Raw genomic sequence first — 57,671 nt, 5'->3', positions numbered from 1 at the left:
CATGGGATAAAGACCGCGATGGTTTTGTTATGGGGGAGGGCGCTGGCGTGGTAATGCTGGAAGAATACGAAGCGGCGAAAGCCCGCGGTGCGACCATTTATGCAGAGTTAGTCGGCTTTGGTATGAGCGGTGACGCATACCACATGACTTCTCCACCTGAAGATGGCGAGGGTGCTGCTGCGTCTATGCAAAACGCAATAAATGATGCAAAAATGGACGCAAGTGATATTGGTTATGTTAATGCCCATGGTACGTCGACGCCTGCCGGTGACATTGCAGAAGTGGCAGCTGTTAAACGCGTGTTTAACGATCACGCTTACAAGTTACTTGTAAGCTCTACTAAGTCAATGACAGGTCACCTACTTGGTGCAGCGGGTTCGGTCGAAGCAATTTTCACTATTTTGGCACTACGTGACAAAATGGCGCCACCAACCATCAATTTAGACGAGCCTGGCGAAGGGTGTGATTTAGACTTTGTTGCACACAAAGCAAAAGCATTCAATGAAGACTATGCATTGTGTAATTCATTTGGGTTTGGTGGTACAAACGGTTCATTGATCTTCAAGCGTATCTAACGCACCGTAGCTAATACAATTCGAGTGAGTTTTACTTACATTTAAAAGGCAGCTTAGGCTGCCTTTAGTCGTTAATACGGTCAAAGTAAACATCATGAATGTTAGGCTTTCTTCTGCATCGGTATAGCCAAATCAATTCAGCTAGACGTTGTCTGACCAACGCAAGTTGGTATACTTCCCTCTACCATACAAAACGACGAACAAGAGTAGGCAGTGAGAATTATTCCTAGCGCTACGCCTATTTCATCAAGTGACAGGGCGTTTAATTACGGCGACGGTGTGTTTACCACATTGTTGGTAACTGAACACCAAGTAGCATTACTGTCTTATCATCTTTCACGTTTGAAGCACGATGCTGCAGCCATCAAACTCAACATTGATATGCAAGCGCTTGGAGTTGCTATCACTGAACAAGTTGACGCGATAAAGAACGCCTTAGGTGAAAACGCTTCGTCAAAATATGTGCTGAAAGTACACGTGTCTGGCGGTCAGGCTGGAAGAGGGTATGCGCGAAGCGAGGACAGTGAAGCACTAGTAAGATTTAGTCAGCATCCTTTTCCTAATCATTACGAAAGTCTAGCGAATGAAGGCGTTAGTGTGATTTGTGCTCAAACGCGGTTAGCCATTCAGCCATTGCTTGCGGGCGTAAAGCATATGAACAGGCTAGAGCAAGTCTTAGTTAAACACGAAGTAGACGAAGCTGGCGCAGATGACGCTATCGTTTGCGATACGCAAGATAACGTTATTGAAGCGAGTGCTGGCAATGTGTTTTTCTACCTCAATAAACAGTGGTATACCCCTTCGCTGAAAGGAAGCGGCGTTAACGGTGTTGTCAGGCAATGTCTGATTGACTCGCTGTTAAACGACAATTGGGCACTTCACGTAGGGGAATATGACCTTTCTTATTTGCGAAAAGCGAGTGCACTTGTAATTACCAACGCGTTGATGGGCGTAATGCCGGTGCAGCGAATGCGCATGCCAGATTTCTCGTTCGTTAATTTTGATATTCGAAGCGATGAAGTGGTTGCGTTTCAAAAGCGATTTGAGCGTGTGCTTAAGCGCTAGCAAAAACGCACTTATAAGGACAAAGTGTTTAGCGTTTTATGCGCCTTAATTGATGAGTAGTAAAAAGATAATATGGAATGTAGAAAAATACCGGTAGGAGATATTCAAGCATGAAGCGCATAGTGATTTTCCTATTGTTTCTTATCATGCTTGTCGCTGTAGGGGGCACTTGTGGTGTAATGTACGTTTCGAGCAAGGTTACTACTAACTTAACGTTGGAAAAGGACACTTTAATTACCATAGAAAACGGCAGCAATGCTTATCGTACCGTCAAATACCTGCGTAAAGCGGGGATAACCGATGTGTCGCCGTTTGTGGCTAAGGTATGGCTCAAATTCTTTGCAGGCAGCACATCTGTAAAGTCTGGAACCTACATGCTGCGTCCTGGTCAATCGCTAGTAGATGTATTCACTCTATTTACGCAAGGCGATGAGCACCTCTTCGCGGTGAGTTTAGTAGAAGGGTTAACCCTTGCACAATGGCTTGAAGCGCTTAAACAAAACCCAGATTTGGTGTTTGATTTAAATGAAGAGAAATTAAACCAGCTCCCCCAAGACAATGGCGTTGACTGGTGCTGCGACAATGTATCGCATACAGAAGGGGTGTTTTTAGCTGATACGTATTTCTTTAGCAAAGGTACAGCTGCTAGTGAGGTGTTAAAAAGGGCTCACCGTGCGCTTATTGAGTTTGTTTCTCATGAATGGGAGCAACGTGATATCGACCTTCCGCTAGCGACTCCCTACGAGGCGCTTATTTTAGCCAGTATCATTGAAAAAGAAACGGCTGTGCCTGAAGAGCGAGATATGATTTCTGGCGTATTCGTCAATAGGTTAAACAGAAATATGCGTCTTCAAACCGATCCTACCGTCATATACGGTATTGGCCCTGCATTTGATGGAAACATCACCCGCAAGCATCTGCGAACAGCAACGCCTTACAATACCTATGTTATTAAAGGGCTTCCACCTACGCCTATAGCGATGGCAGGCAAGGCCGCTATTCATGCAGCGCTCCACCCTTTGGCAACCGACGCGTTATATTTTGTGGCAAAAGGCGATGGCAGCCATCAATTTTCTACCACGCTGGCTGATCACAATGCAGCTGTGCGAAAATACCAGTTAAAACGATAATTGTACTGATACCGCTACATAGTACGTAGCAGTTATCTAGCCAGTAGGTTATAGATAAATAAAAACAGAGTTTAAAAAGTAATGCGCGGAAAGTTTATTGTAGTAGAGGGCCTTGAAGGTGCCGGAAAAAGCTCAGTGATTGGGCTGATTGTTCAAGCATTGAAAGATGCAGGAAAGCGCGTTGAGCAAACTCGTGAGCCGGGTGGCACACCAATGGCAGAAGCCATACGAGAATGTGTAAAACACGATTGGGATGAAACGGTTAGTGAAGAAACAGAGCTGCTTCTTATGTATGCGGCCCGGGTGCAATTACTTACCAATAAAATCTTTCCATCCCTTGATGCTGGTAAGTGGGTGGTAGGTGACAGACACGATTTATCATCTCAAGCCTATCAAGGTGGTGGTCGAGGTGTGAGTGAAAAAACGATGACGGCTATCAGCGAAATTGCGCTTAAAGGGTTTAAACCAGATTTAACCTTATACTTAGACGTCGAGCCTGCGGTTGGGCTAGAGCGCGCTCGAGGGCGAGGGGAGCTTGATCGCATTGAGCAAGCGGGGCTTGCCTTTTTCGAAAGAACCCGTAGCAAATACTTGTCTCTTGCTAAGCAAGATGAATCCATCGTCGTGGTAAGTGCAATGCAGCCTATGGAAAAGGTTCATCAAGACGTGATTGCTATTATCGACGACTATGTAATGAAGTCATGCACTGAAAGCAGTGACATAGCTCGAAACGAAAGCCTGCAGGGGAAAGGCTAATGCAAGTGTTGCCTTGGTTTACTGCAACGTTCTCGACTTTGCTGACGCGATATATGGCAAAGAAACTGCACCATGGTTTGCTTCTGACAGGGCCAAAGGGCATCGGTAAAAATCAACTCGCAGTGGGCTTAAGCAACGCGTTATTGTGCAAGCAACCAAGCGTGGATGGACCGTGCGAGCAGTGTCAAAGTTGCCACCTTAGGCAAGCGGGAAATCACCCAGACTTCCATATTTTAGAAAGTGAAAAGCAGCTTGGTGTTGACAAAATTCGCGAAGGTATTGCCAAGCTCTCTGGTACTGCGCAAATGGGGGGGAACAAAGTGCTGTTGATCCCCCGTGCCGATACAATGACAGAGGCAGCGGCCAATGCGCTATTGAAAACCTTAGAAGAGCCCACAAATAATACTTTCTTACTTCTGATTACAGACAGTATTAATAAGATCATGCCAACTATATTGAGTCGGTGTGAACGACAGATACTAGCGCTTCCATCTATATCAGACAGTTTGAGCTATCTAAGGGCTAAAGGCGTAGAAGATGCTAGCGAAGCATTACTGGCGGCCTATGGCTATGCGCCACTTCGCGTAGAAGAAGCGCTTTCTGGTGAGGAAGACATTAGCTACCGCGATTTCAGTGATGGTATGCAGGCGCTTTTAGCAGGTGATGCCAATATTCAGGCGCAATCACTTGCAAATAAATGGCAGGGCAATGCACAGCAAATCGCATTGTGGTGCCAACAAATGGCCCAACACGATTACATGCAGCGTCAACAGGCTGTCGACTTTAAACGCTATGAAGTGTGTGTTGATGCAGTCAGAATACTGCAGCACGCTGGCGTTAATAAATCGATGGTACTTTTTGGGCTGCTAAAACAATTTCAACGTTAGTAGGCAAACGCTGGCTTGCCAAAGCCCTTTTGTCCGACAGCAATTTTCAAAACAGGTGTAGTTTGTTCGTAGATTCTCATTGTCACTTAGACCGACTTAAGCAAGGGCCAGAAGAGCTGGCTGAAACCTTAAATTTCGCAAGAACCCGAGGTGTTGAGCACTTCCTGTGCGTATGCGTATCTGTTGGCGACTACGACAGCATGTTAGCCGCTGTTAGTCAATTTGATGACGTGTCTGTATCTTGTGGTGTGCACCCATTGCATCAAGATGAAGCATGTAGCTATGAGGAATTGTTAGAGAAGGCGCAGCGTGAAGAAGTCGTTGCAATAGGCGAAACTGGGCTGGACTATTTTTATAGCCCGGAAAGTAAAGAGATTCAGCTAACGTCTTTCGTCGACCACATCAAAGTCGCCAACGAAACTAAAAAGCCGTTAATTATTCATACGCGGGATGCAAGAGAAGACACCATTAACTTACTGCGCGAACACAAAGCTGCGCACACCAAAGGTGTGTTGCACTGCTTTACCGAGTCATTAGAGATGGCGCTAGCAGCAATAGAAATGGATTTTTATATCTCTATTTCTGGCATTGTGACCTTTAATTCCGCTGACGAATTGCGTGAAGTGGTAAAAGCTATCCCTCTAGAGCGACTACTTATTGAAACTGATTCCCCATGGCTTGCGCCTGTTCCCCATCGAGGTAAACAAAACCAACCAGGTTATGTAGTCGAAGTAGCTGAGTTCATTGCAGAGCTTAAAGGCGTGTCGTTAAAAGAGTTAGCAGAAATTACCACCCGTAACTTCTATACGTTGTTCTCTTTAGCCGACAAAAAGAAAGCCGCGTAGCGGTAAGTATAGTCGGTTTTACATCCGGAGGTGATTATGCCCCAGTGGCGACAAGCGTTGACAAAGAGTCTTCACCAAACCCGTAGTATGCCAGAAAGTCGCTACTTTCAGTTAGCTACTGTGGACGGAAGTGGAGTGCCTTTCTGCCGGACCGTAGTTTTTAGAGGGATCACTGACAATAACCAATTGGTGGTTATTTCTGATACCCGCTCAGATAAATATGACCAGCTCGTTCAAAACCCTCACTCGCAGGTATGTTGGTATTTTTCTAAAACCAGAGAGCAGTATCGCTTCTGTTGTACCGCAACAATAATAACGTTAAGCCAAGATGCTGGCTTAGTTAAACAGCATTGGAATAAGTTATCGGATGCAGGCAAAAAACAGTTTTTATGGGGTGAGCCTGGCACGCCCAGGAACGACGGTTCTCCACTTCAAATAGAAGGAGATTTCGGTGAAGTACCTCCTCATTTTTGTGTAATTATGCTCGCTATTGAAAGCGTTGATTACTTGAATTTAAGAGGTAACCCTCAAAGCCGAGAATGGCATCAAAGAGGCTTAGATGGAAATTGGGTGAGTCAGTCATTGATACCCTAGGAAACTATGTATAACTTTTGTCAGAGATTTTAAAAGGTAACTCGAGATTTAAATCGCGCCATCACTTGTAGCCAAATGTAGGCGAGCGTTCAACTTATCGTAGTGATGATATAAAAGCCCTCTTGCTCTTTGGTTTTTAACCCGCTAGAACAAAAGAGGGCAGTTCACTGTCTATAAAACTCGTGAGATAGGCGTTTCGCCTTTGAACAGGTGGGTGATGAGGTTTTCACTCCCTTCTCTCGCAACGCTTTCCACAATGGCTGTTGCTACATCTTCCCTTGGTATAACAGCATCGTCCTTATTGCTAGGCATATCAGTGCGCACAAGATGATTGCCAGGTTCATTTAACAAGGTGCCGGGGCGAAGAATAATATGATGTAATCCACTATTAATTAAATGCTCGTCCGCCATGTGTTTTGCTACTAAATAGGGCTTAATGGCTGATTCAACGGAGTCGGGGTCGCCTGCACCGATAGAACTTACCATAATGAATTTGGGGGTACCAGCAGCCTTTGCGTAGTTAACTGCGTTTCGGGCGGCCCACAAGTCAATCATTAGCGTTTTATCTGCACCCGTGTTCCCTCCTGAGCCAGCTGTAAATATCACGGCGTCAATCCCTTCAAAATGCGCTGAAAAATCTTTTTCTAAATCCTGTTCAACCACGGTAAGGTTGGCATCTTGGATGTCTGAAAGTTTTTCTGGGCTTCTTACTGGTGCTAAAACTTTATGTCCAGCGTCTAAAAGCTTGACCGTTGCTTGTTTTCCAATTTGTCCTGAAGCGCCAATTACTAAAACATAAGCCATATTGCGATCCTCCTTGCAAAGAAAAATTTTTCAACATTATTAATTACAAGGTTTAATAGGAAGCGAACGCAACAAACGATCAATAACTGCGATGGAATGCATGCGAAAGAGATTGACTGCATAGTTGCGCTCTACGCGTTGCAATCAATCCATAGTGCAGGAAGGGTAGTGCTTGAAGGGGCACCAAATAAGCACAGAGCAACTACGTACTATTTTACGACAGAGTTTCTACCTGACTTTTTACCTGCGTATAGTTTTTTATCGACAGCGTGAATACAAGCATCAACACTGTCGTAGTCTTTGATGTCGGCAACGCCGCAGGTGATGGTAACGCTAACTGAGTGGGGAGGGGAGTCAATAACCTGTCCCGCTACGCTTATGCGTAATTTTTCAGCTACCCAATAAGCCTCTTGCACATTGAGAGAAGGCAATAAAACCAGAAACTCTTCTCCCCCCCAACGTGCAACAACATCACTTTCCCGAAGATTATTCTCCAAAATGGTAGCTATTCTTACCAAAACAGCGTCACCGACGTGATGACCATATTCGTCGTTAATTCTTTTGAAAAAGTCTATATCTACGATGAGTAAAGAGAAGGTGCGATTATGCCTTTTAAATTCTTGCCACTCAGCTTTGGCCCTTTGCGTAAAGTAGCGCCTGTTTTTCAGCCCAGTCAACGAGTCTTGAGTGGATAAAAGTGTGAGCTTCTCTATCATAGCCTCTAGGTCTTGGGTTTTTTCCTCTACTTTTCGGGCTAGTTCGTCTGATCGCATTTTTAGGGATGCGAACCTCAACCATACCATCGATGAAATCAAAAGCATGCCTAATAGCATTATCACTACACGCCATGTAGGCTCATCCCACCATGGTGGAATCACAATAACCTCAAGCTGTGCTGCGTTACTACTCCATTCATTTTCTCGGTTTATAGCTTTAACGGTAAAGCGATAGCGACCGGGGTCCAAGTTGGTGTAGGTTGCTGTTCTTGACTTATAGTCAGTAAAGCGCCAGTTGTTTTCAAAGTCTGCGAGTTTATAGGCATATCTAAGTTCATTTGCGTTCATATAATCAGTAGCAGCAAATTCAATGGTGAGTGCAATATCGTTGTATTTAAGTTCGATTGCCTCATCTAGATGTTGTTTTTGCTGATAGGTTGTTCCGTTTTGCTCATTTCTACTTACAGTTTCAATGTTCGTGAAGTGAATGTTAGGCGACCACTTTTCATTTACCACTTGTGAAGGGGTAAATTGTGTTGCGCCCTCGGCACCGCCAAACATGATTGTGTTATTTTCAGTTACGGTGACAGAGCCTATATAATAGCCTGTAGACAGTGCACCGTTTTCGGCTCCGAAGTAAGAAAGGGTAGATAAGTTCGGTGCTAAATAGGTTATCCCTTCAATTGTAGAAATCCAAAGCCCGTATTCATCATCTTCAACAATTGCTCCAATAGATACATTACTCAACCGACTTTCAGGTTTAATTTGCGTCACCTTAATGGTCGACAAGTCGTTGCCTTCTTTGGTTATAAAAAAGAGGCCTGCAGCTTGAGTTCCGACCCAATAGCCACCACGCTTTGAGCGAGAAACCCATGTTACAACGGTTTGCTCTGAAATTTTGTCAGTAAACTCACTGATACTTGTTAAGTCTCCAGTAAGCTTGTTAGCTACAAATAAACCAGCTACTGTGCTTAGCCATGCGTTTTCACTGTCTTCTAAAACTATTCTCGTCGTTAACGATAATGGCCATTGTTTTATCACTCTATTTTCTGAAGGACGATATACAAACAGCCCGTCGCTGTAGCCGCCATACCAGATGTCCCCGTCATTATCGATATTAATGCTGTAACCCGACTTACCATTTAGTGCGACAATTTCTAAATTCTTTGTCTGAGGGTTCAATGTGGCAAGCCCTGTGCGTGTGGTTACCCATAGAGCATCGCTCTTTCGATGGTATAACACGCTCAAAAGTTTATAGTCAGTGTCTTCGTTATTGCCAATAGCATGAGGGGAAGCAAATGGACCCTCGTGAGTCTTTGTTATTGTATTGTAAAGCCATAAGCCCTTTTCATTCGCTACCCATACTTTGTTATCTTTGTAGTTAGATAAAGACGTTATTATTCGCCCTTCACCCACTTCCTGCGAGTAAAAGTTGCTAAGTAGAGGGTTGCTGATAGCAAACCCATCGTCTTTTGTTCCAACTACAACTAGCCCAGTTTTAGTTTGGTAAAGGCTTGAAATCCTCTCGTTTGCGGTATCTTTGTCGCTGATAGGCGCTCGCAGCACACTGTCTGGATTATGTGGAGTTAAAATATTCAACCCTCGTTCGGTTGATACCCATATACTATTGCTGCTCTTTACTAAGATGTCTGTGACGTAGTTATCAGATAGACCGTCTATTTCTGAGGTACAGCTTTTAGCGATAGAAGTGCTTTGTACGTCGGGGTTGAACAAACATACTCCGTTGGTTGCGGTGCCCAACCAGAGCCGAGATTTCTCTGCTGCCGCCAATCGGGTAAGGTTCATTTTTTCAAAAGCCACTAGCTCTAGTGTCTTTTTTAACGGATCAAGTTTGTAAAGGCCCGAGGTAGAAGCTACATAAAGTGTGTTTCCGACGAGTTCTATGTCCGTCAATGTGCTTGTAGTGCTGGGAAGGTAACTGACCAGTTCCATACTGTCTGACTTTGCAGAATACGTGTAAATGTTTCGCTCCGAGACTATCCAAAGTTGGCCATTATGGGTGGTCTTAATTCTATTAATTACTTGTTTATTATAAGGCTCAGACGACGGCAATATGTAATGCTTGAACTTTTCCGTATCAACATTCATACGGCTTAGCCCGCTGTATGTTCCAACCCACAGGTATTGACCGTCTATGCTTGCCTCAACTTGGAGTACAAAAAGGGTCTGTAGACCTGTTGTCTTGTCTTCACCCCATAAACCAAAGTTTCTGAAAGTGTAGCTGTCAAATTTGTCGACACCAGACTGAGAGGCCAACCACAAAAAACCATACTTATCTTCTGCGATATCTGAAACGGATACGTGGGCGATACCACTATTCATATCGTAGGAATGAAACGCTGGAGCAATAGTTTGTGCGCGAGCGAGCTGACTGCAAGTTGCAGCAAAAGCTAAGAAAAGCGAAAGTACCGAAAGCATGCGCATAATTTAGTCAAAAATTACATAAAGTTTATAAATTAACGTTACGCTAATTCATCGTTCTTACAATGGTACAAAAGTTTAAATTCAACAAAAGAAGCCTCGAAAGTCGAGGCTTCTTAGACTGTATATTTTATGCTGGCTAATGACTAATCATGACGGGCATAATTACCAGCCACATTGGCGCGATGCGTTTTGCTCATCGAGCCATGTTTTGAGGGGCGCGAAGTAATCGGCTATAGTGCTGGCGTCCATTTGCGGTGAGCCCGTCAATGTTTCTAATGCATTTTGCCAAGGTTGGCTCATACCCATCTCTAGCATTTCGTTAAGCGCTTTACCGGCTTCTTCACTGCCGTAAATAGAACAGCGATTAAGCGGACCTTCATCGCCTGCAATGTCACATAACGCTTTGTGGAACTGAAATTGAAGAATATGTGCCAAGAAGTAGCGCGTATAAGGTACGTTGGCAGGCACATGATATTTTGCACCCGGATCAAACGCGTCTGCGCTGCGCTCAATAGGCGCCATTACGCCTTGATACTTTTCTCTTAACTCCCACCATAGCTGGTTGTATTGTTCAGGCGTTACTTCTCCTGACATCACTTTCCAACGCCATTGGTCGACCATCAGTCCAAATGGGATGAAGGCAATTTTGTCTAAGGCAACTTGCATCAACATACCGATGTCGTTCGATGCGTCTGGAATTTCATCAATTAAGTTAATTTGCTTAAGATACTTTGGTGTAATTGATAAAGCGATGGTGTCACCAATAGCTTCGTGAAACCCGTCGTTAGCCGAGCCACGATAAAGAAGAGGTTGATCTTTATAAGCGCGCTGGTAATAGTTGTGCCCTAATTCGTGGTGAATTACGTTAAATTCTTCGCCAGTTTTTTGAATACACATCTTTATACGAAGATCTTCTTTGTCATCTACATCCCATGCAGAGGCATGACACTGAACGTCACGACCTTCAGGTTTTTGAAACATAGAACGTTCCCAAAAGGTATTTGGAAGTTCTTCAAAGCCAAGGGATGAAAAAAATGACTCTGCTTGTTTAACCATGGCGATTTCGTCATACCCCTGTTCAGCTAATGCGCCTGTTACATCAGGAACTTTCATTTCTTGCTGAGGCTTAACGATGTCGTAAATATTCCCCCACGACTGTGCCCACATGTTGCCTAATAAGTGGGCAGGAATGGGCTTGTCTTGAGGTACGACATCTTCGCCGTAATGCTCACCAAGTTTAGCACGCACGTGGCAATGCAGTGACTCGTAGAAAGGCTCTACCTGCGTCCACAAGCGATCTAGCTCTTTGGGAAATTCATCGGCTGTCATATCGTATTTGCCGCGCCATAGGGCACTGACATTCTCAAATCCAAGTTCAGCGGCGCCTTCGTTCGCGAGCGAGACTTGTTCTGCGTATAGTGGCGCCATTGGCTTAGATACTTCACGCCAGCCCGTCCAGTATTCCAAAAGCTTGTCGGCATTACGTAGCGTGGCCATTTCTGAGCTCATTTCGACCAAGCTTTTGCATGTTCCATCTTCACTGCAATACTCACCCGAACCATACATGGCGCTTAAGTCAGAACCAATCTTTGCTAGGCGCTCTGCTTTCTGTGCATCTGCCGGCGGCGGCATGGTTAAACTGTTTTTAAGGAGATCGAGCTGTCTGCGGGTGTCAGCATCGACGTCTACGTCGTTAAATTTCGCCGCTTCTTTTGCCAGCGTAGCGACCTTTGTCGAAAGCATTTCATTAAAATAAGCACTAACCGCTGCTGTATCGAAATTGATGTTAGTGGCGTAGCTCCATTCCGCGTGCGCGGCGGGAACTTGCATTTTTGCTATATCACTTTGCGCTTGTGTTAAAAACTGCTTTGCGTCTTGTGCAGTAAGTTGCGGTTTCGCTTCTGTCTGTGTCGTACTTTCGCCACACCCCATAAGCGAAACGCTCACCAATGCCGCTATCAGAGTACGTTTATGATTGAGCATACTTTGTCCTTTAATTATTGTGTTTTTCACGTGAATCGAGGTTCACATAGACATGCTCTAGCATTGTGTAACGCAGCGTAGCTTTTGTAAAACAAATTCGATGTTAGTCCTTCATACAGTGGCTTTTAAAAGCTACTTTCAACAGAAACGAGGTTGTGACGTTGTAGCCTTGCTCTAGGTTGCTCAAATCAACATACCGTCTCTCACATTGACGGTCAGTCGCAGCCTGGTACTGTAGAAGGGCACTTGTCTTCTCAACTCGCTGATAACTGGACTATGCTAGATAATGTAAAGGTGAAGAATGTGAGCGAGTCCTTGTTCCTGTAAAGTTAGACAGCCGCAAGATAGAGTATGCCTATATTTATCAAATTAAACCCACTCAATAGATAGGAAATTTATGTCAATGGAAGAACCACAATACTGGGGCTTGAACGCTCGAAGTTACTGTACGCTTATTCATGTTTCTCAATTAACCAGTTTCATTATACCTGGCTTGGGGATCATATTGCCTGTCGTGCTATGGATTGCCCACAAAGATCAAAATGAAGACATCAATCAGCACGGCAGAGTCACTGCGAACTGGTTAATAAGCTTGCTCATATACTCTGCCATTTGTTTTATCTTAACGTTTATCATCATAGGAGCACTAGGCTTCATCGCCCTCGGTCTGATTAACATCATCTTCGCTATTGTCGCAGCAGTGAAAGCGAATAAAGGCGAGTTGTGGGTATATCCGCTGAGCTTTGAGTTCTTTAAACGTTAACTTAACGAATAGTGCGCCTTGTCTTGCAAGAAAATACACCGGTTAAAGACTACTTGCGAAAGACGTTTCTGTGTAGAAACGTCTTCGGACCTATCCCATTGCAGACACTGCAATGGCCAGCGTGAACAATAACGCAATGTGTTTTGGTTTTAAAAGCATGTTCACCTCTTCTCTTATGATTTTTTTTCTATCACTTCCAAGATAGTTTTCAAATAAAGGTCTCGCTATTCCCAATTAGTATAATTAGCTTATCTGTCATAAATGTCATATCGCAAGCTGTGCATTGATGAAAGCACTGATATCGCGCGCGTTTACTTGTGCTAGAGCGATATTTAGCGCGAAGCCTGCTATTGTCGTAAAGCGCTATTTCAACAGTTTATACTTTTTTACATGAGACCGACGAGTTTCTCAGTAGGTCGGATATGAGACATTAGGTAGAGAATGGCTGCGCACAATGGGTTGCTCTGCGCAATAAATAATTAAGTAAGTAAGAGAAGGAGTTAACCTGATAGAGAGGTGTTAGTCTACGGTTACTTCGCGCTAAAGCGGTTTTCAGGCAGTACGCTATGAATAAGATGTTGGCTTTTTGATTGTCTAGCACTTTGAAGCGAAACATCAGTTCTGCGCTTCACGGTGCTTAGTGCTAGCGGTTTATTTTGACGTTGCTTCTTTAGTAGTTGCGATGAAGGCGCTTCCTTCATATTTACAAGCGTAGTTTGTACTTCTTGTGCGGAACTAACGTTAATTAACGAATATGTTATACAAAGTGCAGTAGCTAAAAAAATGTTTTTACTTGGCTTTTTCATCACATTTTTCTCTTTTGTTTAACTTAATCGCTAAATATAATTTTTGGGTTTTACTTGATTGGAGTTCGATTGCAGAGGCGGTTGCACTCGCCTCATTCATCGATTTTGTTTGTTCCGCTTCATTACACCGAAAGTAGAACGAAAGAGAAACATTGAGTGTCATACCAGGGTATGTCAATTAATACCTTTGGGTGTGCTGTCGAGACAGCGAGATAAAAACTACCACGCTGTAACACCACCATCTACTGCTATGGTTTGCCCGTTCATGTAAGAGTTGCCAGGGGAAAGCATCAGCATCATGGTGTTAACGATTTCCTGCGGTTCGCCTAGACGTTTCATAGGACTTCCCATGCCTAGTTGCTCGCGCGCTTCAGGGGTGTTGTAACCGTCTACGTTCAAAATATTGGTAGGACTATAGAATGGGCAGATTGCATTAACGCGAACATTTTTTCGACCGTATTCCACTGCAGCGGTACGCGTTATCCCCGAAACCGCGTGTTTTGCTGCAGCATAAGCACCGCCTTTGGGCGCTCCGCCCAAGCCAGCGAGTGAGCTTACATTTAAAACGTGCCCTTGCTTTTGTGCAAGCATAACGGGTATTTGATACTTCATTCCAAACATAACGCCTTTTACATTCACAGCGAACTGCGAGTCCATGATTTCCTCTGTCATTTGATGAATTGGTGCAGGGTTATGCGCTATGCCTGCATTATTTACGGCTATATCCAGTTTGCCAAAGGTTTCAATGGCGTTTTCAACCAGCGCCTTATTTATCGACTCGCTGGCAATATTACCCGTTAGCACCACGACATCAGTGAGTGCTTTTACCTCCTTTTTCGTTTCCTCAAGGGCGGTTTCGTTAATGTCTGAAAGAACGAGTTTTGCTCCTCGGTTGGCAAGTCCTAGCGATAACAAGCGACCAAAACCACTGCCTGCACCGGTAATTAATACAACGTGCCCTGAAAAGTCGAGTAGAGCGTCCATGATTATCTCCTAATAGTTTATGGTTTCATGTTAGTTGAAAGTCTTGTTACTTAAATTGTGTATTCTTAATAAATTGAACAAGCAGATTGGCCAGCAGTTCTCCTTGGTCTTCCTGAATAAAGTGCCCACCGTTTTCTACAAGGGTATGAGCCATGCCGCTGCTGCCAGGAACGAGCTTTTGAAATACCTTATCGCCACCTTTAGTGACAGGGTCGCTATCACCGAAAGCTGTAACAAAAGGTTTTTTATATTGCTTTAGTTTTTCCCATGCCTGTCTATTCGCCTGTGCCTCAGCATTGTCTGGGCTTGTAGGTACAAGAATAGGGAACATACGCACACCTGCTTTAAAGCTTTCGTCTGGAAAAGGAGCGTCGTAAGCTGCAAGAGTCGACTCGTCTAGAACAGTTTTTGTGGCGTTTTGAATGATCGTAGATGTGGGAAATACGGCGACATCCTGTGAGAAACGGCGCCATTTGATGAAAGCATCGCTTGGCGGGTGGTCGCCAGTGGGCAGTCCGGTATTAGACACCATGACACCCGAAAAACGCTCAGGCATATCGGCGACCAGCCGCAATCCTAGTAAACCTCCCCAGTCTTGACAAAAGAGCGTAACAGGGCCTTTAGTAGCCTGTGAAAACCAGTCTTTTAGCCATATCACATGACGAGCGTAGGAGTAGTCCTCCTTTCTTACTGGTTTATCTGAGCGTCCAAAACCAATGAGATCCGGCGCGATGACATTGAATCCCGCATCAGCCAATATGGGCATCATCTTGCGGTACAAGTAAGCCCACGTCGGTTCGCCGTGTATTAATAGCACGGTATGTCCATCTTTCGGTCCACATTGATAATGGGCCATTGTTATTTCACTGCTTACTGTGTCTGTTATTTCAGTGAAACAGGGGGAGTAGGGAAAGTCAGTGATCTTGTCGAAGGCGCTTTCCGGTGTTTTAAGCACTTGCATAGCCAATCATCCTTTTGTAAATAAAATGTAATTACAAGTGTTGCTCGATTAACAAAAACACCAGTTTTATTTTCTGTCAAATAAACCTTAGGCAAGGTAGGACAAGCTCTGCACAGAGAAATGAATTCACAAAGGGGCTGGCGGTCAATATTAAATATTATGATAAATGTCTATAAGACCAATAAACTTGGATGATTGACAACACTACAATAACATCCAGTTAACGTGATAAACAGGACATGGTTATGACTGAGATGGAAAATAAAGCCGTAGAATATGCAGTACAACAGGGTGTTGCCACGCTGACAATGCAAAGTGCGCCCGTTAATGCGCTGTCACGCGCTATCAGAGTAGGGTTGATAGAAGGCATAAACAGCGCACTAGATGACGATAGTGTAAGTGCCATTGTTATTACTTCTTCACTACCTATTTTTTCAGGTGGTGCCGACATCAGCGAATTCTCTGGTGGCGATTTGTCTCCCATGCTGCCTGAGGTACTAGACAAGATTGAAAATGCGTCTAAGCCGGTTGTTGCTGTTCTCCCTGGACCAGCATTCGGCGGTGGCTTAGAAGTGGCGTTAGCTTGCCATCATCGCATCACCTTTGCCGACAACAAGGTGGGTCTTCCAGAGGTAAATCTAGGCATATTGCCGGGCGCAGGCGGTACTCAGCGCCTTCCTCGTTTAGCCGACGCACAAACATCGTTAGAAATGATCGTAACAGGCAAGCCTACGTCGGTGGTTAAGCTTCCAGGTGTCTTCGACAAAATTTCCGATAAGCCTGAGCATTTACTTGAAGATACAAAAGCGTATTTACAAACCTTGACTTCGGATAACGCAATTAAACGCACCAGTGATATCACGCTGTCCATGTCTGACGAAATTCAAGCGGTGTTTAATGCAGTAACTGCACAAACTAAAAAAGCGACTCGTGGCTTTTTTGCGCCATTAAAATGTATCGAAGCGGTGCGCGGTGCTTACACGCTCGCTTTTGAAGACGGCCTTAAAAACGAAGGCAAGCTTTTCATGGAGTGTATGAACACACCACAGGCGCGAGCTCAACAGCATTTCTTCTTCGCTGAACGCGCAGCAGGTCATGTGAGCGATTTCGACAAAAATACTCCTGAGCGCAACATTGATAAAGTTGCGATTATCGGCGCCGGAACAATGGGCGGTGGTATCGCTATGAACTTCGCCAATGCCGGCATTCCAGTCACCATGCTTGAACTCAAAGAAGAAGCGCTAGAGAAGGGGTTAGCGCTTATAAGAAAGAACTACGAAAATTCAGCGAAAAAAGGCAAGTTAACCCAAGAGCAGGTTGAAAGCCGCATGGCACTTCTTTCAGGAACTACATCGTACGACGACCTAGCAGATGTTGATCTTGTTATCGAAGCCGTGTTCGAAAAGATGGAAGTGAAGAAAACAGTATTCTCAACGCTAGATAAAGTGTGCAAGCCAGGCGCCATTTTGGCCTCAAATACGTCAACATTGGATATAGACGAAATAGCGACAGCCACATCCCGTCCTCAAGATGTGATTGGTCTGCATTTTTTCTCGCCAGCGAATGTGATGAGGCTGCTAGAAGTGGTTAAGGCAGAGAAGACATCTGCTGAAGTCATTAAGACCTGCATGAAGATGGCTAAACGCATCAAGAAAGTTGCGGTGTTGGTAGGCGTTTGCTTCGGATTCGTGGGTAACCGCATGATTGAGCCTTACGGCCGTGAAGCCAACCGCTTACTGCTTGAAGGAGCAACACCTGAGCAAGTTGATCGTGTTTTAACCGATTTTGGCATGCCAATGGGGCCGTTCACTATGGGTGATATGGCTGGATTAGATATTGGCTACTATGTAAGGCAGTCTCGACAAGAGCACATTGCACACGACCCCGCTTACGGTGCAGTGGCAGATCGCTTGGTAGAAAAAGGGCGCAACGGACTTAAAACCGGACGCGGAGCTTACAACTATGAACCTGGCAGTCGAGTTCCTGTCCCCGATCCAGAAGTACTAGAAATTGCCAAGCAAGAAGCAGAACGTTTAGGTGTGGTTCAGCGTTCAGACATTAGCGATGAGGAAATACTGGTTCGCGTCATGTACTCATTGATTAACGAAGGTGCCGCCATTTTAGAAGAAGGCATTGCAGCTAAATCTAGCGATATCGATGTGATATACGTTTATGGCTATGGCTTTCCAGTATATCGCGGCGGTCCTATGCAATATGCCGATGAAGTAGGGCTTGGCACTATTTTAGATAAGCTGACTACCTATCGTGATCGATTGGGTGATTACGGAAAAATGTGGCTTGAACCCAGTGATTTGTTGGTGAAATTGGCCCAGAGCGGCGGCACGTTTAAAAGCTATAAAGCGAAGTAGACATAGCTCTCGTTGGCGATGATTAATCGACGGTGAGAGCTAGCAATAGCTTTCATTAACCGACATCCGAATTTGGTAAAGCTAGGCAACATCGAGAAGAAACACAAAAGCCTAGCTCAACAATGGCTGAACTTTCGGCCCAACTGAAAGGAACATAAACATGCGTGATGCAGTAATTGTAAGTACAGCACGTACGCCAATCGGGCGCGCTTATAAAGGTGCACTCAATAACTTACCCGCCCCTTCATTAGGTGGCCATGCCATTCAAAACGCAGTAGCACGCGCTGGAATCGACCCTGCCAGTGTTGATGACGTGGTCATGGGCGCAGCGCTAACCCAAGGCAGTGGCGGCATGAACATAGGTCGTCTAGCTGGCCTAGCGGGTGGCTTACCGGTCACCGTAGCGGGTATGACGCTCGACCGCCAGTGCAGTTCCGGCATGTATGCCATTGCTACCGCAGCGAATTCAATTCGTACAGGCGATAGCAATATTATGGTTGCAGGTGGTTTGGATTCTATTTCTTTAGTGCAAAACAAAAACATGAACATGTTTCGTGCAGTAGACCCTGCACTGGTTGCTAAGCACAAAGATATTTATATGCCAATGCTTCAAACTGCCGAAGTGGTGGGTAAGCGCTACAACATTAGCCGTGACGTACAAGACGAATATGGCTATCAAAGCCAAATGCGCACAGCAGCGGCGCAAGAAGCGGGCAAGTTTGATGATGAGATTGTACCTATCACAGCAACGCAAGCCTTATTTAATAAAGAAACAGGTGAAACCTCTGAGCGTGAGGTGACCTTGTCGAAAGACGAAGGCAATCGCCCAGAAACAACGTTAGAAGGGCTTAAAGCGCTTAACCCTGTCATCGAAGGCGGTTGCATTACCGCAGGTAATGCAAGTCAGCTTTCTGATGGCGCAAGCGCGACAGTCATTATGGATGAGCAGTCAGCTGCGAAGGGCACAGCGCAGCCTCTAGGTATTTATCGTGGTATTGCAGTGGCAGGCTGTGAGCCGGATGAAATGGGAATTGGACCAGTGTTCGCCATTCCCAAGCTATTAAAGCAGCATGGATTAACCATGGACGATATCGGTCTATGGGAGCTTAACGAAGCGTTTGCTGTACAGGTTCTGTATTGCCGCGATAAGTTAGGCATTCCAGACGAATTATTAAACGTAAACGGCGGTGCCATTTCTATTGGTCACCCATACGGCATGAGCGGTGCTCGCATGGTGGGTCATGCACTCATCGAAGGTAAACGACGCGGTGCGAAATATGTTGTTTGCACCATGTGTATCGGTGGCGGCATGGGCGCTGCTGGTCTATTTGAAGTAATATAGGTATTGGGTATGGAAGGTTATAAAGCTCCACAACGTGACGCCATGTTTGTAACGCATGAGCTACTAAATTATCAAAATCATTATCAAAAGCTGGGTTTCGATGAAGCGTCTGAGGACCTAGTGTCTGCAATTTTTGCTGAAGCGGCCAAGTTTTCTGAAAACACGCTTGCACCAATTAACGCATCAGGCGATGAAGAAGGGTGTAAGTGGGTTGACGGTGAAGTAACAACGCCAAAAGGGTTTAAAGAAGCTTACCAGACTTACGTTGAGGGTGGTTGGCCAAGCATGTCCCATCCAGAAGAGTTTGGTGGTCAAGCGCTACCATACTCGTTGTCTTCTATTATCGCTGAGTGGTTCTCTGGTGCTAACCATTCGTGGGCTATGTATCCAGGCCTTAGTCAAGGCTGTATGGAAACCCTTAAAGCTCACGGCACTGAACTGCAGCAAAAAATGTTTCTTGAAAAGCTGGTTAGCGGTGAGTGGACAGGCACAATGTGCCTAACTGAAGCACACTGTGGCTCAGACTTAGGTATGCTTAAATGCCGTGCAGAGCCTCAAGAAGATGGCAGCTACAGCTTAACGGGAACCAAAATCTTTATCTCCGCCGGTGAGCATGATATGTCTGAAAATATCGTACACATCGTGTTGGCTCGCTTACCTGATGCGCCAGAGGGTACTAAAGGTATTTCACTGTTTGTTGTACCAAAGTTCAACGTATCTGAAGACGGAGAAAAGCAAGACAGAAACGCTGTGGCTTGTGGCAGTATTGAGCATAAGATGGGTATTAAAGCCAGTGCTACCTGTGTCATTAACTTCGACGGAGCTAAAGGCTTTTTAATTGGTCCACCTAATCGTGGCCTCAATTGCATGTTTACGTTTATGAATACTGCGCGTATTGGTACTGGTCTAGAAGGCCTTGCTGCATCTGAAGCATCTTTTCAGGGCGCATTGCGCTATGCGAAAGATCGCATCCAGTTTCGCTCATTAACGGGGCGTAAAAACCCTGATGGTCCTGCCGATCCCATTATTGTGCACCCAGATGTGCGTCGTATGCTCCTAACGCAAAAAGCCTTTGCAGAGGGCAACCGCGCGCTTGCCGCTTATTGCATGCAGTTGGTTGATATTACGCTTTACGGCAATGATGCGGCTGAAAAGCAAGTGGCGGATGCAAAACTTGCGTTCTTAACACCTATTGTAAAAGCCTTTTTAACAGAAACTGCCCAAGAGTCTACCAGTTACGGGATGCAAGTATACGGCGGTCACGGCTTTATTAAAGAATGGGGTATGGAGCAGCTAGCTCGCGATACCCGTATTTGCACCATGTATGAAGGCACAACAGGTATTCAAGCTGTTGACTTACTTGGCCGTAAAGTAATGGGTTCTAATGGTGAGCTATTGAACGTATTTGTTCAAGAAGTGCGAGACTACTGCAATTCATTACGCGACAACGCACAATTCAGTGCTTGGACCAACGCGCTAAACTCGCACCTTGACGAGTGGCAGCAGATCACCATGGACATTGGTAAAGCAGCAGCATCGAACCCCGATGAAATTGGTGCAGCGTCTGTCGATTACTTAATGTACTCAGGTTATGTCACCGTTGCCTACTTCTGGCTTAAAATGGCTGTAAAGGCACAAGAGCAGCTTGATGCAGGTAGCACCGAAACTGAGTTTTATAAGAGTAAAATTTTAACAACGGGTTTTTACTTTGACCGTTTGTTAACACGCACTCGTTCACTGGTTTCTGCAATGCAGTCAGGTGCTGACAACTTGATGTCCATGCCAGAAAGTATGTTTGCTATAGAGTAACCACATAGCATCGAAACACGTGCGCTAATAAAGGCGTACGAAAGGCCGAGAAAATAATGTAACCAAGTAGTTATTGGATACATTGTTTACTCGGCTTTTTTGTTAAGAGCGCTTGGCTCAGCCTTGAGTTCGTCAACACAATGCAAAAATATTGTCAGTAAATACCTCAGTGTATGCCTAAAATACATGTCGCTCAAAAAGCGGTGGGTGATATCCTTTACAGGAGATATTTATTCATTGCCCAACCTATTTTTGGCTGTGCGGGAGGAAAAGGGTGATGCGTTGATAAAAGTGAGCTTAATGAAATCTGATAGTGTGTTCCATCAATACCATAGTGGGTTAACGTAAGCTGGTCGTACAGGGAAGTCGAAAAGAAAGGCTTACTGTATTGAAGGCGTTTAAAACGGGGTGAGGCCCCTAAAAGGGGCCTCCAGTGCGGCGTCCTGCCGCTACCATGTTGAATCGTTGCATCACATGGTGTGATTAATTATTGTTATTAAATTCTGCCGTCAAGCTCTTTTGAAATAGGAGAGCTTTGGAGACCCTGTTCAGCAATCCACGCTTGAAGCGTTTTTCCGTCAGACTCAGGCTCTGCTAGGTCTTTGCTTGGCATTTTCTTAACCAGTAGCGTACCCACTTCAACTGCATTGCTAGTGATAGCAGTACGGATTAGGCTTTGGCCGTTGCAAGAAATACCGTTATAGTAATCGCGAAGCTTGAGTTTGTAGTCAGACTGAACGCTACGCATTTTTTTACGAAGTTCACCTTTATCATCGGCTTGTACAATAGTACAAATGTTTGCTAGTGCTTCGTTGATGTCATTAGCTTGCGCTACGTTAGAGAAAGCTAAAGTTGATACTGCGATTGCTAGAGAAGTTTTAACGATTTTCAACATGGTTAAATTCCTTCGGTTAATATGATTAAGACAATGTTTGTTCGTTGGGGCGTATTAAACCCCAACCTAACCGTTTGAAAAACATGCTGTAAAATAACATGGTATGCAAAGTTATACCTAAAAAACAGGGGCAAGGCGTGAGTGTCCTTAATACACTTGGCTTGATTAATTGCAGCAGAGCGGGCGATTATTTATGCGGATTGGCATTAGTTGAGATTCTGCTTAAAGGAAAATTAAAGACACAAAAATAAAAAGGCCCCGAAGCGGGGCCTTTCATTGCAGCTGACGCTGCAACCATGTTGAATCGACTCACATGGTTATGTGAATTAGTGCTTATATTCTATCGTTAAGCTCAGCAGAAATTGGCGAGCTTTGTAAGCCTTGCTCTGCTATCCACGCTTGAAGTGTTTTGCCATCTGATTCGGGCTCAGAAAGGTCTTTGCTTGGCATTTTCTTAACAAGTAGTGTACCCACTTCAACGGCGTTACTCGTCAATGCCGTACGAATAAGGCTCTGACCTCCGCATGAAACACCTGAATAGTAATCGCGTAGTTTTAGTTTAAAGTCAGACTGTACTCGACGCATTTTCTTACGCAACTCGCCCTTATCGTCAGCCTGAACAATAGTACAGATGTTTGCTAGTGCCTCGTTAATGTCATTCGCTTGTGCAGCGTTCGAAAAAGCTAACGTTGATGCAGTGATAATTAGAGAAGTTTTAACAATTTTCAACATGGTTAAATTTCCTTCGTTAATTTATTTAATTGATTGGTTTGTTTGTTCGGGACTAATTAAAAAACAACGAGAGCGAACAAAAAACATTCATTCAAATAACAAGGTATATTGAATAATACGTTAGACTAAAGAAGGAAGAGGTATAAAAGGTGCTGTAGCCTTTAGTATTAAAGGGACCAAGCAAACTAAGGTGAGGGCAATTGCAGAGCGATAAATCGCCAAATAAAGTGCAAAAAAACAACGTTAAGCCTGTTTTTTTGCCTTTTATTGAAATTAATGTGTGTTAAAAATGTACGCAATAAGCAATGTATTAATAAGAAAAGGAATGAAATAAAGGAGTAAGCAGTGCTGAGGCGGTACGTTCTGTCGTGATGAGCCCATTGAGCAATTTCGATCGCAGAGCGCCTCTTATAGCGCGCAGTTTGTAAGCGATGTGGCGCCGTACGAAAAGCTCAAGCTTCGTATGCTCAATGCGGGTCATTCCGTACTTGGGCTGGTCGGTTCTGTAGCAGGGCTTGAAACTATTCATGAAAGTGTTGATGCGAAACAGTTAAAGCGTCTTCTATCAATTTTTATGGAACAGGAGGTTATGCCAACACTCAACCCTGTAGAGGGGATTGACGTGTATGAATACAGAGATACGCTGCTGTCACGTTTCTCCAACCCTTTCATTAAAGATACGCTAGCGCGAATTTGCCTTGAAAGTTCGGCTAAGGTTCCGGTGTTTTTATTGCCCACCGTACGAGATAATTTGGCGGTCAACAGAGACACCGATATAAGTGCGTTAGTAATTGCTTGTTGGGCCTATTATTCAGACAGGCATGCCTCTCAAGACGGGAAGTCGCTTGAAATCAACGATGTGTTAGCCGATAAGCTACACAACGCGGCGAGCAATAACCAAATGGATAGCCTTAGTTTTTTAATGCTAGAAGAAGTATTTGGTAAGCTGGTTAATGAAGCGCGTTTTACCGCTAGTTACCAAGACTTTTTAGAGCGCTTGTATCACCAAGAACCAGTGTTACTGATCAGCGAAAAAGTTGCAAGCAATAAGCTTAAACTTGCTGGAGGCTGTTAGGTAGCGCTATCAACCAATATCGTCAAAAGGAGGGTAGGGATACTCTCCTTTGTTCGAGTATACTTTCAACATATCGGCGGGTATATTATAAAAGAAAAAAGCGACCCGGAGGTCGCTTCCTAATGTGCAGATTTCTCTGCAACCATGTTGAACTGGTTCACATGGTGTGATTTTGTTTTATAGACGGTCGTTGATAACCGAAGCAATAGGGTTGTCTTGCAAACCGTTTTCTGCAACCCAAGCCTGTAGTGTTTTACCGTCAGCTTCCGGTGCTTTTAAATCGCTTTTAGGCATCTTTTTTACAAGCAACTCGCCAGTTTCCACAGCATTACTAAGTAACGCAGTACGAATTAGGCTGTTGCCGCTACAGCTGATGCCTGAATAGTAGTCTTTTAGTTTCAGACGATAATCAGATTCAACTGAACGCATTTTCTTACGCAGTTCGCCCTTATCGTCCGCTTGAACGATAGTGCAAATATTCGCTAGTGCTTCGTTAACATCTGCCTGTGCAACGCCCGACAGACCTAACGTCGCAGCGATAACAAGAGAAGTTTTAACAATTTTCAACATGGTTAATTCCTCAAGTAATTCTATACATTTTTTGGTCGGCGAGATTAAACGACAAAAAAAGAATCTTGAAAACGCACAAATTGATACTCGAGTATGTAATTTCATAAGTGTAGAAAGGCAATTGAAATAAGTGTCTGTCGTGTGTATCACGCTCGAACCAATTTATCGCCTGTTCATTTTCTTGGCGCTGCTTTGCGTTGAACGTTTGATAATATTTACATTTTAAAAGATATGTTATAATGTTTCATTTGTGGCGCGTAATGCGTATCTCTAAGTACCAGTGCCATGTTATTTCTGTAACAGGAAGCTGCCATTCTGACGTTAAAGTTATAACGAAACCACGGCATTAAACCTAGTTGCTATAGCAAAAGTTAGTTGCGACTTAGACGATTTTTGCTTAATGCAAAACCGAAAAATGGGCACTGAACTCTGAAATAAACGCTTACGTTCCGCTTATTGTCTACAAGACAATGGATATGTTCGATGCAGCTCTGGTGAAGAAGGCACGATAAATTGAATCATATCTGAAAATCTTGTTCCGCAAGCTAAAAAGATGTGGTGCGACATTGTAGCTCCATATCTTGAAGTAGCGTGTATTTGCAAGCTGTGCAAATAGCACAGCGTTACTTTATTAATCTACCCAAATCTCTAACGCTATGAAATTAATTATAAATAATGCCTCTACCTCTTCTCGGCTATTGGGTGGAGTTGGCGATGAAATAACGACTATCTCTGTATTAATTGACGGCGGAAATATAGCTGCCATATCTGAAAAGCCCATCATAATTGGGTCAGCAGAGACCATAGACGCTAAGGGCTTGTTTTTATCACCGGGCCTTCTTGATCCCCAAGTGCATTTCAGGGAACCGGGGATGGAATATAAAGAAGATATAGAATCGGGTAGTAAAGCTGCGGTCAAGGGTGGGTTTACAGCAGTAGTTTCAATGCCTAATACAACGCCTACTGCAGATAATGCAGATACTGTACGTTTCATGGTAGAAACAGCAGCTAAAAAAGGCTTGTGTAAAGTCTACCCAACGGGCGCGCTTTCAAAGGGATTAGAAGGAAAGTCCATGACTGACTTCAGCGCCTTAACAAGCGCTGGTGCAGTGGCAATTACCGACGACGGTAAAGGCGTTCAAAACAATGCGTTATTTAAGCAAGCTCTCGTTAGTGCTAAGCACCTAGGGGTTCCAGTTCTCGATCACAGTGAAGACGAGACTTTATCAAATGGGGGAGCAATACATGAAGGCGAAATTGCAAAAAAATTCAATGTGAAGGGTATAAAGTCAGCCTCTGAATCTGTGCACGTCGAACGTGGTTGTGGCTATAGTTTGGAAACCGGTGGTCATTATCACGTATTGCACGTTTCCACATCGGCTTCTATTGAAGCGGTAAAGCAAGCAAAAGAACGTGGCGCCAACGTTACTGTAGAAGTTTCTCCTCATCACTTGTTGTTATGTGACGAAGATATCGCCATAAAATTTGATGGGACTTTAGATGCGAATTGGAAAATGAATCCACCGCTTCGCTCTAGAGAGGATATGCTGGCATGTCAAAATGCCCTTATTGAGGGTGTAATAGACGCTATAGCAACGGATCATGCACCTCACTCGCCTGAGGAAAAAAAGCAACCTATTGAACAGGCACCGTTTGGGATTATTGGTCTTGAAACTGCGTTTCCTCTGATCTTCACCCATTTCGTAAAAACCGAAAAGTTAACTATTGGTCGTGCCATTGATTTAATGAGTAAAAATGCAGGCGACATATTCGGCATACGCTGCGGAAGAATTGAACAAGGCGAAGTGGCAGATCTGGTGCTGTTCGACTTAAATAGCGCGTTCACGGTAACGCCATCCTTTTTCGCCTCTAAGTCTCAGAACTCGCCATTTATAGGAAAAACGCTGTATGGAGAAACGCATACAACCATAGTTGCAGGCAACATTGTGTATTCACGGGGTAATATTTAGACAAATACACCACCTCTAATTTCAATAACACTACGGCGGCGCTTCTCTCTTTGGTGCCGCGTGATAGCCTCGCGCTGTTACTGCGTCAAATGTTATAAAAAGACTGCCTTGATGCTAAAAATTATTGCACTAGTAAACCGAAAGACACTTTGTGAGCTCTTCATCCCATATAGGGTTAAGTTCAATAGCGATAATTTCAATTTTAGTTTCACTACACTCACTTAATTCGGCTTCGGTAACCTCGTTGTCAACAACGTTATAGCTAAAGACACCGTCACTTGTTATGACAACTGCTTTAAGCCTTTCAACGTTAAGGTTGTGCATCCATTTTAGTAGTGCAATGCGGTCAAACTCCTTAGAAGGTGCGAAACGCCACCCGACAGCTTTAAAACCTTCGCCTTTATTCTCTACTCTCAAAACACCTGAGTCAGGAAAGGGTTGTTCATTGATTGAAGGCGTATTGGTCGCTTTGTGATCGTGCAACTTTTGTGCTTTGATATGAGTAAGTGCACTTGAGCTTCCCTTTAATACACTAATTGGGAACTCTCCTTTTTCGCACAGCAGGACAGGCGTGTTTGGCTTGGTGCGTTGGACGACATAGGTCTCCAATGCCTCGGCATCTGAATGAGTGTAAAGGTCTTGTTTGTTCCCCACAACCACGTCTGCAATGGCAATTTGCTGATTGAAGGTATCACGAGAGCTATAGCGAGGATCAGCGAGCTTTCTTGCGTCAACCAAAGTTACCGTTTTTTGTATGTCGAGAACGTCTTGATAATGCTCGGCAGCTAGTGTTTGTAGTACTTCTATAGGATGCCCCAAACCAGTCGGCTCAATAAGGAAACGGTCTGGTTTAGATTCGGCCAACAGCTGATTTAATGCAATCTGCATTGGCAGCCCCGCGGCACAGCACATACACCCACCCGGCACTTCTCTAATAAATACTCGCTTTTCACTGCTAGCATTATTGTTAAGTGCTTTATTTCGCGTGCCGCTTACCAATGAGCCATCGATACCAACTTCACCAAACTCATTAATAAGGATAGCCCAACGTTCATTTTCAGGTTTTTGTTTTAATAAATGTAATAGCGCGGATGTTTTACCCACACCCAAAAAACCAGTAATGATGTTAGTAGGTACAGCTTTTATCATTGTTTAAGTCTTCGCTAAAAGTCGTAAAGAAATGCCATTATTCACTATCGAGGCTATCACAGCACAGTATGCATCTCTATGAAATCATCATGATATGTTATATTATAACGTCTTGGGTGGGGTGTTCACCACGATACAAGCTTAAGGTAAGAAAATTTCGCAGTAACAAAATCTTCTTCATCATAAAAAGTGCCAAGCAGCATCTAGGGCCTGTTGACCTTTGGTGTACAACAAAAGTCAACAGACCTTTGTAATGCACCCCTCTTTTTTAACATAGGAAAATCAACAAGTGACTCTTCCCGCGTTGGCGGTCGAATCCAATTTAGCCGCACAATATAAAGCATTTGTAGAGCGCCTAAAGATGAGTGCCTTCACCGGTGATATCGAAACGGCCTACAGTGCTCGCATCGCGCACGCTACAGATAACTCAGTGTATTACAAAGTGCCGCAGGCTATTATCTACCCGAAATCTACTGAAGATTGTCAGTGTATAGGTAAATTAGCGGCTCACTTACCAAATGTTGCATTTTCTGCCCGTGGTGGTGGTACTGGTACCAATGGGCAGAGTTTAACAGATGGTATCGTCGTCGATATCCGTCGTTATCTAAACGATATCATTGAACTAAACCTGGAAGAAGGGTGGGTTAGGGTTCAAGCTGGAATAGTCAAAGACTCACTCAACGACGCATTGCGCCCGCATGGCCTGTTCTTTTCTCCTGATCTATCAACCAGCAATCGCGCTACGCTTGGCGGTATGATAAGTACTGATGCATCGGGGCAGGGGTCTTTAGTATATGGTAAAACTAGCGACCACGTCATCGGGCTCAAAGCAGTACTTGCGAATGGCGAGATAATTGAAACGGCAAAAATTTCGCGGGATGAAGCGTTACTTAAGGCGAGTGGCGGTACGTCAGAAGCCGCAATTTATCAACAAGCAATGCGTACCTGTATTCAACACCGAGAAGGCATTTTAAAAACGTTTCCCCGCTTGAACCGCTTTTTGACGGGATACGATTTAGAACACGTGGTTGACGGTGACAGCATTGACATTGGTAGGCTAATTACAGGTGCAGAGGGCTCACTTGCGTTTGTTACAGAAGCGACGTTAACACTTGATAAAATAGCGCCAGTGAAAGCCCTTGTTAATATATCCTACTGTACTTTTGATGCCGCGCTTCGGCATGCGCCAGTGCTGGTAAAAGCTAAAGCAACCAGTGTTGAAACCATCGATAGCACGGTGCTTAACTTTGCAAAAACCGACATTGTGTGGCATTCCATCCATCATTTAATAGCAGATGTTCCAGATAACGAGCTGTTAGGTTTAAATCTCGTAGAGTATAACGCCAATTCTGCAGAAGAAATGAAAGTTCACATAGAACGGCTAGAAGCGGCAATTACACGGGAGATAGGACGAGATGGCAGCAGTATAACAGGCTATAGCGTCACCTATGATAAGCCCGATATTCAGCGCATTTATGCCATGCGGAAAAAAGCCGTTGGGCTGCTTGGTAAGGTAAAGGGCAATCATAAGCCCATTGCATTTGCTGAAGATACCGCTGTCCCGCCTGAAAATCTGGCAGACTTCATTCACGAGTTTCGAGCATTATTAGACAGGCATAATTTGAAGTATGGCATGTTTGGTCACGTTGATGCTGGTGTTTTACATGTAAGACCGGCACTAGATTTATCAGATCCACAGCAAGAAGCACTGATGCATACGCTTTCAGATGAGGTAGTGGCACTTGTCGCCAAGTACGGTGGATTGATGTGGGGAGAGCATGGCAAGGGATTTCGAAGTGAATACGGCCCCGCATTTTTCGGCGAAACACTGTTTAATGAAATGCGCAAGATCAAAGCCGTATTTGACCCCCATAACCAGATGAATCCTGGCAAAATCTGCACACCGATAGAAAGTGATGATGAATTAGTCTCGGTAAGAGATATCAAAAGAGCAGGGTTTGAGCGGGTTATTCCCGTCAGCATAAAACAAGATATGTTTCCTGCTTTTGAATGTAACGGCAATGGACTGTGTTTCAACTACGAGCCTACATCACCTATGTGCCCGTCTAGCAAGGTTACCCACGACAGGCGGCACACACCGAAAGGACGCGCAAGTATGCTAAGAGAGTGGACGCGGCTATTATCGCTTAGTACCGAATTCGACACTACGTTAAAAAATGAAGGGTTGTCGTATAAGCAGTTCAAAAGCAACTTTTTATCTCGGTTTAAGAACTCCATTTTAAGCAAGAAGCCAGACTTTTCACACGAAGTTAAAGAGGTCATGGATGGGTGCTTGGCGTGCAAATCATGTACACATCAATGCCCGGTGAATATTGATGTGCCGCACTTCAGGTCAATATTTCTCTCCATTTACTATCGACGGTATTTGCGACCTTTAAAAGATATTCTGGTTGCCAATATAGAAACGATTGCTCCACTGAGCGCGCGAGCGCCCAAACTCCATAATGCCCTCATAGAGCTAAAATGGGTGAAGCGCTTCTTGGAGAAGCAAGTAGGGTATAAAGATGCTCCTCAGCTTTCTTACCCAACGTTAACAAGCCGAGTAAAAGCACAAACAGTGCCGTTTGATTTACAACGCCTTTCCCAAATGAATACAGAAGAGCGAAAACATTATATCGCTGTCGTTCAAGATCCATTTACCAGTTATTACGATGCGGCTAGCGTCGAGAAGCTGATAAGTGTGATCTATAAGCTTGGCTTTAAACCCATGTTAGTGCCGTATACGCCCAATGGAAAACCTGCCCACGTAAAAGGCTTTCTAGATAAGTTCGAAAAACAAGCGTTAAAGACCGCTAACCTACTCAATCAACTCCATTCGCTAGACATAACTATGGTAGGCACTGACGCATCCTTAGTGTTGTGTTTTAGAGATGAATACAAGAAGTATTTGCGTGATAAAAGAGGTGACTTCTTTGTGCATACCATCGATGAATGGCTAGATTTAGTTTTAACTGAAAAGCACATAGTAAAGGCGATGATTAAAAAGCGGTTCAGTTTGCTTGCACACTGTAGTGAAAAAACGGCTATGCCGGCGCTGACAACCCGCTGGCAAAGCATTTTTGAGAAACTTGGTGCTAATTTAACAGTGCAGCCTTCAGGATGTTGCGGTATGGCTGGTACCTATGGTCACGAAGGTTCACATTATAAAAATTCAAAAGCGCTTTACGAATTAAGTTGGTCAGGTATGTTTAAGCAATTTAGCACACAGCATGAAGTGCTGGTAAGCGGCTTTTCATGCCGAAGCCAAGTCGCAAGGTTTGAAGGTAAAAAGCCGCGTCACCCTATTGCGGTGGTAAATGAATTAATCCAATAACAAAAAAGGACAGAAAATGAAGGTGGTAATGCGCAGCATTATGCTGGTGGTACTTTTGTTAACAACAACGTATGCATTCAGTGAACAAAGTGAAACCGATGCTAGGGAAGCCTATATAAGGGCAAACTACACGAAATACGAATACCAAATTCCAATGCGTGATGGCGTAAAACTGTTTACGTCGGTCTATGTGCCAAACGATAGAACAAACGCTTACCCTTTTATGATGCAGCGTACGCCTTATCGCGTTGCTCCTTATGGTGTAAGTAAGTATAAAAAGCGCTTGGGGCCGAGCGAAGCTTTCGAAAAGGAAGGTTTTATTTTTGTGTTCCAAGATGTGCGCGGCAAATTCATGTCTGAAGGAGAGTTTGTCAATATGCGTCCTCAAGACGCTTATAAGCGTGGTAAAGATGCGATGGATGATGCTACTGATACCTATGACACTATTGAGTGGCTTGTAAAAAATGTTGAAGGCAATAACGGTAAAGTGGGGATGTGGGGCACATCGTATCCTGGCTATTACACGTCAGTCGCCTCTATAAATAGTCACCCCTCGCTGAAGGCTATTTCTCCACAAGCGCCAATTGCAGATTGGTTCTTTGATGACTTCCATCGAAATGGGGCGTTTGTAACCCCAATGGCATTCATATTTTTCGACACGTTCGATAAGCAGCGTGATGGTACGTTTGCGTATTGGCCTGAAGGAATGAAGTCAGAGACACCAGATGGCTATCAATTTTTTAAAAATTTAGGGCCGCTTTCCAATGTTAACGACAAGTACTTTCACGGTGAACGACCATTTTGGAATGAAGTCATTCAACACCCTAATTATGACGACTATTGGAAGTCACGAGATGTATTGCAACACTTATCTAAAACCAAGCCTGCGACGCTGGTTGTTGGCGGTTGGTACGACACCGAAGATCTATACGGCCCGCTTTACACCTACCAAACCATGTCACACAACAACAAAAAAGATCATGTAAAGCTGGTGATGGGGCCTTGGTATCACGGTCAATGGCAGAGTGAAAAAGGTGGAACCGAACTCGGTGAAGCGCATTTCGGATTTGACACCAGCGCTTGGTTTCAAAAAGACGTGTTATTGCCGTTCTTCAAGCAACACTTGAAAGGTGCCAATGATGCAAACATTGCCACTGCAACTATGTTTGAAACGGGGAGTAATCGTTGGCGTCATTTTGATGTCTGGCCACCCAAAGATACATCTCAAAAAACGTTGTTCTTAGCAGGAGAGGAAAAGCTGGTTGAAAATGCAAATAACACCGGAAGCAGCGAATATGTGAGTGATCCGAACAAACCCGTTCCACACTCTGCTAAAATTAGCCGCGGGTGGGATAGACCCTATATGGTCGAAGATCAGAGGTTTGCAGCGAGAAGACCTGATGTGCTGGTATTCGAAACAGAAATACTAGAAAATGACCTCACTATCGCTGGCGCCATAGACCTAGATTTGTGGTTTTCAACAAACAAATCTGCTGCCGATGTGGTCGTAAAACTGGTCGATGTTTTTCCGTCTGTTGATGACAATGTCAATAAGGCGGATATGGAGAAAGGTAATCGCCATGAGTTGGTGCGTTGGGGCGTGTTACGCGGTCGTTTTAGAGAAAATATGAGTAAACCAAAGGCGTTTGTTCCAAATCAACCCACGGAAATTGGTTTTGAACTTTACGATGTATTACATACATTTAAACGAGGTCATAAGATACAAATTCAAATACAAAGTAGCATGTTTCCGTTTCTTGACTTAAACCCGCAAAATTATGTTGAAAACATTTTCAACGCTAAAGAAAGCGATTTCACCAGAGCATTCCACACGATTTATCACAATGACGAGCATCAGAGTTCGATAAGCTTCAACGTGCTGTAAGTCTAATTTATTCAAAAGTAAAAAAAGCCCTGTTTAAACAGGGCTTTTGCTTTGTCTATGTTAGTGAGGTTTATAGTTGCTCGCTACTTCCATTATTTGTTCACGCATCCACATATGAGCGTGATCGTGATCGGCACTTACATGCCAATAAAGAAAATACTCTACAGGTGGTAAATCAAAAGGGACCTCGTACAAAGCAAGATCGTAGTGCTTAGCGAGGTGAAACGGCAGACACGCAATAAGGTCTGTCTTTACTATTGTACTTGGTACGGTTAAGAAGTGCTGACCTCGCATCACTTCCTTTCGTCTTTTGCCCATTTTATCTAATGCAATGTCTATTGGACCCACACCCGATTTACGTTGCGATACGTTAATATGACCTAATCGTAGGAAGGTATCTAGATTAAGCCCGTTTTTGAGCGCTGGGTGATTTTTCCGTGCTAACACAACAAGTCTGTCTTGGGCGATTTTTTCTTTACACAGGTGTGGGTCGGTAAATGTCGATGCATCTGAGTAAAAGTCCAAGGTGCCCGATGCCATTGCCGACACAACTTGGCTTCTAGGAATCTCGTAGTTGGTTAACCCGATATTTGGCGCCAAATTCTGCAAACGTGAAATGAGTCGAGGCATAATGCTTACTTCAAGCAAATCACGACTGGCAAAATTGAAGGACTTCTCGGCAGTAAGAGGATCGAACGTATGGCTTTCTTGAACACTTCTGCGCAACAACGCTAAGGCTTGACGCGCTGGCACAATGATATTTTGTGCAACAGGGGTAGGTGTCATGCTGTGACCAGTGCGCACAAACAGAGGGTCGTTGAGCATTTCCCTTAGTCGGGCAAGGGAATTGCTCACAGCCGGTTGAGTAATACACAAGACATCTGCTGCCTTGGTTAAGCTCCCTGCCGTATAAATGGCGTCGAATACTGCAAAAAGGTTCAAATCGATTCTATTGAGATTCATAACTAATCCTTTAAGAGCGAGTGCCCTAAAAAAAGCCAATAGATGAAGAGGCGCTAGTTTGTATCACGGTGCTTATAATCAAAAGTTGTGATCCAATGCTACATAGCATCTACGAAAAATTTACGTTAGTGTAACAAGAATATTTATAAATACCTATTATTAAAAGTTAATTGAAACATTCAAGGTAATAATAGTAGTTTTATCGTTAATAAATGGAGATTGGACTGAAAAATGAAAACACTTTTAGACTTAGCTATTGGCGATACCTTAGAACAACCTGAATGGCTGACGGTTACGCAGAGCATGATCGATCAGTTTGCAGACGCTACTGGCGATCACCAGTGGATACATTTAGATACTGCGCGCTGTGAAAAAGAGAGTCCGTTTAACACTACTATCGCTCATGGCTTTTTGACCGCCAGCCTTATGCCTAAAGCATTTGCTGAAGTAATCGCACCAAGTGAACATATTGCTTCTATGATTAATTATGGCATTGATAAGCTACGCTTTCTTGAACCAGTAAAAAGTAATGATGCCGTTAAATACCAATTCAAACTTGTCGAAATCAGTGAAAAGGCACAAGGGAAGCTTTATAAAGTAGAAGCAAGTTGCCTACTTAAATCGAGTGGGAATCCTGCGCTAATAGGTGGCTTTCTCATGCTTGCGGTGCTTAAGCCTTAACAGATTGATGTACGTAATAATAGTGGCATACGGACTTGTAGAGCATATTACCGAATGTGTACTTATGTACATGTTCTACGCCGTTCTCTAGTTAACATGCCGCACCAAGTATTATAGAAACATGGTGCCACAAAATGAAAAAGCCTGAGATGCTGGCGTTTGTTGACCTTTGATGTATGACAAAGATCAGCAGAGCCTCGTTTAGCAATCGTCAGGCTTTTACCTACACGGTCAAACCTTGTCGGCAAGACCTAGTTGAACAGAAACGGCTTAGTTAGACGCTTCCTCAGCACCTTCTTCAATAGCTTGTCCAGCACTTTGAATATCTTTACCAGCGCCTTCAACTGTGGCACAACCACCTAAGCTACCAAAACTTGCTGCGAGTACAAGTACTAAAAAAGCGTGTTTACGTGTTTTTGAATTTAACATTTCCATTTGTATCTCCGTTAGTTTCATTCTTCTGCGGGTTCCTCAGGATTATCACCCGCTTTCACATCAGACTGCTCAGTTGATGAATTTGTATTACCTTTACTTGGACTACTCTCATCTTGCTTTTTAAGCATGCTATTGAGCTTATCTCCCCCTTTGGCATTGAAATCCAATGTTCTGATAGGGAAAGGGATGAGAATGTCGTTAGCTTCCAATACGGTTTTAACGGTGTTGATTGCGTCGTGGCGCACTACCATAAATCCAGGCTCTCCTGGGTATCTAATCCAAAACCATAACAACAAGTTAATGCTCGAATCGCCAAAAGATTCTGCGTAAACCGCAGTTTCTTCCTTCTTAATGACATAGTCTTTTTCATTCATGGCATCAGTGATGACTTTGGCGGCTTCTTCTATGTCGTCGGCATACGAGATGCCTACAGGTACTTCTATTCTTCGATAACCAAGATACGAGTAGTTGGTTAATATATTTCGGAAAAGTATTTTGTTAGGTATCACTTCAAGTTGACCATAAAAGGTTTCAACAAGTGTATTCCTGAGGTTTATTTCTTTCACATTGCCGAAAACACCTTCAGCCTCAATAACATCGCCAATTTCAAATGGCTTCCTAATCCCCATAGCTACGCCAGCGATAAAATTTTCTGTCATATCCTGAAACGCGAAGCCAATTGCCAACCCTACAATCCCTGCACCTGCAAGTAACGAGGTGACAGTGCCTTTAAGGCCAACAAAATCTAGGGCGATAAAGATCCCAGCTACTAGAATGATCGATTTAATAATAGAGGTAAGGAGGCCAGCAATTTGTCGTGACTCAAACGTTCTGCGCATGAGCTTACCGACTACGTTGCCAATAACTTTTGCGACAATGCCAAAGGCTATTGCAATCAAAAATGCTACAACGATGTTAGGAAGAAGCGTTATCGCGCCTTCTATCCAAGATTCTAACTTTTCGCTTAGAAGTTTATAAACCTCATCTATTTTTGGAAACTCCATAGACCCCACATACCTTCATTTGACGTATTTCTAATGTTTCAAAAATCGTTCCTTTTTAGAATTTTAAATAACTGTTTGAAATTCAAGAGTTATATATGCTTTTGGATACAAGAGACGCTCGAACCATGTGAATAAATTTCTCGCGCTGGGAAACATGTTCTCAAAATGGACGTTACTCGTTTTTTCAACACCCACTTCACTTATCCGAAAAGGCATCTGGTCAGACCATGTGTAAAATTAATGTAAATATATTATTCACAATAAATTTACAAACATAAAGTTCAAGCATAATATCAAAGAGGTAGGTCATTATTTGCACTTGGCCTCGGACAATAACAACACGAAATCGAACAGCCTGTTGCTAGCGGAAAGTGTGGGTAGTAATGCCGGTAGTGATAAGCCCAGATTTGGAATCACACTATGAAATTTAAAACGCGTAAGACAGCAGTGGCCGCAATGGTCAGCACTGCTTTGTTCTGTTCTCCTTATATTGCATCAGCCCAAGAAGCAGACGTAGAAAGCGAGCAGGAAGCTAAGAAAGACGTTGAACTAATCCTTGTTACCGGAAGTTTTGTTCGCAGAAGCGAAAACTTCGAATCGCCATCACCTCTCGCCGTAGTCGATAGCGTTGCGATTGACGCAATCGGCGCCAAAAATATTGCTGATATTACACAGACACTCACCATCAACACGGGGGCAGAGAATAATCCAGATGCTTTCACGCAAAACGCGACAGCGGGTACATCGAACATCAACCTTCGCGGTTTGGGTGTAGCGTCTACGTTAGTTCTGCTTAACAACAAGCGCCAGGTCGTCACAGCACAACCAACTAACGAAGGTTTAAACTTTGTTGATACAAGTTCGCTTGTTCCAATGATTGCAATTGATCGCATGGAGGTAGTCAAAGACGGTGCCTCCGCACTGTATGGTTCTGACGCCGTTGCAGGGGTAGTTAACTTTATTACCAAGCGAAATTATGACGGAGCAATGGTAAGTCTTGATTATCAAGATGGCGCACACGGTGACAACAAAGAGTACATTTTGCAAGGCTTGTGGGGTGCGACTGGGGACAACGCAAGTGTTTTAGCGGCAATCAGCTACACTAACCGTTCGCCACTTTTTCTTAGCGATAGACGACTAAGCCGTCCTCAGGATGATACAAGTTCATTAGGTAACCCTGGTTCGTATTTTGTAAATGTCCCTGATGTGGGTGCAGTCCCATTCAGAGATCCTTATGGCTGTGAAGAGTTTGGTGGTTCTGTTATTGTACCTCCGACACTCACAGATTTTGCGTCAATTGGTGCAGGCTTCTGTGGCTTCGATTTCGGTAAGTTTTATTCATACGTTGCCGATGAAAGTCGTACAAATGCATACGTACGTTCAGACTATGAGTTTGATAACGATATTACATGGTCGGCCGAATTTAGTTTAGCAAGAAACCGTGCAGAACGTGGTGGTGCGCCGAGCTTCCCGATTTTAACCTCACCCATTGTTCCGGACTATCATCCACAGAACCCATTTGGTCAGTCTGTCGCTTTCTTCGGAAGAGCTGAAGGGAATGGCTTTCCTGGTGACCCAGCTAATACCGAATCTGATACCTTTCGTTTTAGTACCAATTTACAAGGTGTGACAGATAACGGGTTTTGGGAAGTCAGCTATACACGAGCAGTGAATGATTTTGTCTTTAGTGTGCCCGATGTGTTGAATACCGAATTTCAACTTGCGCTATATGGTTTAGGTGGTTCCAATTGTGATCCAATCGCTGGGACACCTGGTGAAGGCAATTGCGAATTTTTCAACCCGTTTGCAACTTCTTACACTAGCGCCCCTAATTCAGATTATGTAGTGAGTTCATTTACTGGAAGACAAATCATCGATTCCAAAGCGGATCTTGAAGTATTTGAGGCATTTACTTCGTTCGACGTGTTCGAACTGGGCGGTGGTTTTGCAGCTTTAGCACTGGGTGTTCAGTATCGTGAAAACCAACTACAACAAGACTACGATGAACTTTCTAACCAAGATAGTTTCACATTCGTTATAGGTAACCCTGATATTGATGGCAGCCAAGACGTGTGGGCGGCGTTCGGTGAGCTTGCACTACCAATTAATGACGAGCTAGATGTTCAGTTAGCTGTTCGTTATGAAGATTACGGTGGTACCATAGGAAGTACGGTAGATCCCAAGTTAGCGATATCTTGGCGTGCAACTGATGAGTTCTCACTGCGCGGCTCGATATCTACATCGTTTAGAGCGCCAACAGTATTCTTGGCTCAAGGTGGTGCAACGTCGTTGCAGCAGCTAATAGATCCCGTTCAAGGCGCGACTGCTTTCGTTGCTGTTAGAACATCAGGTAATGAAGAGCTAAAACCTGAAGAGTCGACGGCATACAATATTGGCTTCTCCTACGAGCCTTTCAGAGACTTTTCTGTCGAAGTTGACTATTGGAACTTCGAGTTTGAAGATTTGATCATTCAAGAGAATGCGCAGGCGGTATTAAATGATGACCCGACTAATCCTGAGCGCGTCATCCGTGCTGGTGACCCGGTTACTGGCCCTGTTCTCCAAGTGAATAACACCTACGTTAACGCCAGTTCGTTGGAAACGTCGGGTTTCGATTTTGTAACCAGCTATAAAATAGAGACAGACTTTGGCAATTTTACGCCCACATTGAATGCGACGTACATTACTAAGTATGACTTGATGGATCCCCAAGCTGGTAACATTGATGGCGCTGGACGCCGTAACTTCAATAACATTGGTGTGTCTTCACCTGAGTTGCGCGCGAATTTAGGACTGGCTTGGCAAAATGATATACATGCAGCCAATATTTTCCTTCGCTACATCTCATCATATGATGATGATCAAAATTGCGCGGACGGTACTGCAAACGTGGGTGGTTGTTCAGGTGGTTTTTATGAGGTGGATAGTCACTTAACGGTTGATGCTCAATATAATATCGACATAGGCGGTTTATACGACACTGAGCAAAGCTATGTATTGACGTTAGGTGCAATTAACATGTTCGACGAAGAGCCACCACAGCTATTCACTAACAGCGGCTTTGACTCAAAGGTTCATGATCCAAGAGGTCGTCAAATCTATGCGCGTTTAGCTATTGAGTTCTAATCTGTTAATAAGTTAGAAGTATAGCCACCCTTTGACTATAAAAGTTGAAGGGTGGCTTTGCTTGTAAACCTTAGCCTCCACTCCTCTTTGTTATTTTGTCTCCATTTTCTTTTAATGTTAATCCAATCGATTAAAGTATCCCGTAGTAGGTCAAAAAGTCTTTTACGTAATAATTAGTGATTGAAGGAAAGAAGAATGGCGACGAAGCTGTCTAAAAATGAAATTAACGAAAGATTGAACGCGCTTAATGAATTGGTTTCTGATGGCGTACTATGGGAACAAAGTGGGGACACAATTAAAAAAACATTCACGTTCAAGAGCTTTATCCGGGCTTTTGGATGGATGTCCCAAATTGCAATTTGGGCGGAAAAGTTAAAGCATCACCCAGAGTGGTTCAATGTATATAATAAAGTAGAGGTTACGTTAACTACGCACGATGATGGAGGGCTAACTGAATTAGACTTTGCGTTGGCTGAAAAAATGGAAAAATTCAAATAGCTCAAATCATCGCAGGGAAAAAGAGGGGGAATACCAGTCAATTCGTATTAACATTGCTCATGTTGGTCAATTAAACCGCTAACAGTCAGAAAAATGAAATATTTCTCACCTTGGCACTTGTGTTAGCAAAGTCCCTATGTATAATACGCACCACGTTGAAGCGAGGCATAACGTGAAGCCCTCTCAACAATAATTTTCTGGCGCGGGATGGAGCAGTCTGGTAGCTCGTCGGGCTCATAACCCGAAGGTCGTAGGTTCAAATCCTGCTCCCGCAACCACAGAAAATAACCAGAATTTCAAAGCATTGCGATTGCAAGCTTTACCGTACAAGCGCGGGATGGAGCAGTCTGGTAGCTCGTCGGGCTCATAACCCGAAGGTCGTAGGTTCAAATCCTGCTCCCGCAACCACATTGAAAACCAGAATTACAAAGCATTGCACTTGCACGCTTTACCGTACAGTCGCGGGATGGAGCAGTCTGGTAGCTCGTCGGGCTCATAACCCGAAGGTCGTAGGTTCAAATCCTGCTCCCGCAACCACATTTTAAACCCAGCTTATGCTGGGTTTTTTCTTTTCTAGCGAAAAATCACGATGGCACCTCGTAGTTTACGCGCTGGTTTGAATTACATGCTACGAAATAATTACCGCGTTTAATAAATGAGTGTGCTAAGTTGACTTCACGCCACCATTGAAAATTAGATAACTAGGTAGTTTGACCGCATTATGATCTCTCGTTTTTTTACTTTCGAAGAACATGGCACTTTAATCGAGGGCGCTTATCATCTCCCCTTGGTTATCCTATCGCTTATGGTGGCTGTATTTGCCTCATTTATGGCGTTTAATGTGGCAGGACAAGCCGCGGTCACGGAAGACAAACTTCGACGCAATGTTCTATTGGGCACTGGCAGCATCGCGCTTGGTGGTGGTATTTGGTCTATGCATTTTTTGGGTATGACAGCGTTTGATTTATGTCTGCCCGTAGGATATGACCCACTAATAACCAGTCTTTCTGCCGTTCCCGGAATTGCCGCAGCTTGGGTGGCCCTTCACATAATAACCAAAACCCGCATTAGCCTCGCTGAAATAATATTAGGTGGTGCGCTAGTAGGCGCCGGTATTGGCACCATGCACTATAGTGGTATGGCCGCTATGGAAATGGCATCGCTTCTTCGTTATGATCTTGGCATGTTTGCCCTTTCGATAGTGGTTGCGATATGTCTGGCAATGCTGTCGTTGTGGATTAAATTCGGCATTACAGCTGCAACGAAAAGTAAAAAGCTGTTAGGGAAACATGCATTGGGTGCAAGTATCGTTATGGGATTGGCTATTTCTGGTATGCACTATACGGGAATGGCGGCAGCAAGGTTCGTTCTACCACCTGGAATGGAAACCTCAGGTCAGTCGTCAGATATTGCCGTTTTTCTCGCTATTTCGATTGCTATTGTTACCTTGGTATTAATTACCATGGTCTTGGGCATTAGTCTTCTGTTCAAATATCGCGATGTAATGATGCGTGCAATAGAAAGTGAACGAATTCAAAGCGCTATTACTGATACTGCTGTCGATGCTATTCTCACGGTGAATGATAAAGGTATTATTAAAACCGCCAATCCCGCTGTTGAAGGCATCTATGGTTACACCCAGCAAGAAATAGTCGGTATGCACGCCACTGACGTAGTTCCTCCCGAAAGGCGTTATTTATATAGTGATGACTTCTTCAAACTGCGTGGCGCGTCAGCTGAGCAAATTATCGGCGCAGGAAGAGAAGTCTCAGTACTTCGTAAAGATGGTGAGCGAATACCTGTCCGCTTAGGTGTGGGACACACTAAAATTGATGGGAAGTCAGTTTTTGTTTCTTTCGCTTCTGACCTACGTAAACGCAAAGAGATGGAAGATGCGTTGCGCGAGAGTGAAGCCAAGTTTAGGAGCCTCATCTCAAACATTCCAGGTATGGCCTATCGCTGTCTAAATATGCCAGGGTGGCCCATGGTGTTTATTAGTGATGCTGTGATGGAAGTAACGGGCTATCCGCCCGAAGACTTTACTTTGCCTAATCCGAAACGTTCGTTTGCAGACCTTTACCATCCTGATGATGCAGAGCGCCTTTCATCTATTGCCCCTGAAGTATGCGCGTTCTCCTACGAATATCGAATTATCGCAAAATCCGGAGAGGTGAAATGGGTAACCGAACATGGGGTACAGGTTAAAGACGACGGTGGAATGGTTCTGTACGTCGACGGCTTTATATCTGACATTTCTCATCGAAAATCAATGGAAAATGAGCTAAAAGCTGCGAAGGAAAAAGCTGAGCAAGCTGCCGCTGCGCGTACTGCATTTCTTGCGAATATGAGTCACGAAATTAGAACACCAATGAATGCAATTATCGGGTTTAGCGACTTGATGTTGGGGGAATCGTTACGCGAAGAGCAGAAATCTCATCTAACCACGATAAATCGCTCTGCCCGATCGCTACTGCACCTTCTTAACGACATTCTTGATAGTGCAAAATTAGATAAAGGTAAGCTCGATCTAGATTATCGCGATTTTCTTATTCGCGAAGAATTGAATTTGGTTATTTCAACATTTTGGTTAGAAGCCAAGCGTAAGAAGGTTGGGCTTGTTCTCAATGTCGATGATTCGGTAGCTAATGGATACAGAGGAGTACCGGAGCGAATGCGACAGGTACTTAATAATCTTATAGGCAACGCCGTTAAATTCACTCACGAGGGTGAAGTGACCATCAACGTAAAAAATGATGAAAAGTTTGTGTATTTTGACGTGACAGATACCGGCATTGGTATGACGCAAGAGCAAGTAGAAAGGGTTTTTGACCCGTTCTCTCAAGCAGATGCATCCATGAGCCGAAAATATGGCGGTACTGGGCTGGGTACAACCATTTCCAAGCAGTTAGTAGAACTGATGGGCGGTAATATTTGTGCAACTAGCGAAATAGGCAAAGGAACGACCTTTAGTTTCAGACTTCCGCTAGAAGTTGTAGAAATCGATGACCATGAATCTAGTGATATCTCCTCGAAAGCCGCACGCATTGAAACGTCGTTAACTGTGCTTGTTGTTGACGATGTGCAGCAAAACCTTGAATTACTCTCTCTGCTGTTAAAGCGCGCCGGCCACAGCGTAGACACTGCAACAGATGGATTGATAGCGTTAGATAAAATGCAGACTAAGGCGTTCGATGTTGTATTAATGGATTTGCAGATGCCCAATTTAGATGGCTTGGAAGCAGCCAAAAAACGTCGAGAGTTTGAGAAAGAAAATAGCTTACCTGCTACGCCCATCATTGCTCTTACTGCGAGTGTTTTAGTGCAGGACAAACATGCTGCACAGCAGGCGGGAATGGAGGGCTTCGCCAACAAGCCCGTCGATTTTTCTCAATTGATGGTGGAAATTGCCCGCGTACTCAATATAGATACGCTTCAGACTGCATCAATGCCAGACACGTTAGAAACTAGTACCCCTGTGTCTACGCTTCACGTTGATAAAAACGTGTTGGATTTGAAAAAAGCCGTCGATTTATGGGGGAGTGAAGAGGCCATCTTACAAGAGGTGGATAAATTCTCTACTACCTGCAGGGACAAAGTCGACGACTTAATGGGAGCGGCAATTCGTGAAGACTATACAGCGGTTGCAACACTTTCACACGGTTTAAAAGGTACTTCGGGCAATCTTTGTTTAACGTCTTTTTATCATACAACCAAAGAGATAGAAGCTCGGGCTTTGAAATCAGAGGTGAATATTGAAGAAGTCAACCGTCTTCGTGATGCCTTAGATGAAATTGAATTGATGCTTAGCGAGTCGCCACTGTACGCCGAAAATGCCATTAATGAAAGTATCGACAATGCATTGCTGGTGAGTCATTTGGAAGCTATGCTCGATAGTGTAGAGCAAAACATGGTAGATGAAGGTGAGTTGTCATTTTTACGCGAATTTGGGTGTTCTAGTCACAAGGAACAGATAACTCAAATTCTCTTAGATATCGATGATTTTGAGTTCGAGCTGGCGCATGAGCGCATCTCTACATTGATAAAAGAATTAAAGTAGCCAAGAGATGCGGCATGTTGGAAATTGAAATAGAAAAACCTACTTTACTCCTTGTTGACGATGAGCCCGTAAACCTGCGGGTTTTAAAGCAGCTTCTCGCTAGTGACTACCAGTTAATTTTTGCCAGAAATGGTGAGGAAGCACTGAAACTAGCACAAACAAGGAAGCCTAATTTAATACTTCTAGACGTTATGATGCCAGGGCTTACTGGGTTTGAAGTGTGTCGTCAGCTTAAACAACTCTCAAGTACAAGGAACATCCCCGTTATATTCGTCACCGCCTTACACGATGAACACGAAGAAACGGAAGGTTTCGAAGCAGGTGCGGTGGACTACATTACCAAACCCATTTCTCCGGCCATTGTTAGAGCGCGGGTGAAAACCCACCTTAGTTTAGTGCAAGCTGACGAGTTACTTGAGAGCCGTTTACAAGTTGTACAGCGCTTAGGTAGAGCCGCGGAATATAAAGACAATGAGACGGGTATGCATGTCATGCGCATGAGCCATTATTCTAGAGAGCTAGCGCTAGCTTATGGCCTGACAGATAAACAAGCGGAAATTCTGCTTCATGCTGCGCCGATGCACGACATCGGAAAAATTGGTATTGCCGATAGTATAATGTTGAAACCAGGGAAGCTGACAGACGAAGAGTTTGCCACCATGAAGAAACATCCGGAGATTGGTGCAGAAATTATTGGTGATTGCGGCGATTCTTTGTTGTTGAAAGTTGCTAAATCAGTTTCGTTGACACATCACGAAAAGTGGGACGGCACGGGTTACCCTAAGGGCCTAGTCGGTGAAGAAATTCCTATTGAAGGGCGTATTTGTGCAATTGCCGATGTGTTCGATGCGCTTACTAGCAAACGGCCTTACAAAGACGCATGGAGTATCGAAAAAACTGTAGACTTTCTTCAAAATCAAAAAGGAAAGCATTTCGAACCCAAACTCGTCGATTTAATGATAGAAATTATGCCTAAAATTCTCGATATAAAAGCAACATTTCGAGACGAGGATTAGTCACTGGGTCTATTGGCTGTTGCTTAATGCGGCGCCTATACGTATAATGCGTCCATCAGGTGATGAGAGCGGGCTCCCTCAATAAAGGAAAGTAACGCACTTATCATTAGCAAGCTATCACCTATCGGTGGTTTTACCCATAAGTTTGCAGCTGCTCTAGTTGGCAGGTATGGGTTCAGAATTTTAATAAAAGCCCCGCTAGTCCGGGGCTTTTTGTTGTATTAAAACCTGGAGTCAGCCACGCTGAGCCGGGTGATGACAGGTGGGCTTTAGGCCCTTTTTTCGTTTTTGGAGGTTTGCATTGGCAAAACTTGAAGAGAAACTAACCGAAATGCTAGAGCCAGGTGTTGAAGCACTGGGGTTTGAGTTGGTTGGCATCGAGTTTGTACGAGCGGGGAAACATTCGATTCTTCGTGTTTTTATTGATCATGAAAACGGTATTACCGTAGATGATTGTGCAGATGTAAGTCATCAGGTTAGCGCAATTTTGGACGTTGAAGATCCAATTAGCACTGAATACAACTTGGAAGTGTCATCACCGGGTATGGACAGGCCGCTTTTCAAAGAGAAGCACTATATCGAGTCTGTGGGTGAAGTGGTTCAAATTCGTTTGTCTATGCCAATGGACGACAGACGTAATTTTAAAGGCAAAGTACTCGCGTGCGAAAATGGCATTGTAAGTATTGAAGTGGATGGCCAGCAGTTCCAGTTAGCTGTGGCGAATATCGAAAAAGGTAACGTTGTTCCCACGTTCGATTAACGGAACAGCTCTGCTTTCATCGACGAAAGCAAAAGAGAGGCGAAAATGAATAAAGAAATTTTGTTAGTGGCGGAAGCCGTTTCAAATGAAAAACAAGTGCCTAGAGAGAAAATTTTTGAAGCGCTAGAGTTTGCAATTGCTAGTGCAACAAAAAAGAAAAACGAAGGCGAAATTGAAGTTCGTGTAAGCATCGACAGAACGTCTGGTGACTTTGATACATTCCGTCGCTGGTTGGTTATTCCTGATGATCAAGAACAGGAAAATCCATTTGCTGAAATTACGATTTCTGCTGCACAAATCGATGAACCAGAGATACAGCTTGGCGATTATGTGGAAGAACAGATTGAATCTATTAAATTCGACCGCATAACTACGCAAACCGCAAAGCAAGTAATTGTACAAAAAGTACGTGAAGCTGAGCGTCAGCAAATGATTGCTGAGTACGAAGACAAAGTGGGTGAATTGGTCACTGGTACAGTTAAGAAAGTTAACCGCGACAACATCATCATCGACTTGGGTAACAACGCTGAAGGTGTTATCTACCGCGATGATATGTTGCCTCGTGAAACTTTCCGTCCGGGTGACCGTGTACGAGGTCTTCTTTATGTTATCCGTCCAGAAGCACGCGGCGCACAGCTATTTATTAGCCGTACGCACCCAGACATGCTGGTTGAGCTTTTCCGTCTGGAAGTACCAGAAATTGCGGAAGAGACACTAGAAATTAAATCTGCGGCTCGTGACCCAGGCTCGCGTGCAAAAATTGCGGTTAAAACTAACGACAAACGCTTAGACCCGGTAGGGGCATGTGTTGGTATGCGTGGTTCACGTGTACAAGCTGTATCAGGTGAACTAGGCGGTGAACGTGTTGATATCGTGTTATGGGATGAAAACCCAGCGCAATTCGTCATCAACGCAATGGCACCTGCTGAAGTTGCATCAATCGTTGTTGATGAAGACAGCAACAGCATGGATGTAGCGGTTGAATCGGACAACCTAGCTCAGGCAATCGGCCGTAGTGGTCAAAACGTTCGCCTAGCTAGCCAGCTAACAGGCTGGGAACTTAACGTGATGACGGTTGAAGATCTCAACAAGAAGCACGAAGAAGAAAACGCGAAGGTACTTGATCTATTTACTGCTGGTTTGGACATCGACGAAGAGTTTGCGTCTGTCTTGGTAGATGAAGGCTTTACAACGCTGGAAGAAGTGGCATATGTGCCAGCAAGTGAACTTCTAGCGGTTGAAGGGTTAGATGAAGAAATGGTTGAAGAGCTGCGCAATAGAGCGCGTGCTTTCTTAACCACGCGTGCACTGGCAAACGAAGAATCGCTTGAAGGTGCAGAGCCTACAGAAGCCTTATTAAATCTTGAAGGTATGAGTAAACACGTGGCTTATGTGTTGGCCAGCCGCGGTGTTACCGACCTGGAAGAATTAGCAGAACAAGGTACCGATGATATCAGTGATATCGATGAACTAGACGAAGAGAAAGCCGGTGCGTTAATCATGGCGGCTCGTAATATCGTATGGTTCAGTGAAGAAGAGTAAGGTCAACAGGGGGAAAATTACGTAATGGCAGATGTATCTATTGAAAAGCTCGCCAGCGACATTGGTACGACCGTTGACCGATTGGTTGGCCAGTTTAAAGACGCGGGTATCACTAAGAGTGCCGGCGATCAGGTAAACGAAGACGAGAAACAAAAACTATTGGATCATTTAAGTAAGCAACACGGCAGCGCAGCTGAACCAACGCGTATGACACTTAAGCGTAAGACTACCAGCACATTAAGTGTGGGTAAGTCTAAAGAAGTGAAAGTGGAAGTACGTAAGAAGCGTACATATGTTAAGCGCAGCGACATTGAAGAACAGCAGCGCCAAGCGGAAGAAGAGGCGAAGCGTCTTGAAGAAGAAGCACGTCTGAAGCGCGAAGCGGAAGAGAAAGCAGCAGCTGAAGCGAAAAAAGCCGCTGAAGAGAAAGCGCGTAAAGCTGAAGAAGCGAAGAAAGCGGCTGAAGAAGAGCGTGCCCGTCGTGCGGAGCAAGCGAAAAAAGAAGCAGAAGCTCGTAAAGCAGACGAACCTGAGCTAACTGAAGCTGAAAAAGCGGAAGCAGAAGCGGCTCGTCAGGAAGAAGAGCGTCTGCGCAAAGCGCAAGAAGAAGAAGCGCAGAAGAAGCTAGAAGAAGACGCTAAGAAAGCGGCTGATGAAGCGCGTAAGCTTGCTGAAGAAAATGAGCGTCGTTGGAAGGAAGAAGAAGAGCGTCGCAAGAAAGCAGAAGCTGAAGAAGTTCACTTGCACTCTAACCGTTATGCTCAAGAAGCTGAAGACGAAGAAGATATGCAGGTTGAGCGTTCATCACGTCGTCGTCGTAAGTCGAAGAAAAACGCCGGTGAGCATCTTAAACAAGGCTTTAATAAGCCAGCTGCACCTGTTGAGCGTGTAGTTAAGCTTGGCGCAACCATCACCGTTGGCGAACTTGCAAGTAAACTTGCAATTAAATCCAACGAAGTTATCAAAACGATGATGAAGATGGGCGAAATGGCCACCATTAACCAAGTACTAGACCAAGATACTGCGGTACTAGTGATTGAAGAAATGGGCCATAAGTACGAGCTTGTTAACGACAACGCACTTGAAGATGAGTTGTTGGCTGATGGCACTGGCGGTGAAAAAACCACACGTGCACCTGTTGTAACTATCATGGGTCACGTTGACCACGGTAAGACATCACTGCTCGACTACATTCGCCGTGCGAAGGTAGCTGACGGTGAAGCCGGTGGTATTACACAGCACATTGGTGCATATAAAGTAGAAACAGAAAATGGCGAAATCACGTTCCTAGATACACCTGGACACGCCGCGTTTACTGCAATGCGTGCTCGTGGTGCTACCGCAACAGATATCGTTATTCTTGTTGTAGCTGCAGATGATGGCGTAATGCCTCAAACGAAAGAAGCGGTACAGCATGCTCGTGCTGCTGGCGTACCTCTTATCGTTGCAGTAAACAAAATGGATAAAGAAACGGCCGACCCTGATCGCGTTAAAACTGAGCTATCTCAACTAGAGGTTATCTCAGAAGAGTGGGGCGGTGAGCATCAGTTCTGTAACGTTTCTGCTAAAACGGGCATGGGCGTGGACGAACTGCTTGAAGCTATCGTTCTACAAGCCGAAGTCCTTGACCTTAAAGCTGTTGCTGAAGGCCCAGGTCGCGGTATAGTTATTGAATCGCGCCTTGATAAAGGTCGTGGTCCGGTAGCATCGGTATTGGTTCAAGAAGGCCAACTACGCGCGGGTGACATTCTACTTTGTGGTGAAGAGTACGGCCGTGTTCGTGCTATGCGCGACGAAAATGGTCATGAGATGAAGCTTGCTGGCCCATCAACACCTGTTGAAGTACTTGGGCTGTCTGGCGTTCCGGTAGCAGGTGAAGACGCAGCCGTTGTTAAAGACGAGCGTAAAGCGCGTGAAGTAGCAGCGAAGCGTCATCAGAAGAAACGTGAACTTAAACTTGCTCGTCAGCAAAAAGCGAAACTTGAAAATATGTTTGCGAACATGGAATCAGGTGACGTTAGCGAACTTAACATCGTACTCAAAGCTGACGTACAGGGCTCTGTAGAAGCGATTTCTGAATCACTTGTTAAGCTTTCTACTTCTGAAGTAAAAGTGAACATTGTAGGTAGTGGTGTTGGTGGTATCACTGAAACTGACGCAACCCTTGCGGCGGCATCAGGCGCTATCGTACTAGGCTTTAACGTTCGTGCCGATGCTACAGCGCGTCGCGTACTAGAAGCTGAAGAAATTGACTTACGTTACTACAGCGTTATCTATAACCTAATTGACGAAGTGAAAGCGGCCATGAGCGGTATGCTTGCACCAGAATTCAAGCAGGAAATCATTGGTCTTGCAGAAGTGCGTGACGTATTTAAGTCACCGAAATTGGGCGCAATTGCGGGCTGTATGGTTACTGAAGGTAACGTTAAGCGTAGCAATCCAATCCGTGTACTTCGCGACAACGTAGTAATTTACGAAGGTGAACTAGAATCACTGCGTCGCTTTAAAGATGACGTACAAGAAGTACGTAACGGTATGGAATGTGGTATCGGCGTTAAGAACTACAACGACGTGAAAGTAGGCGACCAAATCGAGGTCTTCGAAATCGTTGAGGTTAAGCGCGAAATTTAATTGCCTTAGTTAATTCGGCATGTGAAAAACGGGGGCCGAGTGCTCCCGTTTTTGTCTGTATATATTGAGCCGACAACACGCATGCCCCATGTTAAATAGGGAAAGGAGAGTACAATGGCCCGTGAATTTTCACGTACCGACAGAGTCGCTCAGCAGGTTCATAAAGAAGTGGCGAGCATTCTGCAAAACGAATATAAGCATCGCGTTGGCGACATGCCTTTAATCACTGTTTCTGATGTAGATGTATCGCGCGACCTAGCGCATGCAAAAATCTTTGTGACTATCTACAACAGCACCGAAGAAGAGGGCAAAGCGCAAATTAAACAGCTGGCAGAATACAAAAAGTTTATCCGCAGTATCCTAGCGAAACGTATTCGCATGCGCTCAGTGCCTGATCTTCACTTCTTTGAAGATAAGTCGATTGTTGAAGGCATGCGTATCTCTAATCTTGTGTCTCAGACCATCGCAAAAGATGAGTCAAAGCGCGATAAAGACGATCCACAAGAGCAGGAGTAAATGGCAAGACGTCGTAAAGGCCGTGAGATTAACGGCATAGTATTGCTTGATAAACCGCTAGGTGGGTCATCTAATCAACTGCTTCAAAAAGTGCGCTGGCTGTACAAAGCTGTAAAGGCTGGGCATACAGGCGCACTTGATCCACTTGCCAGTGGCATGTTGCCGCTGTGCTTGGGTGAAGCTACGAAATTTTCCCAGTTTCTTCTGGATGCTGAAAAGACCTACGAGGTAACTGCTCAACTGGGTATTCGCACCACTACGTCTGACGCTGATGGCGAAGTGGTTGAAGAAAAGCCTGTTGATGTAAGCGAAGAACAAGTACGTGATGCGTGCTTGGCGTTTCTCGGTAAGAGTAAACAAATCCCGTCTATGTTTTCGGCGCTTAAATATCAAGGTAAGCCGCTTTATCACTATGCACGTCAAGGTATAGAGATTGAGCGTGAACCCCGTGATATTGAAGTGTATGAATTAGATGTACTGCGTATTGAACTGCCGTTTGTAGAAATGCGCATTAAATGCAGCAAGGGCACTTATATTCGCTCTATAGTAGATGATTTAGGTCAGAACCTTGGCTGTGGTGCCTACGTGACCCGCTTACATCGCACGGAAGTAGCAGACTATCCTACAGATAAGATGGTATCGCTGGATAAGTTAATTGAAATTCAGGAATCACTGGTAGAAGGTGACTTTAAAGCACTCGATGACTTATTAATTCCTATGGATACGGCGGTAAGTCGCTTACCATTTGTGACAATAAACGACGCTGAAAGAAATCGCTTTGATAACGGCCATTCTGTAAAAGGAGTATGTAGCGAAGCACTGAGTGACGGCGTGTCTTACCGGGTTTACCATGGCGACGATACCAGTGGTATTTTCTTAGGCGTAGGGGAAGGGGTGCTTGACCCGAAAGACCAAGGTATCCCTAAACAAGAAGTGTTTGTTAACCCAAAACGTCGAGTAGTTTATCCATCGTAGCTGCGCCGGTAAATAAAGACGGTTTATGGCTTGCTAAGTCTGCAAACGTCATTATAATACGGCGCTCATTCCGCTTTGCTGAATTAGTGATCGGCGAAGCATTAATATTAGGAGAATGATATGTCACTAACTAAAGCAGAAACCGCAAAAATCATTGCTGAGTACGGCGTTAAAGAAGGCGACACTGGTTCACCAGAAGTTCAAGTTGCTTTGCTTACTCACAACATCAACAAGCTTCAAGGTCACTTTGCTGATCACAAGAAAGATCATCACTCACGTCGTGGTCTTCTACGTATGGTTAGCCAACGTCGTAAGCTTCTAGACTACCTTAAAGGCAAGAACGCTGAGCGTTACCTTGACCTTATCAAGCGTCTAGGTCTACGTCGATAAGACTAGGTTTCAAGAAAAGCGCCCAATGGGCGCTTTTTTTTAACAAGATAAACTCGTCCTGCTGAGTGGGTAATGATCTATGCGGACTGGTATAAATGCAGTAGTTTCATTTATTTGCGCAACTCGGCTTTGCTCGCTGTTTTCGTAGAAGAGCGAACCGCATTTTGCATAATAGTGAGTTCACGGCTTGTTAAATTGCGCCATTGGCCAGGTTTTAAAGAACCGAGTTCAAGGTGCATAATTCGGGTTCGTTTTAGTTTAGTGACCTCGTACCCTAAAAACTCACACATTCTACGAATTTGTCGATTAAGACCTTGAGTTAGAATAATAGTAAATTTGTTTTTTCCAGTGGGTTTAACCACACAAGGCTTCGTCACAGTACCTAAAATTGGTACTCCACGAGACATACGGTTGACAAAGCGCTCGCTGATTGGTTGGTTTACAGTAACTTCATATTCTTTGTCGTGAGCGTTTTCAGCACGCAGGATCTTATTCACTATATCCCCATCGCTGGTTAAAATTATCAATCCCTCTGAAGGTTTATCTAATCTACCTACGGGAAAAATACGCTCATTGTGACCGATAGCGTCAATAATATTACCCTTAACATGACGCTCTGTGGTACAGGTTATACCGATAGGTTTGTTATAAACGATATATACACGGTCTGACTTGTCAGAGGCTACTGCGCCCACAACTTTACCGTTTACCTTTACAATATCGCCAGGCCCTACTTTCGTGCCCAGTTCAGGTGGTTGGTTATTAACGGTAACGCGATTTTGCTCAATGAGTTTATCGGCTTCACGGCGAGAACACAGGCCAGTGTCACTGATATATTTATTTAAACGTTTGGGCGCTTGATCGCTCATTGCGCATTAGATCCTATAGATTTTAAAAGAGGGTAATATTATCACGGCAAAAAGAAAGGGGCGATTCGCCCCTTTCTTTTTTATGCATTAAACCATGATTATTATTCGCAGTTGTGTACTTTTACAACATATTTGACGTGGTTTATTCATTAATAGTAGGTGAAGGGGCTGAACCACTTCCACCTGTTGAACCGCCGCTGGATACAACTTTGGTTGCTATATCGCGAATTTCGTTTTCTAAACTGGTAATGCGGCCAGACAAGGTCGTATTGCGTTGTTCCAACACTGATAATTTGTCGGTTAGGTTTCGCACGCTTTGCTGAGCATTTTGTTTATCACTGACTGCTTGTTCAAGCTGAACATTAACAGCAAGCAGTTCGTCAGCTAATGAAGCAAGCTGATTCTTTAAAGAACCAACGGTTGCCGCTTGCGATTTTACATTTTCTGAAACTGTACCGATGTTTTTATTCAATGCGTTTTGTACGTTACCTACGCGGTCATTTAGGTCTGCAATTTCTTGTTGATTGCGACGCCAAGCTGACGCCCACAACTTATCCATTTGTTCCCATAGCTCGTTTGTTTTGTTCGTCAGTTCTGTAACTTTAACTTGCAAGGCAACGGTAGATTCGCCAATTTCTTCACCTGTAGCAGACAGCTTATTTTCTAACTGCAATATGCGCTGTTCCGCTTGCTCAGCGACAGCCTTCTGTTGCTCAAGCAGGGTGTACAGATAATAGCAACCACCACAAGCAGCTAAGGCGATGACGGCAATGAATACAATCCAGATTCCATTACTATTTCCACCACCAGAAGGATGGCGGTTTGGTGAATGGTTAGATGAAGATGGAGACGTTGCTTTTGTTGGCGTCGCCTGACGTTTTGTTTGGTAATCACGACGATCTTCTTCATCCAATCTAATAGTTGGGAACTCATCGTTTTTCGAATTATTTGCCATAGTAAAATAATAATCTCGTTATGTAATGCTATCTTCACAACATTTACATGCCTTAATTTAATAAGAAGACAACACATTTATATTTGCGCACTAAAACATGTTATCGCTAAATCAAAGGAAATTCTACGGCTTATACGCAATGTCAATTATACATAAGCCAATAAGTCCGAGAATTCCCTTTAAGCGTGGCTTTATTGCTTATCACCAATCCATTCAACGCGATATAAATCTCGTCTTCTATCAAGATAATTCCGCACAGACCCTTCATTTTGAAGCTTAGTGAGTTTATCCAAATCCAAATCAACAATAAGCGTCATTTCTGTATTTGGTGTGGTCTCAGAAACAATAGCATCGTGTGGGAAAGCAAAATCACTAGGTGAGAAAACCGCGGTTTGCCCGTATTGAATGTCTACGTTATCTACTTTCGGTAAATTACCAACGCTGCCTGCTATTGCCACATAACATTCGTTTTCAATAGCGCGGGCCTGTGCACAACGGCGCACGCGTAAATAGCCATTTTTGGTATCTGTCCAAAATGGTACAAATAAAATTTGCATTTCCTGGTCGGCAAGAATGCGAGCAAGCTCGGGAAATTCAACGTCATAGCAAATTAACACCCCGATTTTGCCGAAGTCGGTGTCAAATGTCTTAAGACTGTTTCCGCCTTTCATTATCCAATCTTCTTTTTCATGAGGGGTTGGATGAAGCTTGTACTGACTCTCAATAGTACCGTCCCGTTTACAAATGTAGCTAACGTTGAAGAGTTCTTCCTCTTCTACCACAGGCATAGACCCTGCAATTATCGTAATATTGTACGACACGGCCAAATGAGACACGGCAGTCAAAATTTCATCGGTATAGGTGGCTAAATGCCAAATTGCATCAATTGATGAATCTGATGGACTCAAGCCCATTAAAGGCGCATTAAAAAACTCAGGGAACAGTGCGACGTCACAAGAGTAGTCAGACAGGGCATCGACGAAGTACTCTACTTGTTGCAAAAGCTCTTCAACATTATTGAAGTAACGCATTTGCCATTGAATACATCCAATTCGTGCACTGGTTTTCCTGCTAGCAATCAGCGAAGGCGTGCCCGGTTCGTAATAAATATTGTGCCATTGAAGTAATGTCGCATAACCCTGTGAAGCTTCGTCCTCTGGAAGGTAAGCTGACATCACCTGCTTGACTTCAAACCCATTTGAAAGCTGAAAAGTCAAAATAGGGTCGTAAATGTCTTTGAGCTTTACTTGCTCAATGTATTCATAAGGCGACAACTCATGCGCGTGGTTCTTATAGTTCGGGATTCGACCGCCCGCCATAATAGATTTTAGATTCAAATTTCGACAAAGTTCTTTACGCGCCTCATATAGACGACGGCCAAGTCGCAGACCCCGATATTCAGGAGAAACAATTACCTCTACGCCATAAAGAACATCCCCGTTAGGATCGTGCGTGGTTAAGTATGCATCACCGGTTATTTCATCATAGCTATGCTTATCTCCGAACTGGTCGTAGTCCACAATCACCGAAATGGCAAAAGCGACCACCTTGCCTTTATCTTCAATACATATTTGCCCGTCGGGAAATGTCGTAACTTGGGCTTTATAGTTAGAGTAAGGCCACGCGCCCCCAACGTTGGCATATACCTCATCCATTAACGCTTTTACATCGTTGTAGTCGTCCAGTCTCAAGTTTCTTAAGTCTAGATGATGTTCCGTTTCTTCTATTTGTGTTTGGTCTTGACTCATGGGTTACTCTTTTTGCTCAAAAATACTGATACTTAATTTGCGTATATTTCTACTAAACCGCCTTGCAATATGTTTTTCAACTGTTAAATGCAATTCGCGAGATGCCGGCGTAACTACAATGGCAGTGCGGACAAGAGATAAGCGCTCTCTACTATCACGTTGAAAATATATACTTCGGTTTACTTGTTGATTTGGTTTGCTTTTACCAAAATTTTCTTACGTACCGATTAATATAGAACAAGCAAGAAGCGTGCGACTTATTTACGTCCAGGCCAGCGACAAATAATTTTTATTTTATCGACAAAAAAATAGTGCGCAAAATGCACAGTGATGTAATTGCGTCGGGCCTAAACCCTGTGTATAAGTTCATTCGTTTTTAAACGTTTACAATCCCCCATAAACTTCGCGATTAGCGAACCGCTTGAAGGTGACAATACTTTGATGAATAGAGAACAGCTCGCGTTGCATCAGCCTCTCCACGTTTTTGATGAAGCCCTATTTGAAAATATCGTTGATGACCTGGTCACGAAAGGCTTTTCTATTCAAGAGAATGGTTTACCCGATTTTATTACACAAGCACTTTTGGCTTGCCAACGTTCAATTTCTGAAGCTGAATATAGAACAGCGGGTATTGGTCGCGCAGAAAATTATCAAAAAGCTGACAAGGTTAGAGGGGACGAGATTTGCTGGATTACAGGCACCTCTGAAGAAGGCGCTTTATGGCTTTCATGGTGTGAAGCTATGCAGAAGTATATAAATTGCTCACTTTTTATGGGCCTTTTTTCTTTTGAAAGTCATTTTGCCTGTTATGAACCGGGTAGATTTTACAAACGCCATGTAGATGCGTTTAAAGGTCAGAGCAATCGAGTATTGTCTTTGGTCGCTTATCTAAATGACGGCTGGACTAAAGAGCAAGGGGGAGAGCTCGTACTCTACGCTGATGAATTTGATCAGGTAGGAACGAGAGTGCTGCCAACGATAGGTTCCTTCGTCGTCTTTTTGAGCGAGCAATTTCCCCATGAAGTTTTACCTGCTACCCGCAGTCGTCATTCTGTGGCAGGTTGGTTTAGAGTAAATGGTAGTGTTAATGATTCGATAGATCCTCCTCGGTAATTTTTTTTTGCAAAAATGGTAAGTATGTATAACCTAGGTCGTACTTACGAGTTACAATCATGGATGCAAATATAGAGCGTTTGTGTCGTACAGTTTTTAAAATTACTTTTCAATTTAATAGCTGTTGTAACTAAGGAAAGAAACAATAAGTGAATATAGATGTTGGAAAAAATTCCTGCTCCCACTCCTAGGGAAAACTTACGAGCACTCATTATTGATAGTCAAAACTTGGTTCATAGTGTTATCAAGCCCGCGTTACACTCGCTTGGTGTTTCCTATGTAACAAGCGCCTTTAATGAGTTTCATGCTAAACGTCTTTATCACGCGAGGCACTACGACATCGTATTTTTGTCTTTTAATGTTAGCCGAGATAAGGACGGATTCCATTTATTTGAAGAGCTCAAATACTTAAATTTTATAAAAAGTACCACAACCGTTGTTTTTTTAAGCGCCGAAACCTCAACCGAATTAGTCAATTGCGTGGTAGAGCTTCAGCCTGATGACTTTTGGGTAAAGCCACTAAAGCGTTCGTTGATTCAACAGCGTTTAAACTATTTATTACAAATTAAGTTCAAACTCCACAAGATGCTCTATTGCATGCAGGCAAACGAATACTCCAGTGCAATGTATTATGCAGAGCGTCAACTGAACGACGATTCTCTTAAAGAGTACCATCCGAGAATTAGGCGCTTAATTGGCAATTGCCTCATAAAACTTCATGATTATGAAGGTGCGCAACGTTATTTCGAGACACTGTCATGTACGATGAAGCAAGGTTGGGTAAGTATAGGCTTGGCCAATGCGTTATTGTTGCAAGATAAGTTAGAAGAGGCACAAGATCTCATCGACAAATTAGTGACTCGTCGTGACACACGCTTTCTTACTTACGATTTACTCGCTCAGTACTTTATTGAAAAAGGCAAGTTTGATTTAGCATATGAGCAAACTAGACAAGCGAGCAAGCTGGCACCGAGAAACATGGAGCGCAATAAACGTTTGTGGGAGCTAGCGCGTTTGAACCATGACAACCTTGGTCAATTGAGCGCAGTTAAGAGCATGGAAAAAAACGCCAAAAATTCTATCCATGATTCGCCGCAGTTATTGCTCAATGTCATCCGCACTACTATCGACGTAGCTACAACGTCTACCGATGAAGAGGCAGAACAATATTTAAGAGCAGCAGAACTGGAGATTGAAAAGCTATCGCTGCAACCTGAAGTGCAAAAGAGCTGTGATGAACAACTCTCAATATTGAAAGCACGTGTTTTATGCTGCACTGGCAAAAAAAATGTGGCGGAAGCGATGATTAAGGACTTCACTACAGAAACCCATGAATATACGCTAGAAGATAATCTCGACAAAATGAAGGCATTTCATGAACTTGGTTTGCGAGAGAAAGCAACCAGTGTCTTAAATGGATTAAGAGCACAACTAGAGTCTGATTCGTTTAGATCTATAGTGGTAAGCAAATATTTAGAAGAAGAGTCTCATCAGCGAGAAGAAATTCGCTTTACCACAAAGGAACTGAAGGGGATGGCTGCAACTAACTATAAGAAAAGTCGTTTACTTCCTACGTTTACAAACTTATACCAGGCTTTCACGCTTTCCCCACGAGATAAGCAGATCGCATTTAATTTGTTAAAAGTGATAGTGGAGTTGAAAGAGCGCGATGAGTTAGAGAATAACCACCTTAAAGTCACCGATAAGGTCATGAAGGTGCTGCTTAATGAGTCACTAACGAAGTTGCAAAGACAGCGTCTCGAGCAGTACGCAGAAAAACTTGATATTGATCTTCACGCCGACAAATATGAAATAGTAACGGGGGTTTTCAATAGAAAAAGTGGTTAACCCCTGATAGTTGACGAAGTTACAATACATAATGAGCGTTATTATTCCTTGGTTTGCGTTAAACTATTCATTCAGATGAATTAAACTCGTCAACAGAACC

The 57,671-nt window shown here is 43.9% G+C and carries 44 protein-coding genes and 3 tRNA genes (1 of these 47 running past the window's edge); 31 read left to right on the top strand and 16 right to left on the bottom strand.

Translation table 11 applies throughout. The features are described 5' to 3' along the window. The 7 genes from fabF to V7R42_RS00935 all read left to right on the top strand — a co-directional run. A protein-coding gene (fabF, locus tag V7R42_RS00965; RefSeq protein WP_334018385.1) for a beta-ketoacyl-ACP synthase II crosses the window boundary here: on the top strand, window positions 1–575 show its end. It extends 664 nt beyond the left edge of the window; the window shows 575 of its 1,239 coding nt (coding positions 665–1,239); its start codon lies beyond the left edge, outside the window; the stop codon is at window positions 573–575. Between the two features lie 213 nt (window positions 576–788). Next, a complete protein-coding gene (gene pabC / locus V7R42_RS00960; protein WP_334018384.1) occupies window positions 789–1,640 on the top strand; it encodes an aminodeoxychorismate lyase in 852 nt (283 codons plus the stop codon). Between the two features lie 110 nt (window positions 1,641–1,750). Next, window positions 1,751–2,770: an endolytic transglycosylase MltG gene (gene mltG / locus V7R42_RS00955; RefSeq protein ID WP_334018383.1), complete on the top strand. Its 1,020-nt coding sequence runs from the start codon at window positions 1,751–1,753 to the stop codon at window positions 2,768–2,770. 81 nt (window positions 2,771–2,851) lie between these two features. Next, window positions 2,852–3,526 carry a dTMP kinase gene (gene tmk / locus V7R42_RS00950; protein ID WP_334018382.1) on the top strand — a complete coding sequence of 225 codons (675 nt, stop codon included), beginning with the start codon at window positions 2,852–2,854 and terminating at the stop codon, window positions 3,524–3,526. Then, window positions 3,526–4,413, top strand: coding sequence for a DNA polymerase III subunit delta' (holB, locus tag V7R42_RS00945; RefSeq protein ID WP_334018381.1), 888 nt, complete (start codon window positions 3,526–3,528; stop codon window positions 4,411–4,413). Before tmk ends, holB begins: the two co-directional genes overlap by 1 nt. Window positions 4,414–4,475: 62 nt before the next feature. Beyond that, window positions 4,476–5,258 (top strand): TatD family hydrolase, encoded by a 783-nt coding sequence (locus V7R42_RS00940; protein WP_334018380.1) that lies wholly within the window; start codon window positions 4,476–4,478, stop codon window positions 5,256–5,258. Between the two features lie 36 nt (window positions 5,259–5,294). After that, entirely contained in the window at window positions 5,295–5,852 is a 558-nt protein-coding gene (locus V7R42_RS00935) for a pyridoxamine 5'-phosphate oxidase family protein (protein ID WP_334018379.1), read from the top strand. Between the two features lie 171 nt (window positions 5,853–6,023). On the opposite strand, the gene V7R42_RS00930 is transcribed toward V7R42_RS00935, so the two are convergent. The 3 genes from V7R42_RS00930 to V7R42_RS00920 all read right to left on the bottom strand — a co-directional run bounded on the left by V7R42_RS00930 (window position 6,024) and on the right by V7R42_RS00920 (window position 11,800). Next, window positions 6,024–6,656 (bottom strand): SDR family oxidoreductase, encoded by a 633-nt coding sequence (locus V7R42_RS00930; RefSeq protein WP_334018378.1) that lies wholly within the window; start codon window positions 6,654–6,656, stop codon window positions 6,024–6,026. A 209-nt stretch (window positions 6,657–6,865) separates the two neighbouring features. After that, entirely contained in the window at window positions 6,866–9,817 is a 2,952-nt protein-coding gene (locus V7R42_RS00925) for a ligand-binding sensor domain-containing diguanylate cyclase (RefSeq protein ID WP_334018377.1), read from the bottom strand. A 162-nt stretch (window positions 9,818–9,979) separates the two neighbouring features. Then, window positions 9,980–11,800, bottom strand: coding sequence for a M2 family metallopeptidase (locus tag V7R42_RS00920; RefSeq protein ID WP_334018376.1), 1,821 nt, complete (start codon window positions 11,798–11,800; stop codon window positions 9,980–9,982). A 397-nt stretch (window positions 11,801–12,197) separates the two neighbouring features. On the opposite strand from V7R42_RS00920, the gene V7R42_RS00915 reads away from it, so the two are divergent. Further along, the gene (locus V7R42_RS00915; protein WP_334018375.1) at window positions 12,198–12,563 is read left to right on the top strand and encodes a DUF4870 domain-containing protein; all 366 of its coding nucleotides are present in this window, start codon (window positions 12,198–12,200) and stop codon (window positions 12,561–12,563) included. A 530-nt stretch (window positions 12,564–13,093) separates the two neighbouring features. On the opposite strand, the gene V7R42_RS00910 is transcribed toward V7R42_RS00915, so the two are convergent. The 3 genes from V7R42_RS00910 to V7R42_RS00900 all read right to left on the bottom strand — a co-directional run bounded on the left by V7R42_RS00910 (window position 13,094) and on the right by V7R42_RS00900 (window position 15,314). Then, window positions 13,094–13,369, bottom strand: a complete 276-nt coding sequence (locus V7R42_RS00910; RefSeq protein ID WP_334018937.1) for a hypothetical protein — start codon at window positions 13,367–13,369, stop codon at window positions 13,094–13,096. A gap of 219 nt (window positions 13,370–13,588) precedes the next feature. Further along, window positions 13,589–14,353 carry an SDR family NAD(P)-dependent oxidoreductase gene (locus V7R42_RS00905; RefSeq protein ID WP_334018374.1) on the bottom strand — a complete coding sequence of 255 codons (765 nt, stop codon included), beginning with the start codon at window positions 14,351–14,353 and terminating at the stop codon, window positions 13,589–13,591. A gap of 46 nt (window positions 14,354–14,399) precedes the next feature. Beyond that, window positions 14,400–15,314, bottom strand: coding sequence for a haloalkane dehalogenase (locus V7R42_RS00900; RefSeq protein ID WP_334018373.1), 915 nt, complete (start codon window positions 15,312–15,314; stop codon window positions 14,400–14,402). Between the two features lie 245 nt (window positions 15,315–15,559). On the opposite strand from V7R42_RS00900, the gene V7R42_RS00895 reads away from it, so the two are divergent. From V7R42_RS00895 to V7R42_RS00885, 3 genes are all read left to right on the top strand, one after another. Then, window positions 15,560–17,683: a 3-hydroxyacyl-CoA dehydrogenase NAD-binding domain-containing protein gene (locus V7R42_RS00895; protein ID WP_334018372.1), complete on the top strand. Its 2,124-nt coding sequence runs from the start codon at window positions 15,560–15,562 to the stop codon at window positions 17,681–17,683. A 160-nt stretch (window positions 17,684–17,843) separates the two neighbouring features. Further along, window positions 17,844–19,025, top strand: coding sequence for an acetyl-CoA C-acyltransferase (locus tag V7R42_RS00890; RefSeq protein WP_334018371.1), 1,182 nt, complete (start codon window positions 17,844–17,846; stop codon window positions 19,023–19,025). 9 nt (window positions 19,026–19,034) lie between these two features. Then, complete coding sequence (locus V7R42_RS00885) at window positions 19,035–20,834, top strand: acyl-CoA dehydrogenase C-terminal domain-containing protein (protein ID WP_334018370.1); 1,800 nt, start codon at window positions 19,035–19,037, stop codon at window positions 20,832–20,834. A gap of 496 nt (window positions 20,835–21,330) precedes the next feature. Here V7R42_RS00885 and V7R42_RS00880 read toward each other — a convergent pair whose 3' ends face one another. Beyond that, on the bottom strand, window positions 21,331–21,729 hold the full coding sequence (locus V7R42_RS00880) for a DUF3718 domain-containing protein (RefSeq protein WP_334018369.1): 399 nt from the start codon (window positions 21,727–21,729) through the stop codon (window positions 21,331–21,333). 333 nt (window positions 21,730–22,062) lie between these two features. Then, a complete protein-coding gene (locus tag V7R42_RS00875; RefSeq protein ID WP_334018368.1) occupies window positions 22,063–22,461 on the bottom strand; it encodes a DUF3718 domain-containing protein in 399 nt (132 codons plus the stop codon). A gap of 433 nt (window positions 22,462–22,894) precedes the next feature. Here V7R42_RS00875 and V7R42_RS00870 point away from each other — a divergent pair, with 433 nt between their 5' ends. Continuing rightward, window positions 22,895–23,536, top strand: coding sequence for a hypothetical protein (locus V7R42_RS00870; protein WP_334018367.1), 642 nt, complete (start codon window positions 22,895–22,897; stop codon window positions 23,534–23,536). Between the two features lie 177 nt (window positions 23,537–23,713). On the opposite strand, the gene V7R42_RS00865 is transcribed toward V7R42_RS00870, so the two are convergent. Then, complete coding sequence (locus V7R42_RS00865; RefSeq protein ID WP_334018366.1) at window positions 23,714–24,106, bottom strand: DUF3718 domain-containing protein; 393 nt, start codon at window positions 24,104–24,106, stop codon at window positions 23,714–23,716. A gap of 656 nt (window positions 24,107–24,762) precedes the next feature. Between V7R42_RS00865 and V7R42_RS00860 the strand changes: the two genes are divergently transcribed. After that, window positions 24,763–26,076 (top strand): dihydroorotase, encoded by a 1,314-nt coding sequence (locus tag V7R42_RS00860; protein WP_334018365.1) that lies wholly within the window; start codon window positions 24,763–24,765, stop codon window positions 26,074–26,076. Window positions 26,077–26,205: 129 nt separating this feature from the next. Here the strand turns inward: V7R42_RS00860 and V7R42_RS00855 are convergent, their stop codons facing one another. Continuing rightward, on the bottom strand, window positions 26,206–27,225 hold the full coding sequence (locus V7R42_RS00855) for a CobW family GTP-binding protein (RefSeq protein ID WP_334018364.1): 1,020 nt from the start codon (window positions 27,223–27,225) through the stop codon (window positions 26,206–26,208). Window positions 27,226–27,514: 289 nt separating this feature from the next. On the opposite strand from V7R42_RS00855, the gene ydiJ reads away from it, so the two are divergent. Both ydiJ and V7R42_RS00845 read left to right on the top strand, forming a co-directional pair. Continuing rightward, window positions 27,515–30,559 (top strand): D-2-hydroxyglutarate dehydrogenase YdiJ, encoded by a 3,045-nt coding sequence (ydiJ, locus tag V7R42_RS00850; protein WP_334018363.1) that lies wholly within the window; start codon window positions 27,515–27,517, stop codon window positions 30,557–30,559. 16 nt (window positions 30,560–30,575) lie between these two features. Next, the gene (locus tag V7R42_RS00845) at window positions 30,576–32,444 is read left to right on the top strand and encodes a CocE/NonD family hydrolase (protein ID WP_334018362.1); all 1,869 of its coding nucleotides are present in this window, start codon (window positions 30,576–30,578) and stop codon (window positions 32,442–32,444) included. Window positions 32,445–32,504: 60 nt separating this feature from the next. Here V7R42_RS00845 and V7R42_RS00840 read toward each other — a convergent pair whose 3' ends face one another. Further along, entirely contained in the window at window positions 32,505–33,407 is a 903-nt protein-coding gene (locus tag V7R42_RS00840; protein ID WP_061094868.1) for a LysR family transcriptional regulator, read from the bottom strand. 231 nt (window positions 33,408–33,638) lie between these two features. On the opposite strand from V7R42_RS00840, the gene V7R42_RS00835 reads away from it, so the two are divergent. After that, window positions 33,639–34,088, top strand: coding sequence for a MaoC/PaaZ C-terminal domain-containing protein (locus V7R42_RS00835; protein ID WP_334018361.1), 450 nt, complete (start codon window positions 33,639–33,641; stop codon window positions 34,086–34,088). 270 nt (window positions 34,089–34,358) lie between these two features. Here V7R42_RS00835 and V7R42_RS00830 read toward each other — a convergent pair whose 3' ends face one another. Beyond that, entirely contained in the window at window positions 34,359–34,523 is a 165-nt protein-coding gene (locus V7R42_RS00830; protein ID WP_334018360.1) for an entericidin A/B family lipoprotein, read from the bottom strand. Window positions 34,524–34,540: 17 nt separating this feature from the next. Next, window positions 34,541–35,527 (bottom strand): mechanosensitive ion channel family protein, encoded by a 987-nt coding sequence (locus V7R42_RS00825; protein WP_334018359.1) that lies wholly within the window; start codon window positions 35,525–35,527, stop codon window positions 34,541–34,543. Window positions 35,528–35,947: 420 nt separating this feature from the next. Between V7R42_RS00825 and V7R42_RS00820 the strand changes: the two genes are divergently transcribed. The 13 genes from V7R42_RS00820 to rpsO all read left to right on the top strand — a co-directional run bounded on the left by V7R42_RS00820 (window position 35,948) and on the right by rpsO (window position 51,038). Continuing rightward, window positions 35,948–38,653, top strand: a complete 2,706-nt coding sequence (locus V7R42_RS00820) for a TonB-dependent receptor (protein WP_334018358.1) — start codon at window positions 35,948–35,950, stop codon at window positions 38,651–38,653. 195 nt (window positions 38,654–38,848) lie between these two features. Then, complete coding sequence (locus V7R42_RS00815) at window positions 38,849–39,151, top strand: 4a-hydroxytetrahydrobiopterin dehydratase (protein WP_334018357.1); 303 nt, start codon at window positions 38,849–38,851, stop codon at window positions 39,149–39,151. 201 nt (window positions 39,152–39,352) lie between these two features. Continuing rightward, window positions 39,353–39,429 (top strand) — tRNA-Met (locus V7R42_RS00810). A gap of 53 nt (window positions 39,430–39,482) precedes the next feature. After that, window positions 39,483–39,559 (top strand) — tRNA-Met (locus V7R42_RS00805). A gap of 52 nt (window positions 39,560–39,611) precedes the next feature. Then, a tRNA-Met gene (locus V7R42_RS00800) sits at window positions 39,612–39,688 on the top strand. 184 nt (window positions 39,689–39,872) lie between these two features. Next, window positions 39,873–43,208 (top strand): MHYT domain-containing protein, encoded by a 3,336-nt coding sequence (locus tag V7R42_RS00795; RefSeq protein ID WP_334018356.1) that lies wholly within the window; start codon window positions 39,873–39,875, stop codon window positions 43,206–43,208. A 14-nt stretch (window positions 43,209–43,222) separates the two neighbouring features. After that, window positions 43,223–44,224, top strand: a complete 1,002-nt coding sequence (locus tag V7R42_RS00790) for a response regulator (protein ID WP_334018355.1) — start codon at window positions 43,223–43,225, stop codon at window positions 44,222–44,224. Window positions 44,225–44,525: 301 nt separating this feature from the next. Then, a complete protein-coding gene (gene rimP / locus V7R42_RS00785; RefSeq protein WP_014949254.1) occupies window positions 44,526–44,984 on the top strand; it encodes a ribosome maturation factor RimP in 459 nt (152 codons plus the stop codon). Between the two features lie 45 nt (window positions 44,985–45,029). Further along, window positions 45,030–46,526 carry a transcription termination factor NusA gene (gene nusA, locus V7R42_RS00780; protein WP_334018354.1) on the top strand — a complete coding sequence of 499 codons (1,497 nt, stop codon included), beginning with the start codon at window positions 45,030–45,032 and terminating at the stop codon, window positions 46,524–46,526. A 24-nt stretch (window positions 46,527–46,550) separates the two neighbouring features. Next, window positions 46,551–49,157: a translation initiation factor IF-2 gene (gene infB / locus V7R42_RS00775; protein ID WP_334018353.1), complete on the top strand. Its 2,607-nt coding sequence runs from the start codon at window positions 46,551–46,553 to the stop codon at window positions 49,155–49,157. Window positions 49,158–49,271: 114 nt separating this feature from the next. After that, window positions 49,272–49,673: a 30S ribosome-binding factor RbfA gene (rbfA, locus tag V7R42_RS00770; protein ID WP_014949257.1), complete on the top strand. Its 402-nt coding sequence runs from the start codon at window positions 49,272–49,274 to the stop codon at window positions 49,671–49,673. Continuing rightward, entirely contained in the window at window positions 49,674–50,648 is a 975-nt protein-coding gene (truB, locus tag V7R42_RS00765; RefSeq protein WP_334018352.1) for a tRNA pseudouridine(55) synthase TruB, read from the top strand. Between the two features lie 120 nt (window positions 50,649–50,768). Next, a complete protein-coding gene (rpsO, locus tag V7R42_RS00760; RefSeq protein WP_012518257.1) occupies window positions 50,769–51,038 on the top strand; it encodes a 30S ribosomal protein S15 in 270 nt (89 codons plus the stop codon). Window positions 51,039–51,148: 110 nt separating this feature from the next. Here the strand turns inward: rpsO and rluF are convergent, their stop codons facing one another. The 3 genes from rluF to V7R42_RS00745 form a co-directional block, all read right to left on the bottom strand. After that, window positions 51,149–51,907 carry a 23S rRNA pseudouridine(2604) synthase RluF gene (gene rluF, locus V7R42_RS00755; protein ID WP_334018351.1) on the bottom strand — a complete coding sequence of 253 codons (759 nt, stop codon included), beginning with the start codon at window positions 51,905–51,907 and terminating at the stop codon, window positions 51,149–51,151. A gap of 142 nt (window positions 51,908–52,049) precedes the next feature. Next, a complete protein-coding gene (locus V7R42_RS00750; RefSeq protein WP_334018350.1) occupies window positions 52,050–52,862 on the bottom strand; it encodes a hypothetical protein in 813 nt (270 codons plus the stop codon). A 191-nt stretch (window positions 52,863–53,053) separates the two neighbouring features. After that, window positions 53,054–54,610, bottom strand: a complete 1,557-nt coding sequence (locus tag V7R42_RS00745) for a bifunctional GNAT family N-acetyltransferase/carbon-nitrogen hydrolase family protein (RefSeq protein ID WP_334018349.1) — start codon at window positions 54,608–54,610, stop codon at window positions 53,054–53,056. A gap of 441 nt (window positions 54,611–55,051) precedes the next feature. Between V7R42_RS00745 and V7R42_RS00740 the strand changes: the two genes are divergently transcribed. Continuing rightward, window positions 55,052–55,723 carry a 2OG-Fe(II) oxygenase gene (locus V7R42_RS00740; protein WP_334018348.1) on the top strand — a complete coding sequence of 224 codons (672 nt, stop codon included), beginning with the start codon at window positions 55,052–55,054 and terminating at the stop codon, window positions 55,721–55,723. Window positions 55,724–55,882: 159 nt separating this feature from the next. Continuing rightward, complete coding sequence (locus V7R42_RS00735) at window positions 55,883–57,571, top strand: response regulator (protein ID WP_334018347.1); 1,689 nt, start codon at window positions 55,883–55,885, stop codon at window positions 57,569–57,571. Window positions 57,572–57,671 lie beyond the last annotated feature (100 nt).

Origin of the sequence: Alteromonas sp. S015 (assembly GCF_036864485.1) — a bacterium.
In the GTDB taxonomy this organism is placed as follows: domain Bacteria; phylum Pseudomonadota; class Gammaproteobacteria; order Enterobacterales; family Alteromonadaceae; genus Alteromonas.
The sequence above is the reverse complement of the archived record's forward strand: the minus strand, read 5'-3'. Positions and strand labels throughout refer to the sequence as shown.

What these genes read in the sequence shown, in the direction of transcription:
- V7R42_RS00790 (WP_334018355.1), top strand. Translation starts at nt 43,223, where the DNA reads ATGTTGGAAATTGAAATAGAAAAACCTACTTTACTCCTTGTTGACGAT.
- tmk (WP_334018382.1), top strand. Translation starts at nt 2,852, where the DNA reads ATGCGCGGAAAGTTTATTGTAGTAGAGGGCCTTGAAGGTGCCGGAAAA.
- truB (WP_334018352.1), top strand. Translation starts at nt 49,674, where the DNA reads ATGGCAAGACGTCGTAAAGGCCGTGAGATTAACGGCATAGTATTGCTT.
- V7R42_RS00865 (WP_334018366.1), bottom strand. Translation starts at nt 24,106, where the DNA reads ATGTTGAAAATTGTTAAAACTTCTCTTGTTATCGCTGCGACGTTAGGT.
- V7R42_RS00820 (WP_334018358.1), top strand. Translation starts at nt 35,948, where the DNA reads ATGAAATTTAAAACGCGTAAGACAGCAGTGGCCGCAATGGTCAGCACT.
- V7R42_RS00855 (WP_334018364.1), bottom strand. Translation starts at nt 27,225, where the DNA reads ATGATAAAAGCTGTACCTACTAACATCATTACTGGTTTTTTGGGTGTG.
- V7R42_RS00840 (WP_061094868.1), bottom strand. Translation starts at nt 33,407, where the DNA reads ATGAATCTCAATAGAATCGATTTGAACCTTTTTGCAGTATTCGACGCC.
- V7R42_RS00900 (WP_334018373.1), bottom strand. Translation starts at nt 15,314, where the DNA reads ATGCAAGTGCTTAAAACACCGGAAAGCGCCTTCGACAAGATCACTGAC.
- V7R42_RS00935 (WP_334018379.1), top strand. Translation starts at nt 5,295, where the DNA reads ATGCCCCAGTGGCGACAAGCGTTGACAAAGAGTCTTCACCAAACCCGT.
- V7R42_RS00930 (WP_334018378.1), bottom strand. Translation starts at nt 6,656, where the DNA reads ATGGCTTATGTTTTAGTAATTGGCGCTTCAGGACAAATTGGAAAACAA.
- V7R42_RS00750 (WP_334018350.1), bottom strand. Translation starts at nt 52,862, where the DNA reads ATGGCAAATAATTCGAAAAACGATGAGTTCCCAACTATTAGATTGGAT.
- V7R42_RS00835 (WP_334018361.1), top strand. Translation starts at nt 33,639, where the DNA reads ATGAAAACACTTTTAGACTTAGCTATTGGCGATACCTTAGAACAACCT.
- V7R42_RS00875 (WP_334018368.1), bottom strand. Translation starts at nt 22,461, where the DNA reads ATGTTGAAAATTGTTAAAACTTCTCTAATTATCACTGCATCAACGTTA.
- V7R42_RS00885 (WP_334018370.1), top strand. Translation starts at nt 19,035, where the DNA reads ATGGAAGGTTATAAAGCTCCACAACGTGACGCCATGTTTGTAACGCAT.
- V7R42_RS00740 (WP_334018348.1), top strand. Translation starts at nt 55,052, where the DNA reads ATGAATAGAGAACAGCTCGCGTTGCATCAGCCTCTCCACGTTTTTGAT.
- mltG (WP_334018383.1), top strand. Translation starts at nt 1,751, where the DNA reads ATGAAGCGCATAGTGATTTTCCTATTGTTTCTTATCATGCTTGTCGCT.
- V7R42_RS00905 (WP_334018374.1), bottom strand. Translation starts at nt 14,353, where the DNA reads ATGGACGCTCTACTCGACTTTTCAGGGCACGTTGTATTAATTACCGGT.
- V7R42_RS00845 (WP_334018362.1), top strand. Translation starts at nt 30,576, where the DNA reads ATGAAGGTGGTAATGCGCAGCATTATGCTGGTGGTACTTTTGTTAACA.
- rluF (WP_334018351.1), bottom strand. Translation starts at nt 51,907, where the DNA reads ATGAGCGATCAAGCGCCCAAACGTTTAAATAAATATATCAGTGACACT.
- V7R42_RS00910 (WP_334018937.1), bottom strand. Translation starts at nt 13,369, where the DNA reads ATGAAAAAGCCAAGTAAAAACATTTTTTTAGCTACTGCACTTTGTATA.
- V7R42_RS00895 (WP_334018372.1), top strand. Translation starts at nt 15,560, where the DNA reads ATGACTGAGATGGAAAATAAAGCCGTAGAATATGCAGTACAACAGGGT.
- rpsO (WP_012518257.1), top strand. Translation starts at nt 50,769, where the DNA reads ATGTCACTAACTAAAGCAGAAACCGCAAAAATCATTGCTGAGTACGGC.
- V7R42_RS00735 (WP_334018347.1), top strand. Translation starts at nt 55,883, where the DNA reads ATGTTGGAAAAAATTCCTGCTCCCACTCCTAGGGAAAACTTACGAGCA.
- rbfA (WP_014949257.1), top strand. Translation starts at nt 49,272, where the DNA reads ATGGCCCGTGAATTTTCACGTACCGACAGAGTCGCTCAGCAGGTTCAT.
- V7R42_RS00860 (WP_334018365.1), top strand. Translation starts at nt 24,763, where the DNA reads ATGAAATTAATTATAAATAATGCCTCTACCTCTTCTCGGCTATTGGGT.
- infB (WP_334018353.1), top strand. Translation starts at nt 46,551, where the DNA reads ATGGCAGATGTATCTATTGAAAAGCTCGCCAGCGACATTGGTACGACC.
- V7R42_RS00745 (WP_334018349.1), bottom strand. Translation starts at nt 54,610, where the DNA reads ATGAGTCAAGACCAAACACAAATAGAAGAAACGGAACATCATCTAGAC.
- V7R42_RS00825 (WP_334018359.1), bottom strand. Translation starts at nt 35,527, where the DNA reads ATGGAGTTTCCAAAAATAGATGAGGTTTATAAACTTCTAAGCGAAAAG.
- V7R42_RS00880 (WP_334018369.1), bottom strand. Translation starts at nt 21,729, where the DNA reads ATGTTGAAAATCGTTAAAACTTCTCTAGCAATCGCAGTATCAACTTTA.
- V7R42_RS00795 (WP_334018356.1), top strand. Translation starts at nt 39,873, where the DNA reads ATGATCTCTCGTTTTTTTACTTTCGAAGAACATGGCACTTTAATCGAG.
- V7R42_RS00920 (WP_334018376.1), bottom strand. Translation starts at nt 11,800, where the DNA reads ATGCTCAATCATAAACGTACTCTGATAGCGGCATTGGTGAGCGTTTCG.
- holB (WP_334018381.1), top strand. Translation starts at nt 3,526, where the DNA reads ATGCAAGTGTTGCCTTGGTTTACTGCAACGTTCTCGACTTTGCTGACG.
- V7R42_RS00915 (WP_334018375.1), top strand. Translation starts at nt 12,198, where the DNA reads ATGTCAATGGAAGAACCACAATACTGGGGCTTGAACGCTCGAAGTTAC.
- V7R42_RS00815 (WP_334018357.1), top strand. Translation starts at nt 38,849, where the DNA reads ATGGCGACGAAGCTGTCTAAAAATGAAATTAACGAAAGATTGAACGCG.
- V7R42_RS00830 (WP_334018360.1), bottom strand. Translation starts at nt 34,523, where the DNA reads ATGGAAATGTTAAATTCAAAAACACGTAAACACGCTTTTTTAGTACTT.
- V7R42_RS00890 (WP_334018371.1), top strand. Translation starts at nt 17,844, where the DNA reads ATGCGTGATGCAGTAATTGTAAGTACAGCACGTACGCCAATCGGGCGC.
- V7R42_RS00925 (WP_334018377.1), bottom strand. Translation starts at nt 9,817, where the DNA reads ATGCGCATGCTTTCGGTACTTTCGCTTTTCTTAGCTTTTGCTGCAACT.
- nusA (WP_334018354.1), top strand. Translation starts at nt 45,030, where the DNA reads ATGAATAAAGAAATTTTGTTAGTGGCGGAAGCCGTTTCAAATGAAAAA.